General features: G+C 49.5%; 53 protein-coding genes, 1 other RNA gene, 1 riboswitch and 1 other annotated feature (1 of these 56 running past the window's edge). Of the genes, 43 read left to right on the top strand and 11 right to left on the bottom strand.

The window, feature by feature from the left end; genetic code table 11:
- The 3 genes in view from ygfK to yqeB are tightly spaced (at most 34 nt apart) and all read left to right on the top strand, a layout consistent with a single transcriptional unit that may run on beyond the window.
- On the top strand, positions 1-289 hold the final stretch of the coding sequence (gene ygfK, locus LUCIF_RS09390; RefSeq protein ID WP_122627620.1) for a putative selenate reductase subunit YgfK. The gene continues 2,849 nt to the left of window position 1, outside the view; only the last 289 of its 3,138 coding nucleotides appear in the window; its start codon lies off the left edge, out of view; the stop codon is at positions 287-289.
- A 15-nt stretch (positions 290-304) separates the two neighbouring features.
- Positions 305-1,633 (top strand): putative aminohydrolase SsnA, encoded by a 1,329-nt coding sequence (gene ssnA, locus LUCIF_RS09385; protein ID WP_122627619.1) that lies wholly within the window; start codon positions 305-307, stop codon positions 1,631-1,633.
- A gap of 34 nt (positions 1,634-1,667) precedes the next feature.
- Positions 1,668-2,471, top strand: coding sequence for a selenium-dependent molybdenum cofactor biosynthesis protein YqeB (yqeB, locus tag LUCIF_RS09380; RefSeq protein ID WP_122627618.1), 804 nt, complete (start codon positions 1,668-1,670; stop codon positions 2,469-2,471).
- A gap of 218 nt (positions 2,472-2,689) precedes the next feature.
- Here the strand turns inward: yqeB and xdhC are convergent, their stop codons facing one another.
- The 3 genes from xdhC to xdhA are packed head-to-tail and all read right to left on the bottom strand — an operon-like array spanning position 2,690 to position 6,340.
- A complete protein-coding gene (gene xdhC, locus LUCIF_RS09375) occupies positions 2,690-3,160 on the bottom strand; it encodes a xanthine dehydrogenase subunit XdhC (protein ID WP_122627617.1) in 471 nt (156 codons plus the stop codon).
- A complete protein-coding gene (xdhB, locus tag LUCIF_RS09370; RefSeq protein WP_122627616.1) occupies positions 3,157-4,038 on the bottom strand; it encodes a xanthine dehydrogenase subunit XdhB in 882 nt (293 codons plus the stop codon). The genes xdhC and xdhB overlap by 4 nt, the downstream gene beginning before the upstream one ends.
- Positions 4,031-6,340: a xanthine dehydrogenase subunit XdhA gene (xdhA, locus tag LUCIF_RS09365; RefSeq protein WP_122627615.1), complete on the bottom strand. Its 2,310-nt coding sequence runs from the start codon at positions 6,338-6,340 to the stop codon at positions 4,031-4,033. Before xdhA ends, xdhB begins: the two co-directional genes overlap by 8 nt.
- 684 nt (positions 6,341-7,024) lie before the next feature.
- Between xdhA and LUCIF_RS09360 the strand changes: the two genes are divergently transcribed.
- The 6 genes from LUCIF_RS09360 to LUCIF_RS09335 all read left to right on the top strand — a co-directional run bounded on the left by LUCIF_RS09360 (position 7,025) and on the right by LUCIF_RS09335 (position 15,574).
- Positions 7,025-8,338, top strand: coding sequence for a nucleobase:cation symporter-2 family protein (locus tag LUCIF_RS09360; RefSeq protein WP_122627614.1), 1,314 nt, complete (start codon positions 7,025-7,027; stop codon positions 8,336-8,338).
- A gap of 163 nt (positions 8,339-8,501) precedes the next feature.
- Positions 8,502-9,848, top strand: coding sequence for an MATE family efflux transporter (locus tag LUCIF_RS09355; RefSeq protein ID WP_122627613.1), 1,347 nt, complete (start codon positions 8,502-8,504; stop codon positions 9,846-9,848).
- Positions 9,849-10,114: 266 nt separating this feature from the next.
- Positions 10,115-10,531, top strand: coding sequence for a VOC family protein (locus LUCIF_RS09350; RefSeq protein ID WP_122627612.1), 417 nt, complete (start codon positions 10,115-10,117; stop codon positions 10,529-10,531).
- Positions 10,532-10,763: 232 nt separating this feature from the next.
- Positions 10,764-14,306, top strand: a complete 3,543-nt coding sequence (gene nifJ, locus LUCIF_RS09345) for a pyruvate:ferredoxin (flavodoxin) oxidoreductase (RefSeq protein WP_122627611.1) — start codon at positions 10,764-10,766, stop codon at positions 14,304-14,306.
- A gap of 124 nt (positions 14,307-14,430) precedes the next feature.
- Complete coding sequence (thpR, locus tag LUCIF_RS09340; protein WP_165865947.1) at positions 14,431-15,090, top strand: RNA 2',3'-cyclic phosphodiesterase; 660 nt, start codon at positions 14,431-14,433, stop codon at positions 15,088-15,090.
- A gap of 64 nt (positions 15,091-15,154) precedes the next feature.
- Entirely contained in the window at positions 15,155-15,574 is a 420-nt protein-coding gene (locus LUCIF_RS09335; RefSeq protein WP_122627609.1) for a bacteriohemerythrin, read from the top strand.
- Between the two features lie 93 nt (positions 15,575-15,667).
- On the opposite strand, the gene LUCIF_RS09330 is transcribed toward LUCIF_RS09335, so the two are convergent.
- Both LUCIF_RS09330 and LUCIF_RS09325 read right to left on the bottom strand, forming a co-directional pair.
- Positions 15,668-16,039: a P-II family nitrogen regulator gene (locus LUCIF_RS09330; RefSeq protein WP_122627608.1), complete on the bottom strand. Its 372-nt coding sequence runs from the start codon at positions 16,037-16,039 to the stop codon at positions 15,668-15,670.
- A 36-nt stretch (positions 16,040-16,075) separates the two neighbouring features.
- Positions 16,076-17,485 carry an ammonium transporter gene (locus LUCIF_RS09325; RefSeq protein ID WP_122627607.1) on the bottom strand — a complete coding sequence of 470 codons (1,410 nt, stop codon included), beginning with the start codon at positions 17,483-17,485 and terminating at the stop codon, positions 16,076-16,078.
- A gap of 245 nt (positions 17,486-17,730) precedes the next feature.
- Here LUCIF_RS09325 and LUCIF_RS09320 point away from each other — a divergent pair, with 245 nt between their 5' ends.
- From LUCIF_RS09320 to LUCIF_RS09300, 5 genes are all read left to right on the top strand, one after another.
- A complete protein-coding gene (locus tag LUCIF_RS09320) occupies positions 17,731-17,940 on the top strand; it encodes a hypothetical protein (protein WP_207857317.1) in 210 nt (69 codons plus the stop codon).
- A gap of 18 nt (positions 17,941-17,958) precedes the next feature.
- The gene (dhaK, locus tag LUCIF_RS09315) at positions 17,959-18,954 is read left to right on the top strand and encodes a dihydroxyacetone kinase subunit DhaK (RefSeq protein WP_122627605.1); all 996 of its coding nucleotides are present in this window, start codon (positions 17,959-17,961) and stop codon (positions 18,952-18,954) included.
- A gap of 79 nt (positions 18,955-19,033) precedes the next feature.
- Positions 19,034-19,669, top strand: a complete 636-nt coding sequence (dhaL, locus tag LUCIF_RS09310) for a dihydroxyacetone kinase subunit DhaL (RefSeq protein ID WP_122627604.1) — start codon at positions 19,034-19,036, stop codon at positions 19,667-19,669.
- A 3-nt stretch (positions 19,670-19,672) separates the two neighbouring features.
- Positions 19,673-20,062 (top strand): dihydroxyacetone kinase phosphoryl donor subunit DhaM, encoded by a 390-nt coding sequence (gene dhaM / locus LUCIF_RS09305; protein ID WP_122627603.1) that lies wholly within the window; start codon positions 19,673-19,675, stop codon positions 20,060-20,062.
- A 272-nt stretch (positions 20,063-20,334) separates the two neighbouring features.
- Positions 20,335-22,038, top strand: coding sequence for a hypothetical protein (locus tag LUCIF_RS09300; RefSeq protein WP_122627602.1), 1,704 nt, complete (start codon positions 20,335-20,337; stop codon positions 22,036-22,038).
- Positions 22,039-22,047: 9 nt separating this feature from the next.
- On the opposite strand, the gene LUCIF_RS09295 is transcribed toward LUCIF_RS09300, so the two are convergent.
- Positions 22,048-22,278, bottom strand: a complete 231-nt coding sequence (locus tag LUCIF_RS09295; protein ID WP_122627601.1) for a hypothetical protein — start codon at positions 22,276-22,278, stop codon at positions 22,048-22,050.
- Between the two features lie 215 nt (positions 22,279-22,493).
- Positions 22,494-22,742: a binding site (T-box leader), on the top strand.
- 186 nt (positions 22,743-22,928) lie between these two features.
- Here LUCIF_RS09295 and trpE point away from each other — a divergent pair.
- The 10 genes from trpE (at position 22,929) to LUCIF_RS09245 (ending at position 31,542) form a co-directional block, all read left to right on the top strand.
- Entirely contained in the window at positions 22,929-24,392 is a 1,464-nt protein-coding gene (trpE, locus tag LUCIF_RS09285) for an anthranilate synthase component I (protein WP_122627599.1), read from the top strand.
- The gene (locus LUCIF_RS09280) at positions 24,389-24,958 is read left to right on the top strand and encodes an anthranilate synthase component II (RefSeq protein ID WP_122627598.1); all 570 of its coding nucleotides are present in this window, start codon (positions 24,389-24,391) and stop codon (positions 24,956-24,958) included. The genes trpE and LUCIF_RS09280 overlap by 4 nt, the downstream gene beginning before the upstream one ends.
- Positions 24,955-25,974 (top strand): anthranilate phosphoribosyltransferase, encoded by a 1,020-nt coding sequence (gene trpD, locus LUCIF_RS09275; RefSeq protein WP_243638712.1) that lies wholly within the window; start codon positions 24,955-24,957, stop codon positions 25,972-25,974. Before LUCIF_RS09280 ends, trpD begins: the two co-directional genes overlap by 4 nt.
- Position 25,975: 1 nt before the next feature.
- On the top strand, positions 25,976-26,767 hold the full coding sequence (gene trpC / locus LUCIF_RS09270) for an indole-3-glycerol phosphate synthase TrpC (protein WP_122627596.1): 792 nt from the start codon (positions 25,976-25,978) through the stop codon (positions 26,765-26,767).
- The gene (locus tag LUCIF_RS09265; protein ID WP_122627595.1) at positions 26,754-27,392 is read left to right on the top strand and encodes a phosphoribosylanthranilate isomerase; all 639 of its coding nucleotides are present in this window, start codon (positions 26,754-26,756) and stop codon (positions 27,390-27,392) included. Before trpC ends, LUCIF_RS09265 begins: the two co-directional genes overlap by 14 nt.
- Positions 27,361-28,545 (top strand): tryptophan synthase subunit beta, encoded by a 1,185-nt coding sequence (gene trpB / locus LUCIF_RS09260; RefSeq protein ID WP_122627594.1) that lies wholly within the window; start codon positions 27,361-27,363, stop codon positions 28,543-28,545. Before LUCIF_RS09265 ends, trpB begins: the two co-directional genes overlap by 32 nt.
- Before the next feature lies 1 nt (position 28,546).
- Positions 28,547-29,368, top strand: a complete 822-nt coding sequence (gene trpA / locus LUCIF_RS09255) for a tryptophan synthase subunit alpha (RefSeq protein ID WP_122627593.1) — start codon at positions 28,547-28,549, stop codon at positions 29,366-29,368.
- 785 nt (positions 29,369-30,153) lie between these two features.
- Complete coding sequence (locus LUCIF_RS09250; RefSeq protein WP_122627592.1) at positions 30,154-30,408, top strand: hypothetical protein; 255 nt, start codon at positions 30,154-30,156, stop codon at positions 30,406-30,408.
- Positions 30,389-30,580 carry a hypothetical protein gene (locus tag LUCIF_RS26030; RefSeq protein WP_165865946.1) on the top strand — a complete coding sequence of 64 codons (192 nt, stop codon included), beginning with the start codon at positions 30,389-30,391 and terminating at the stop codon, positions 30,578-30,580. The genes LUCIF_RS09250 and LUCIF_RS26030 overlap by 20 nt, the downstream gene beginning before the upstream one ends.
- Positions 30,581-30,615: 35 nt before the next feature.
- Positions 30,616-31,542, top strand: coding sequence for a GGDEF domain-containing protein (locus LUCIF_RS09245; protein ID WP_165865945.1), 927 nt, complete (start codon positions 30,616-30,618; stop codon positions 31,540-31,542).
- A gap of 25 nt (positions 31,543-31,567) precedes the next feature.
- On the opposite strand, the gene LUCIF_RS09240 is transcribed toward LUCIF_RS09245, so the two are convergent.
- The gene (locus tag LUCIF_RS09240; protein ID WP_122627590.1) at positions 31,568-31,900 is read right to left on the bottom strand and encodes a L,D-transpeptidase; all 333 of its coding nucleotides are present in this window, start codon (positions 31,898-31,900) and stop codon (positions 31,568-31,570) included.
- A 133-nt stretch (positions 31,901-32,033) separates the two neighbouring features.
- On the opposite strand from LUCIF_RS09240, the gene LUCIF_RS09235 reads away from it, so the two are divergent.
- Both LUCIF_RS09235 and ssrS read left to right on the top strand, forming a co-directional pair.
- Positions 32,034-32,852, top strand: coding sequence for a PhzF family phenazine biosynthesis protein (locus LUCIF_RS09235; protein ID WP_207857315.1), 819 nt, complete (start codon positions 32,034-32,036; stop codon positions 32,850-32,852).
- Between the two features lie 157 nt (positions 32,853-33,009).
- Positions 33,010-33,185, top strand: a non-coding RNA gene (gene ssrS / locus LUCIF_RS09230) — 6S RNA.
- 333 nt (positions 33,186-33,518) lie between these two features.
- On the opposite strand, the gene lysA is transcribed toward ssrS, so the two are convergent.
- Positions 33,519-34,811 carry a diaminopimelate decarboxylase gene (gene lysA, locus LUCIF_RS09225; protein WP_122627649.1) on the bottom strand — a complete coding sequence of 431 codons (1,293 nt, stop codon included), beginning with the start codon at positions 34,809-34,811 and terminating at the stop codon, positions 33,519-33,521.
- Positions 34,812-34,912: 101 nt separating this feature from the next.
- Positions 34,913-35,088: riboswitch (Lysine riboswitch) on the bottom strand.
- 147 nt (positions 35,089-35,235) lie between these two features.
- Here lysA and LUCIF_RS09220 point away from each other — a divergent pair.
- From LUCIF_RS09220 to LUCIF_RS09200, 5 genes are all read left to right on the top strand, one after another.
- Positions 35,236-36,618, top strand: coding sequence for an NAD(P)/FAD-dependent oxidoreductase (locus LUCIF_RS09220; protein ID WP_122627588.1), 1,383 nt, complete (start codon positions 35,236-35,238; stop codon positions 36,616-36,618).
- Between the two features lie 266 nt (positions 36,619-36,884).
- Complete coding sequence (locus LUCIF_RS09215) at positions 36,885-37,439, top strand: 3'-5' exonuclease (RefSeq protein ID WP_122627587.1); 555 nt, start codon at positions 36,885-36,887, stop codon at positions 37,437-37,439.
- 201 nt (positions 37,440-37,640) lie between these two features.
- Positions 37,641-38,708 (top strand): A/G-specific adenine glycosylase, encoded by a 1,068-nt coding sequence (mutY, locus tag LUCIF_RS09210; RefSeq protein ID WP_122627586.1) that lies wholly within the window; start codon positions 37,641-37,643, stop codon positions 38,706-38,708.
- A gap of 72 nt (positions 38,709-38,780) precedes the next feature.
- Positions 38,781-39,401, top strand: a complete 621-nt coding sequence (locus LUCIF_RS09205; RefSeq protein ID WP_165865944.1) for an HD-GYP domain-containing protein — start codon at positions 38,781-38,783, stop codon at positions 39,399-39,401.
- A gap of 17 nt (positions 39,402-39,418) precedes the next feature.
- Entirely contained in the window at positions 39,419-39,748 is a 330-nt protein-coding gene (locus LUCIF_RS09200) for a hypothetical protein (RefSeq protein ID WP_122627584.1), read from the top strand.
- A 17-nt stretch (positions 39,749-39,765) separates the two neighbouring features.
- Here LUCIF_RS09200 and LUCIF_RS09195 read toward each other — a convergent pair whose 3' ends face one another.
- The gene (locus LUCIF_RS09195; RefSeq protein WP_122627583.1) at positions 39,766-40,983 is read right to left on the bottom strand and encodes an ATP-binding protein; all 1,218 of its coding nucleotides are present in this window, start codon (positions 40,981-40,983) and stop codon (positions 39,766-39,768) included.
- 327 nt (positions 40,984-41,310) lie between these two features.
- Between LUCIF_RS09195 and LUCIF_RS09190 the strand changes: the two genes are divergently transcribed.
- The 10 genes from LUCIF_RS09190 to LUCIF_RS09145 all read left to right on the top strand — a co-directional run bounded on the left by LUCIF_RS09190 (position 41,311) and on the right by LUCIF_RS09145 (position 52,723).
- Positions 41,311-41,574: an HPr family phosphocarrier protein gene (locus LUCIF_RS09190; protein WP_243638711.1), complete on the top strand. Its 264-nt coding sequence runs from the start codon at positions 41,311-41,313 to the stop codon at positions 41,572-41,574.
- 5 nt (positions 41,575-41,579) lie between these two features.
- Complete coding sequence (gene ptsP / locus LUCIF_RS09185; protein ID WP_122627581.1) at positions 41,580-43,313, top strand: phosphoenolpyruvate--protein phosphotransferase; 1,734 nt, start codon at positions 41,580-41,582, stop codon at positions 43,311-43,313.
- A gap of 42 nt (positions 43,314-43,355) precedes the next feature.
- Positions 43,356-44,321: a 6-phosphofructokinase gene (pfkA, locus tag LUCIF_RS09180; protein WP_370745093.1), complete on the top strand. Its 966-nt coding sequence runs from the start codon at positions 43,356-43,358 to the stop codon at positions 44,319-44,321.
- Positions 44,322-44,521: 200 nt separating this feature from the next.
- The gene (locus LUCIF_RS09175) at positions 44,522-46,720 is read left to right on the top strand and encodes a sigma-54-dependent transcriptional regulator (protein ID WP_122627579.1); all 2,199 of its coding nucleotides are present in this window, start codon (positions 44,522-44,524) and stop codon (positions 46,718-46,720) included.
- 225 nt (positions 46,721-46,945) lie between these two features.
- The gene (locus tag LUCIF_RS09170; protein WP_122627578.1) at positions 46,946-48,982 is read left to right on the top strand and encodes a BglG family transcription antiterminator; all 2,037 of its coding nucleotides are present in this window, start codon (positions 46,946-46,948) and stop codon (positions 48,980-48,982) included.
- Positions 48,969-49,418: a PTS sugar transporter subunit IIA gene (locus tag LUCIF_RS09165; protein WP_122627577.1), complete on the top strand. Its 450-nt coding sequence runs from the start codon at positions 48,969-48,971 to the stop codon at positions 49,416-49,418. Before LUCIF_RS09170 ends, LUCIF_RS09165 begins: the two co-directional genes overlap by 14 nt.
- A gap of 30 nt (positions 49,419-49,448) precedes the next feature.
- Positions 49,449-50,492, top strand: coding sequence for a PTS fructose transporter subunit IIC (locus LUCIF_RS09160; RefSeq protein WP_243638710.1), 1,044 nt, complete (start codon positions 49,449-49,451; stop codon positions 50,490-50,492).
- A gap of 51 nt (positions 50,493-50,543) precedes the next feature.
- Positions 50,544-50,849, top strand: a complete 306-nt coding sequence (locus tag LUCIF_RS09155) for a PTS fructose transporter subunit IIB (protein ID WP_122627576.1) — start codon at positions 50,544-50,546, stop codon at positions 50,847-50,849.
- A gap of 149 nt (positions 50,850-50,998) precedes the next feature.
- Positions 50,999-51,940: a dipeptidase gene (locus LUCIF_RS09150; RefSeq protein WP_122627575.1), complete on the top strand. Its 942-nt coding sequence runs from the start codon at positions 50,999-51,001 to the stop codon at positions 51,938-51,940.
- A gap of 42 nt (positions 51,941-51,982) precedes the next feature.
- A complete protein-coding gene (locus LUCIF_RS09145; RefSeq protein ID WP_122627574.1) occupies positions 51,983-52,723 on the top strand; it encodes a gamma-glutamyl-gamma-aminobutyrate hydrolase family protein in 741 nt (246 codons plus the stop codon).
- An 84-nt stretch (positions 52,724-52,807) separates the two neighbouring features.
- On the opposite strand, the gene LUCIF_RS09140 is transcribed toward LUCIF_RS09145, so the two are convergent.
- Positions 52,808-54,853, bottom strand: a complete 2,046-nt coding sequence (locus tag LUCIF_RS09140; protein ID WP_165865943.1) for a sodium-translocating pyrophosphatase — start codon at positions 54,851-54,853, stop codon at positions 52,808-52,810.
- Between the two features lie 361 nt (positions 54,854-55,214).
- Between LUCIF_RS09140 and LUCIF_RS09135 the strand changes: the two genes are divergently transcribed.
- Together LUCIF_RS09135 and LUCIF_RS09130 are read left to right on the top strand one after the other, a co-directional pair.
- The gene (locus tag LUCIF_RS09135; protein ID WP_122627572.1) at positions 55,215-56,588 is read left to right on the top strand and encodes a sodium-dependent transporter; all 1,374 of its coding nucleotides are present in this window, start codon (positions 55,215-55,217) and stop codon (positions 56,586-56,588) included.
- Between the two features lie 46 nt (positions 56,589-56,634).
- Positions 56,635-57,234, top strand: coding sequence for a peptidylprolyl isomerase (locus LUCIF_RS09130; RefSeq protein WP_122627571.1), 600 nt, complete (start codon positions 56,635-56,637; stop codon positions 57,232-57,234).
- Between the two features lie 177 nt (positions 57,235-57,411).
- Here the strand turns inward: LUCIF_RS09130 and LUCIF_RS09125 are convergent.
- Positions 57,412-57,671 (bottom strand): transposase (locus LUCIF_RS09125; protein WP_207857313.1); only part of this gene is annotated, 260 nt, incomplete at its 5' end.

Below are 57,671 nucleotides of genomic sequence, written 5' to 3'. Positions count from 1 at the left end.
CAATGAATGCGGCAACTGCGGCACCTTTTGTCCCTGGGAAGGCCGTCCTTACACCGATAAACCGACTGTGTTCAGCCGGAAAGGGGATTTTGCGTCCAGTGCCAATCCGGGATTTTTCCTGACGGAGGATAAAGTAATGGTCCGGTGCGACGGCAAGGTATGGACACTGCCTTTAGAAAATGGCCGTCTGACTGTCGATCCGTCAGAGGAAAAGCTGGCGAAGATGGCTCGTCTCTTTAACGCGCTTTATGCCCAACGGCCCGCTCTCTTCGGTCCGGTCGGCGAATAGGAAGGAGGGACAACAGTGCTTGTCTTAAAGAATGCGACCCTGGTTGAATTTCAGCCCCCGGCGGTTCAAACGGGTATGGATATTGTAATTGACGGCACGGAAATTTTGGCGGTAGGAGCCGGGATTGCCGGTTCCTACCGGAACGGCAGAACGGTTGATCTGGCCGGTAAGCTGGTTATGCCCGGCCTGGTCTGCAGCCACAATCATTTTTACTCCGGTCTGGCCAGGGGAATTATGGCCAATATCAAACCCAGTCCTGATTTTATTTCCGTCCTGGAAAACCTCTGGTGGCGCCTTGACCGGGCGATTGACGAAGAAATCCTGTATTACAGCGGTATGGTCTGTTCCCTGGAGGCCATCCGCTGCGGTACTACGGCGGTGATTGACCATCATGCATCACCCAATTTTATCAAAGGCTCCCTGGCTACCCTGAAAAAAGCCTTTGAGGAAGTGGGCTTGCGCGGGATTACCTGTTATGAAACAACGGACCGTAACGGCGGCATGCAGGAAGTGGAAGACGGTGTGGCCGAAAATGTAGATTTTGCTCATTTATGCGAAGCGGATAAACACAAGAGCAACGGCGGCTATCTGGTGGAAGCCATGATTGGCGCCCATGCACCCGTAACGGTGCCGGACGGGGCCCTGGCGCTGCTGGCAGAGGCCGTGCGGGAAACGGGGCGGGGTCTGCACATTCATGTGGCGGAGGACCGGTATGATGTTTCTTATTCGCACCATCATTATAAAAAGGACCTGATTGTCCGGCTTACTGATTTTGGCCTGGTAAACGATAAGGCTGTTTTGGCCCATGGTGTATATCTTCCCGGAGAAGATGTCGAACTGATTAACCGGCATGACGCCTACCTGGTTCATAATGCCCGCTCGAATATGAATAATCATGTCGGCTACAATCATAAAATCCCTCTCTATAAGCATTTTGCCCTGGGAACCGACGGCATGGGCAGCGACATGCTGGAGGAATTTAAATTCGCCTATTTCAAACACAAGGATGAAGGAGGTCCGCTTTGGCCGGACAGTTTTCTGAAGTTTTTGGCTAACGGCAATGACCTTCTGGCCCGTTATTTCGATGCCCGGTTTGGCCGGATTGCCCCAGGATACAAGGCGGATTTAACGGTCCTCGCTTATGACGCTCCCACGCCGCTGGTGGCGGACAATATTGGCGGTCATATCGCTTTCGGCCTGGATTCCCGGGATGTAGAGACGGTCATCGTCAACGGCAGGATTATTTTAGAAAACAGGCAATTTGTTTTGGCTGTCGAATCGATTTATAAACAGGCCCGCAAAGCGGCCAAACGCTTATGGGGGAATATGGACCGCCTGCCGTAAAGGAAAGACGTGTTTTTTATTCCGAGGAGGCATAATGAGTAAAACGGTCATAATTAAAGGCGCGGGAGATATTGCCACCGGTATAGCCTGCCGCTTATACCGCAGCGGCTTTCGGGTCGTTATGACCGAAATTTTCCGTCCTACCGTAATCCGCCGCACCGTGGCTTTTGCCGAGGCCGTTTATGAAGGGCGGACGGAAGTGGAAGGGATTACGGCGGTGCGGACCGAGCCGGACAGGGTGGAGGAGAGTTTAGACGCCGGTTTGATTCCGGTGCTGGTAGATCCGGAGGCCTCTTCAGCCAGGCGGATTGCCTGCGTTGCGCTGGTGGACGCCATCCTGGCCAAAAAAAATACCGGCACTGCGTTAAGTGATGCGCCGGTTGTTATCGCGATTGGGCCCGGATTTATCGCCGGTAAGGATGTACATGCCGTAATCGAAACGATGCGGGGGCATTATCTGGGCCGGGTCATTCTGGCCGGTTCGGCGCTGCCGAATACGGGCGCCCCCGGCGAGATCGGCGGTTATACGGTGGAACGGGTGCTCCGCGCGCCGGCAGGGGGGATATTTCGCGGTCTGCGCCGTATTGGTGATGCCGTGCGGTCGGGAGATGCCATTGCGATGGTGGACGGCCAAACCGTGCCGGCGACAATTGACGGCATATTACGCGGCCTTCTCCACGACGGGCTGAAGGTGTACCGGGGAATGAAGATCGGTGATATTGATCCCCGCTGCAAGCCGGAGCACTGTTTCAGCGTTTCCGATAAAGCCCGGGCCGTGGGCGGCGGCGTACTGGAAGCCATCCTGTCACTGACGAAACTGGTTGAGAAAGACCGCTGACGCGTTTGTTCGGTAATTGGAAATTGGTAATTGGATTTTGGAAAAAGAGACCACGATTCCATCAAAGCACTCAGGGAACGGGGAGAATCTGTCCATATAATATTGCTGATTATAAGGGATTCTTCCTAATTGAAAGTGGAAAAAGGAAAGGGGCCGGAAATTCCGGCCCCGCTTTTTCTACGCGCCCTGAGCTCTGAGCCCTGCGCCCCAAAATGGCGTCAGCGGTTCTGTTTCAGGACTTTCTCGGCGGCCCTTATAATATTTTGATATCCCGTACAGCGGCACATGTTGCCTGCCAGTTCCTGCTTGATTTCTTCTTTAGTGAACTCTTTGCCGCTTTCCGCCATGGACGTAATGGTCATGACGAATCCGGGCGTACAGAAACCGCACTGTACCGCCCCTTCGTCCAGCATGGCCTGCTGCGGCGCCGACAGGTTCCCTTCTTTAGATGCTCCTTCAATGGTCCGGATTTCTTTTCCATCCGCCCAGACCGCCAGATAGATACAGCTGTCGATGGTCTCGCCGTTGATAAGGACGGTGCAGGCGCCGCACTCGCCCACGCCGCAGCCTTTTTTTGTCCCTGTGAGATGGAGTCTGTGCCGCAGCACTTCCAGCAGGGATTCTCTTACGTCCACTTCCAGCGCTACTGCTTTGCCGTTTATGGTACAGGTAATTTTTTTCGTTTTCATACCTGGTTCCCTCCCACTTTTTCAAAGGCTGTCCGGAACGCCCGCCGGCTCAGTTCCGTTACCAGGTGAAGCCGGTATTCCCGCGAGGCCCGCCAAGAGGTCCGTGGATTCACTTCGGTGACCGCAATTTGTCCTACCCGTTCCACCAGTTCGTCATTATAGATCTTTCCTTTCACAGCCGCTTCCGTTTCAATGCACCGCAGGGGTGTAGGTGCTGCCACACTTAGGGCCAGACGGAAATCGGCTACCGTATTGCCGGCTCCTTTCTTACACAGGACGGCGCAGCCCAGGGTGGCAATGTCCATGGCGTTACGCATGGCGTATTTGATATAATGGCCGCCGAATCCCCGGTAGTCTTCCGGCGCGATGAGGAAGGCCGTGAGTATTTCTTCCCGCCCCAGATTGACCTTGCCCGGTCCCCGGTAGAAGTCCTGGATGGCACTGATGCGGACTCCGTCCGGACCGGCTATCCGCAGTTTGGTATTGAGGGCGAAAAGGGTGGCGGCGCTGTCTGCCGAGGTGGCCCCATTACAGATGTTGCCGCCGATAGTGCCGGCGTGACGGGTCTGAGGTCCGCCGACGGTATTGACTGCTTCGCCAAGAAAAGGCAGGTACTGCCGGATCAGCGGATGACCCGATAACTGGGTGAAGGTGTTGACCGCCCCGATCACGAGGGTGCCGTCGTCTTGCCGGATGATGCCTTTGAGTTCCTTCACCTCGTGAATGCTTATCAGTTCGGCGTCGGGCAGTTTACCCTCCCGGATGTGCAGCAGAATATCCGTGCCACCGGCAATAATTTTGGCGTTGGGGTGTTTTTGCAACAGTTCGATGGTGTGGCCGACGGAATAGGCTTCTTCGTAGTTGATGATATCAAACATGCTGGCGTCCTCCTTGCTGCCCGACGAGACCGGCCTGCCGGAACGCTTCGAACAGCCGCTGCGGCGTCATGGGCAATTCGTTAATTTTCACTCCCGTAGCATCTAAAATGGCGTTGCGGATGGCGGGCGCCGGCGAAATGGCGGGCGGTTCGCCCAGGGCCTTATTGCCGAAAGGCGCCGTAGGGTCGTCCGTTTCCACGAAGGCTACGCCAATGTCCGGCGTGTCGGCCGCCGTCATCAGTTTGTAGTCAAGCAGGTTGTTGTTAAGCGGTTTGCCGGTTTTGGGGTCAAATAACATTTGTTCGTACAGGGCATAGCCGATGCCCATACTCACACCGCCGTGGACCTGGGCGGCTGCCAGACCGGGATTGATGATTTTCCCGGAATCGTGAATGTTGTAAATCTCCAGCACGTCCACTTTGCCTGTGGCGAGGTCCACTTCCACGGCGGCGAAGGTACAGCCGTAAGCAAAGGCATTGGTGTGGATGTTGCAACTGACATCGGCGGTAATGGGGGCGGCGGCCGCCGTATTATAGTAGCAGTCAAGAGCGATGCTTTCCAAAGAGAGCAGTTTTTCGCCCGTTTGTTTATATACAACCCAGCCGGCGGTGACATCCAGGGCAGGGGCCGGAATATCCTTCATGCGCTGAGCCCGTTCGAGAATCTTGTTTTTGATTTCCGCCGCCGCCTTTTTCACGGCCCAGCCGGAGACATAGGTCTGACGGGACGCATAGGCGCCGGTATCAAAGGGACTGATGTCGGTGTCCTGCTCGGATGACACATGGACCCAGTCCAGGGGAATGCCGATGGTTTCCGCAGCCATCTGGGTAAATACGGTATCACTGCCCTGACCGATTTCGGTGGCGCCGATCTGCAGTCCGATGGAGCCGTCCTGATTCAGCACAATGCGGGCGCCGGCCAATTCCAGACCCACAGGCCAGGTGCCTGTTCCGTAGTAGAAGCAGGCCATTCCCACGCCGCGTCGTTTTGTGCCGCTTTGGTCCCGGAACCGTTGCTTTTTTTTGTCCCACTGAATCAGTTCTTTGCCTTTCTCAATACATTCTTTTATGCCGCAGGTATGGGCTTTTACCCCGGAAAGAGGGTCGACGAAGCCGGCGTCGTGGAAATTTTTCAGCCGGAACGCAATGGGATCCATGCCAATCGCCCGGGCCAGGTCTTCCATATGACACTCCAGGGCGAACGTGACCTGGGGAATCCCGTAGCCGCGCATGGCTCCCGCCGCCGGCATGCTGGTATAGAGTGTGGACACTTCGCAGGCTACGGCCTTTTGCTTATACTGCACGCGGACCGTGCCGGAACATTTGGCGCCAATCGAGTGACCATGGGAGGCGTAACCGCCGTTGAGGGAAAAAATGTGTGCTTTGCGGGCCAGCAGGGTGCCGTCTTTTTTGACGCCTGACCGGAAGGCGTATTCCATAGAATGACGGGTCCGGGTGGCAATGAAGGTTTCTTCCCGGGTTAGTTCCAGCTTGACGGGACGGCCGTTCACTCTGGTGGCCAAAAAGGCGGCCAGAGGTTCTACCACAACGTCCTGCTTGCTGCCAAATCCACCGCCGACAGCCGGTTTGACCACTCTGACCCGTCCCCAGGGAATACCCAGGGCCTGCCCGACGACCCGGCGGCAAATATGGGGGATCTGCGTGGAAGTATAGACTACAACCCGATCTTGAGCATCAACATAGGCGACAGCACTGTGATTTTCCATGGCGCAATGCTGGACGACACTGGTTTTGAACTGGTCTTCGAGGATATAATCGGCCTCATTAAAAGCTTGCGCCAAATCACCCAATTCATAACCGGTTTTTTTAATAACATTTCCGGTATTGGCGTGAATTTCCACGGCTCCCTCTTTTAAAGCGTCGGACACCGTCAGAATTGGCGGATATTCTTCATATTCTACCTCAATCAGCCGTAAGGCTTTTTCGGCTGTCAGTTCATCGACAGCTACAACGGCGGCAATTTCATCGCCATACAAGCGGATGCGGCCGGAAAGAAGGTTGCGGTCGGCCACATCCTGATGGCTGGGGTCGGTACTGTAAGGATGGCCGGCTGTCGGGAAAGGATGACCGGGCACTTCTTCGAAGGTGACGACGGCTTCCACGCCCGGCAAAGCTTTTGCCTTACCGGTATCAATCCGCTTTACCCGGCCGTTGGCTATGGTACTGCGAAATACCTTGGCATAAAGCAGATCCCGCATGAAAATATCGTCGACGTACTGAGCCCGGCCGCATACTTTGCCGACTCCGTCTATACGGGCGACGCTTTCTCCCACCAATGGCATATCTTTCACTCCTTCGTGTAAAATCAGTGAAACGGTTCCAGTGAATTGATTAATCGTAGAATATATTCGCTGCTGCCGGATTCGTTTCCTTGAGGTGGCAGCGTATTTTATCATTATCAGTAATTGCAATTTTTGTGCCGGAATATTGCAAAATGCCAAGATAATAACAAATCTATTTGGACAATTGTTTGTGCCAGGTGAAAGTATTTGTACGTTTGGCAGGATTTTGTCCCTTTAATTACGAAATATATTGAAGGTCAGTAACAATGCATCCAGGACTATAGGACAATTTGGTGAATTAATGTCCGGTGTAAGGGAGGGAGTTATAACAAAACGTATCATTATTATATTTTACGTCTCAATTTGGGATTTTTTTGCAAGCGAATTTCCTGCCATAAAGCTTGAAGGTTGAATAAATAAGAGAATGCTCTGTGTCAATTTGATACTCTGTTGCTGCCAGGGATCGTTTGCAGGACTGTTAAGATGAAGTGAAAAGAGGAGAATCAAGGTAACGCCGGTATTGGCATAGCATTTGCATGTTGTAAACATGAGGTGCTGATGCGAAAAAACAGACCGGTTAATTTATTTTTAGGAGTGGGGTGGTAGAAAATAGCACAACAAAATAACAATAATTTTTTGGGCCTTATATCATCATAAGATTATTTGGGGAAATGGGGGATCAGAATGAGTAACTCTCGCCATCCTGTAGACGAAATGTTGCCGTTGGGGCAGTTGTTTGCGTATGGATTGCAGCACGTATTGGCTATGTATGCGGGGGCCGTAGCGGTGCCGCTGATTGTTGCCAATGCCATTGGACTGAGCAAAGAACAGCTTATTTATCTTATCAATGCGGATTTATTCACTTGTGGAATTGCTACCATCATTCAAACAATCGGTATCTGGAAAATGGGTATCCGGATTCCTTTGATTCAGGGTGTTACCTTTGCGGCGGTTACGCCGATGATTATTATCGGTAAAACGCACGGAATGACGGCTATCTACGGATCCATTATTGTGGCCGGAGCAATAACCTTTCTGCTTAGTCCGTATTTCAGCCGGCTGCTTCGCTTCTTTCCACCGGTTGTTACTGGTTCCATCATTACGGTAATCGGCATTACCCTGATGCCGGTAGCGATAAACTGGGCCGGTGGCGGCAATCCCGGCGCCAAAGATTTTGCTTCGCTGGAATATATTGTGCTTGCCTTGGTTGTTTTGGTACTGGTTTTGGCTTTTAACCGTTATCTCAAAGGGTTTTGGAGCAATATCGCGGTATTGCTGGGGCTAATAGCCGGTACTATTATAGCCATCCCCTTCGGGCTGGTTAATTTTTCCCAGGTAGGCAGCGCTGCGTGGCTGGGAATTACGACGCCCTTTTCGTTCGGTATGCCGACATTTGATACGGCGTCCATTGTATCCATGGTGCTGGTCATGCTGGTGGTCATGGTGGAGACGACGGGTGATTGTATTGCCGTCGGAGAAATTGTCGATAAAAAAATTACCCCGGAAGACCTTACCCGGGGGTTACGGGCGGACGGTTTTTCTACTTTGCTGGGCGGCATTTTGAACAGCTTCCCTTATACGGCTTTTGCCCAGAACGTAGGTCTGGTAGGCCTGACAAGAGTGAAGAGCCGTTTTGTAGTGGCTACTGCCGGCATTATCCTGGTCGTTCTGGGTTTGTTCCCGAAAATGGCGGCTGTTGTCGCCGGAATTCCTAACCCTGTGTTAGGCGGGGCCGGCATTGCCATGTTCGGTATGGTTGCGGCCAGCGGGATAAAAACGCTTTCCAAAGTACAGTTTGAGGGAACCCATAATATTCTGGTTGTCGGGGTCAGCCTGGGAATAGGCATGATTACCCTGGCATCGCCCAACTTCTACCATAATTTCCCTTCCTGGACGCAGATTATCATGCACAGCGGTATTACGGCCGGCAGTATTACGGCCATTGTATTGAATGCCGTTCTCAACGGTCCGGCAGAGAAGACAGCAAATCCAAAGTAAAGCAATAAACGTTCTGGCTTTCCGGGAGATAATTCACGCCGGAAAGCCTTAATTTTTATAGTTGTATCCATAAAAGCAGATCCGGTTTACAATAAAAAGACTTTAGTATAAAATGCTGATAGCAGCAATATATAGATGCTGCATGTTAACTGGTGGAGGATATATGAACCGTTCCAAGTCACTCGAAGTAGACAGTATTGGCGTATTGCTCCGGCGTTTTTCGCTGCCGGCCATTTTGGGCATGGTGGTTAATGCTTTGTATAATATAGTGGATAGTATCTTCGTCGGCAACGGGGTGGGCGAAATCGGCCTGGCGGCGGTGACGATCGCCTTTCCGATTATGATGATATTAATGGGGTTCGGCATGCTCATCGGTGTGGGGGCAGCGGCTGAGACTTCCCTGTATCTGGGGGCGAAGCAGCAGGAAACGGCGGAGAAAATTTTGGGAAACGCCCTGACCTTGTCTCTTAGTCTGGCGGTGGGTCTTACCGCCGTGATTTTGGCATTTCTTGACCCCTTATTGGTAGCTTTAGGGGCGGAACCGGGCGTTTTACCATATGCCCGGGATTTCATGCGCATCATTTTAGTGGGCAGTGTCTTTATGCATATAGGCTTTGGTCTGAATAGTATGATCCGGGCCGAGGGAAATCCCCGCACAGCCATGGAAACCATGCTTATTTCCGCGGTTTTAAATATGATTTTGAATCCGATTTTTATTTTTGGTTTTAAAATGGGGATCAGCGGTTCGGCCCTGGCTACGGTTATATCGCAGTTTGTTTCGGCTGTTTGGGTTGTCTATTATTTTAGCAGCGGCGCCAGTCTGCTGAAATTGCGCCGGTGTAATCTAAGGCCGCAGCGGGATATTGTGCTGGGCATCATTAAGATCGGCCTCTCGCCCTTTCTCATGCAGGTGGGAGCCAGCGCCGTTATCGTTATATTTAATTTCCAGCTTATGAAGTACGGGGGAGAACTGGCGGTGGCTTCCATCGGCATTATTATGAGGGTAAATATGTTGATTCTGATGCCTATCTTTGGTATTAGCCAGGGAGTGCAGCCAATCATCGGCTATAATTACGGTGCCCGGCAATATCATCGCGTAGTCGAAGCGTTGAAAATGGCTGTTTTGGCAGCTACACTGATTTGTTTTGCCGGTTTTGCCGTTGTCCAATTGTTTAATACCAGTATAATCCGCCTGTTTAACGATGACCCGCAGCTTGTTGCAACCGGCTCAAACGGTTTACGCATCACGCTTATGCTGCTGCCGGTGGTCGGTTTTCAAATTATTAGTGCTAACTATTTTCAGGCAACGGGTAAAGCAGGGTATGCGATTCTTCTCAGTATGTCCCGGCAGGTCGTTTTGTTGATCCCTTTTATTTGGCTGCTGCCGGGTTTTTTCGGCATAAACGGGATATGGGCGGCGGGGCCGCTTTCCGATTTGGGATCTTTCCTGCTTACCGGTGCTTATTTATTCCGGGATTTGCGAAAATTGCAGCCGGCCAATGGTGAATGAAGGAAAGCGGTTCAATGCAGCCCTCTTTTCTTGACAGAGTACGGATTAATTTATACAATAAATTTAGGAAATAAAATAGGTGACAATGGAGTCGCTCCTTGATTATTTAACGGGGCGTTATTTTTTTTGTTGAAACTTTGCTTAAGAAGAGGGTCTGCGTTGTTGCAACGGAACCGGTTAGCCTTGGTGCAGGTCTGGCAATCACCGGCAAAGCATAGTAAAATAAAAGTATACCGATTCAGTTAAGAAGAGGGAGAAGGGTTGATATGCAAATAAAACGGGTGGACTTCACGATCAGCACCAGCAAGCTGCAAGAATCGAAGGAATTTTATATGAAGTATTTTGATTTTCGTTTAGTATATGAAAGTGACTGGTATATTGAACTGATCGCGCCGGATATGCCGACAATGGGAATCAGTTTTACCCTGCCGCAGCGGGAGGAGGGGGAATTTTTTAACGGGCGCGGTCTAATTCTTTCTTTCGAGGTAGAGGATGCGGATGCCGAATATGAACGGCTGGAGGCGGCGGGGTTGCAAATCTACCAGGAACTGCAGAATAAGCCATGGGGTGAGCGCAGCTTTGTTGTTGAAGACCCGAATGGTGTCCATGTGTACATCTACAAATCGATTCCTGCCACGCCGGAGTATCAGCGGATTTATGATTCGTTTAAAAAAGTGAAATAAAGGAATGCGTTGCCGCGTCTAATTACTGTTGGGGAGATCTCCCCTGCCATTGAACCGGCAAAACGGACTGTTCAAGTGAAATGTCTTTACATATGATTCTGTTGGGTGTATATTTATAAAGAATGTATTAGGTATACATTCCTAGTTTCTGTAAATGGATTTAGTTTTCTTAAACCAATTATGCAGGTCCGCCTGCATAATATTAATAATGATGGGAGAAAGGGGATTATTTATGAGAAAAATGAAAACCATGGATGGAAATACCGCCGCGGCTCACGTATCGTATGCTTTTACCGACGTGGCGGCAATCTATCCGATTACTCCGTCATCACCCATGGCAGAACATGTTGATGAGTGGGTGGCACAGGGACGGAAAAATATTTTCGGTCAGCCCGTGCGTGTCATGGAAATGCAGTCGGAGGCGGGCGCCGCGGGCGCCGTACACGGTTCTTTGCAGGCCGGTGCGTTAACGACTACATATACAGCCTCACAAGGGCTCTTGCTGATGATTCCGAACATGTACAAGATTGCCGGCGAATTGCTGCCGGGTGTATTTCATGTTAGTGCCCGGGCCTTGGCTGCCAACTCTTTAAATATCTTTGGCGACCACCAGGATGTTATGGCTGCCAGACAGACCGGTTTCGCCCTGCTGGCCGAAAGCAGTGTGCAACAAGTCATGGATTTGGGCGCTGTGGCTCATTTGGCCGCCATTAAAGGCCAGGTTCCTTTCCTGAACTTTTTCGACGGGTTCCGCACTTCCCATGAAGTACAAAAAATCGAAGTGCTGGAGTATGATGAACTGGGTAAATTGCTTGACAAGGATGCCGTCGACGCGTTCCGTAGAAAAGCCCTCAATCCGGATCATCCCGTAGTGAGAGGAACGGCGCAAAATCCGGATATCTATTTCCAGGAAAGAGAAGTTTCCAATAAATATTATCAGGAAATTCCCGGGATTGTGGAAGGATACATGGCTGAAATCAGCAAGCTGACCGGCCGGGAATATCATCTGTTCAACTATTATGGCGCCAAAGATGCCGACCGGATCATTATTGCGATGGGTTCAGTATGTGAAGCGATCGAAGAAACGGTTGATTATCTGGTATCGAAAGGCGAAAAAGTGGGTCTGTTGACTGTTCACTTGTACAGGCCCTTCTCGCTGGAGCATTTCTTCAAATATATCCCCAAAACAGTAAAACGGATTGCGGTGCTTGACCGCACGAAAGAACCGGGCTCTTTGGCTGAACCTTTGTATTTGGATGTTAAGAGTGCTTTCTATGGCAAGGATTGGCAGCCTGTGATCGTAGGCGGCCGCTATGGCCTGGGTTCCAAAGACGTGGTTCCGGGTCATATCCTGCCTGTTTACGAAAACCTGAAACTGAACGAGCCAAAAGATAACTTTACCCTAAGCATTGTCGATGATGTCACCTTTTCTTCCCTGCCGTTGGGAGAAGATATCGACGCGACGCCGGCCGGAACCAAGGCCTGCAAATTCTGGGGTTTGGGCTCTGATGGCACCGTTGGCGCCAACAAGAGCGCCATCAAGATTATTGGCGATCATACGGATATGTATGCCCAGGCTTACTTTGCTTATGACTCGAAGAAATCGGGCGGCATTACCGTTTCTCACCTGCGGTTCGGCAAGAAACCAATCAAGTCGCCGTATCTTATCAATAAAGCCGATTTTGTAGCTTGCCATAACCAGTCCTATGTTTATAAATATGACGTATTAACAGGCTTGAAGAAAAACGGCAGTTTCCTGCTTAATTGTATCTGGAGTCCGGAAGAACTGGATGAAAAACTGCCTGCAGCTATGAAACGCTACATTGCCAACAACAACATTAACTTCTATATTGTTAATGCCGTCGGCATTGCGCAGCAAATTGGCCTTGGCGGACGGATCAACATGATCATGCAGTCGGCCTTCTTCAAGATTGCCGATATTATCCCGGTGGCAGACGCCGTTAAATACTTGAAAGATGCTGTTGTTTCCTCGTATGGCAATAAAGGCCAGAAGGTTGTTGACATGAACAATGCCGCTATTGAGAGAGGCATTGAGGCTATTGTTAAAGTAAATGTACCTGCTACCTGGAAAAATGCGCAGGATGTAAAAGAAGCCGGCAAACCGGTGCCTGAGTTTATTGAAAAAATCCTTACGCCGATGAACCGCCAGGAAGGCGATAATCTGCCTGTAAGCGCCTTTATTGGCATGGAAGACGGTACTTTCCCCGTCGGTACTGCCGCTTATGAAAAACGCGGTATTGCCATCAATGTGCCGGAATGGCAGGCCGACAAATGTATTCAATGTAATCAGTGTGCCTATGTATGTCCGCATGCTGCCGTACGGCCGGTATTAGCCGATGCTGCGGAAGTTAAGAATGCTCCGGCCGGCTTTACCGTAAAACCGGCTACCGGCGCCAAAGACGTAAGCTTCCGTATTGCCGTCAGCCCGCTGGATTGTACCGGTTGCGGCAACTGTGCGCAAGTTTGCCCGGCTAAGGAAAAAGCGCTGGTTATGAAACCGCTGGATAGTCAGATGGAACAGGCCGGCTTATGGGATTATGCGATGGAACTGAAACCGAAAGCAAATCCGATGAATAAAGCGACTGTGAAAGGCAGCCAGTTTGAACAGCCGTTGCTGGAATTCTCCGGCGCCTGCGCAGGATGCGGCGAAACCCCCTATGCCAAACTGGTTACCCAGTTGTTCGGCGACCGGATGATGATTGCCAATGCGACGGGATGTTCCTCCATTTGGGGCGGCAGCGCGCCGTCCATGCCCTACACGAAAAACCATCGCGGCCATGGACCGGCATGGGCCAATTCCCTGTTTGAGGACAATGCGGAATATGGTCTGGGCATGGCTCTTGGTGTGGCTCAGGTGAGAACATCATTGGCTGCGGATATCGAAGCGGCTCTCAAACTGAATATCAGCGCCGAACTAAAGGCCGCCTGCGAAGACTGGCTGGCTAATAAAGACAATGGCGCCGGCAGCCGGGAAAGAGCGGATAAACTGATTGCGCTTCTGGAAACGCAAAAAGGCAAGGACGCTTTGCTGAATGCTATTTATAACAATGGAGATTTCCTGGTAAAACGGTCGCAATGGATCCTTGGCGGTGACGGCTGGGCATATGATATTGGCTACGGTGGTCTCGACCATGTGCTTGCATCCGGTGAAGATGTAAATGTATTGGTCTTTGATACGGAAGTATATTCCAACACCGGCGGCCAGGCCTCCAAATCCACCCCGGCGGCAGCGATCGCCAAATTTGCCGCCAGTGGCAAGCATACCAAGAAAAAAGACCTTGGCATGATGGCTATGAGCTATGGTTATGTTTATGTGGCTCAGATTTCCATGGGCGCTGACAAAAACCAGACCCTGAAAGCCATTGCGGAAGCCGAGGCATATCCGGGACCGTCTCTGATTATTGCTTATGCTCCGTGTATTAACCACGGTCTGAAGGCTGGTATGGGCAATAGTCAGCTCGAAGCGAAAAAAGCGGTAGAAAGCGGTTACTGGGCAATGTACCGCTACAATCCGCAATTGAAAGAGGCCGGTCAGAATCCGTTTGTTTTGGATTCCAAAGAGCCGACAAGCAGCTTCCGGGAATTCCTGATGGGCGAAGTGCGGTATTCGTCGCTTGCCAAGCAATATCCGGACCAGGCGGAAGCCCTGTTTGTCAAGACCGAGCAGGATGCTAAAGAAAGACTGGCAAACTACAAACGTCTGGCGGCGCAAGGCCCGGTTGATTTAAAAGAAGTCGCAGCTGCGAAACAATAAAGAATGGATTGAGAGAACCCGGCAATCTGCTTGTAAGCGGTTGCCGGGTTTCTTCTATATCAAGAGTATAAAGAATAACAGATTGGCCAAAATAAGGAAACTGATCTTTTTCAGGAGAATTTTATTGTCAAATAACAGAAGAAGGCGAAAAGTGGAACGGGGTGATTTTTTGCGATTGTTTATCGCCATTGAACTGCCGGAAGAGATCATAGCAGAACTGGACCGGTTGCGGACGGGTCTGGCCGGGGAGATTAACAAAGCCCGCTTTGTTGACCGGAGCAATTTACATATTACACTACAGTTCCTAGGTGAGATGGAACCAGCTATGGTCGGGAAACTTACGGACCAATTACGTTGTGCGGCGTTGCAGCAACGGCCTTTTGTTTTGCGGCTGGGAAAGCCCGGTGTATTTGGCGGAAAAAATCCGTTTCGGGTCTTATGGATTGGTTTAGAAGGGGATACGCAAGCATTGGGTACTCTTCGCTCGAACATATCGGCGGCATTGACCGGGGCGGGCTTTCCGGTCCCTGGCAATAACTATCAGCCACATATTACCCTGGCCCGGGAAATATACTTTATCAACAGCCGGCCCGTCCGGCGGGATGAAATCGACTGCAGCCCGGCAGGCAAAGCATTTCCGGTAGAACGCTTTTCTTTGCTGGAGAGTACGGTGATAGACAGGCGGCGTCGATATTGTCCCTTGGCAACTTTTTTTTGCCGGATAGTTCGGACGGTCAAATGTGAATTTTATTACATAACAGGCAGGAAGGAACAGGAATTTTAGGGGCTTATGATGAATTTATTTCATAATTACGAATTTTATAATTATTATGAGAGAAGGTGTTTGAATGTTTGACTGGAAGGAAATTTACGGGAGTGGTGTCGCGGACATTGATGTACAGCACAAGCGGCTGTTTGTTTTAATGGCCGATTTATATGAAATTGCCAGCCTGAACGACGGCATGGATTACTATGACCAAATTAAAGCGGTTTTTAGCGAACTAAAAAAGTATACGGTTTATCACTTTGAATACGAAGAAAAGTTAATGCAAGACAATCACTATAATCCGCTGGAATTTAAGATTCATAAGCTGGAGCATGGTTCCTTTATTAATAAAATGACCAAGATAGAGAAGGAAGATCTCGACAAGCGTCAGGACGAAATTTTGCAAGAGGCAATCATTTTTACGGCGAATTGGATAGAACAACATATTCTGGGTACAGACCGGAAATATAAGGAGTTCTTAAATTCCTGCGGCGTGTATTAACCGATCTAATTTCAAAAAGGGCAGGCCTGAAGGATACTTCAAGCCTGCCCTTTAGAATTAGCGGTCTTCGAAAAAACGCGTCAGCGGTTTTTCCTATTTCGTTGTGTCCTTGGGGTCCATAATCGCAATGTCGCCTTCTTCACCGGTACGAATACGCACCGCATTGGCTATGGAGTAGACGAATATTTTACCGTCGCCGATATTGCCTGTCCGGCATGCCTTTTTCGCGGCGTCGAGCACTTTTTCCACCGGGACTTCACAAACGACAATTTCTATTTTTACTTTTGGCAAAAGATTTACGGTAACTTCTTTGCCACGATATACTTCCTTATGACCTTTCGAAAGGCCGCAGCCATAGACCTGGGTCACGGTCATGCCCGTTACTCCGATAGCATTCATGGCCTCTTTCAGTTCTTCCAGTTTTTCCGGGCGGGTGATAATTTCTACCTTAGTTATCTCGCGCATATACTCTCCTCCTCTCAGTTTTACAGCCGGGCGGGGTTAACCCAATGTAGTTTTGGGTATACCTACTTCTTGTGCAGCCTGAGCGCCGACAATACTGGCGCTCAGGGGGTGTCCGGTAATCAGGTCCTGATAAGCGTAGCCTCTTTCACCGTGTTCGCTGAGATCGAGCCCTTGCACTTCCGCGCTGTCATCGCTACGGATTTGCATAAACAAACCGATTACTTTAATGATAATGAAGGTCATGACGGCGGCGAAGGCCCAACTGGCAGCGACACCGATTATCTGTGTTGTTAACTGGGCGGCATTGCCGTAGAATAAACCGTCGGCACCGGCCGGATTGATTTGTTTGGAGGCAAAAAGACCGGTGGCGATGGCGCCCCAGGTACCGCCAATGCCGTGACAGCCAAATGCATCCAGAGCATCATCGTAACCTAGTTTCGCTTTCAGGACGCTGACGGAGAAGAAACAAATGACACCGCCGGCCAAGCCGATGATAACGGATGGAACTACTCCGACGAACCCGGAAGCGGGAGTAATGGCAACCAGACCGGCGACGCAGCCGCTGGCGGCACCCAGAATAGTCGGTTTGCCATGATAGAGCCATTCGCTGCCAACCCAGGAAATGGTTGCTGCCGCTGCAGCCGTATTGGTAACGACGAAGGCACTGGCAGCCAGACCGTTGGCCGCTAAAGCGCTGCCGGCATTGAAGCCGAACCAGCCAAACCAGAGGAGAGAAGCGCCGATAACAGTCATTGGCAGGTGATGCGGCAACATGACTTCATGACCATATCCTTTTCGCTTGCCAATCATTAACGCAATTACCAGACCGGATACGCCGGACAGAATATGAACCACAGTCCCGCCGGCGAAATCCAGAACGCCTAAATCATGCAACCAGCCGCCAACACCCCATACCCAGTGTGCAACCGGATCATAAACAAAGGTTGCCCAGATCAGGGTGAAGACAACGAAAGCCGGGAATCGCATGCGTTCAGCAAAGGAACCGGTAATCAAGGCCGGCGTAATAACGGCGAACATAGCCTGGAAAATCATGAAGGCCAAAGCCGGGATTGTTGCCGCATAATCGGCGTTAGGGTCCTGTCCCACGCCGGCTAAACCCAGCCAATTTAATCCGCCTACAAAATGGCCTATATCAGGACCAAAGGCCAGAGTATAACCCCATAAAACCCATTGTACAGAAATAAGTCCGACGATAAAGAAACTTTGCATAATCGTTGACAGTACATTTTTTGTACGTACCATACCACCATAAAACAATGCCAGACCGGGAGTCATGATCATTACCAGGGCGGCGCTGAGAAGCACGAAAGTAGTGTCTCCCGAATCAATTTTGGGGGCATTCGCCGTACCTTCAGCGAAAGCGGATGGCAGGAACGCCAGGCTCATCAAGAGACCTAAACCGAGGATCATCCACCATTTTTTCATTATAAATCCCTTCCTTTTCCATAAAGTAAATAAGTTCGGATAAATGCGGGGTGAAACAGATGGGAAAATAGAAAGGGGCCCTGAAGCAGGCTTCAGGACTCCATTGTCCCGGGAGAAAAAAAGCCTTCGCCGCATATTACGGCGAAGGCTTCATTGCCTTAATCAGTATTAAATTATATATCTACTATAACAATGGTTAGGCTTACTGTCAATAGCGAAAAATATATCGCAAAATTAAAACTATTATGCCGGGATTAGAGAGGAGACAAATGTATTTAGAGATTGAATATTATGAAAATATCTATTGCGCAGGCAGGAATATATTGGTGTGGATGGAAAATAGATATACAAACAAGATTAGGAGACAAACCTCCGCTTATGACAAAACGATTCTTCTGACGGGGCGGATGCCAAAAGGAATGGGTTATGAATCCGGTGATAAACCGGAGCATTAAATAAGGGAGGGGAAAAGAATGAAAAAGGTAATTAATAAGCCTGAACAAGTCGTAGAGGAAATGCTGCAGGGGGTCGTCGCGGCACATCCGCAATATGTTAAGCGGATTGAGGGATTCAACGTTTTGGTGCGGGCAAACGGCCCCACGGCCAAAGTAGCCCTGGTTAGCGGCGGCGGCAGCGGCCATGAACCATCTCATGGCGGCTTTGTCGGCAGGGGAATGCTGGATGGAGCAGTTGCCGGAGCCGTATTTACCTCACCGACGCCGGACCAGGTTTATGAAGCGGTCAAAGCGGTGGATGGCGATAAAGGTGTCTTGTTGATCATCAAAAACTACACCGGTGATGTGATGAACTTCGAAATGGCGGCGGAAATGGCTGAGGCAGATGGAATCAAGGTAGATAAAGTAGTAATCAATGATGACGTAGCAGTGGAGAACAGCACTTGGACTACGGGACGCAGAGGCATTGCCGGAACGGTATTGCTGCACAAGATTGCCGGCGCCAAGGCGGAAACGGGGGCTGACCTGACGGAAGTCAAGCGGATTGCGGAAAAGGTGATTGCTAATGTGCGCTCCATGGGAATGGCTTTGTCGCCTTGTATTGTACCGGCGGCAGGCAAACCCAGTTTTACCCTGGCGGAAGACGAAATGGAAATCGGTATGGGAATCCATGGCGAACCGGGCACGCACCGGGAGAATATTCGCTCTGCCGATGAAATTGCCTCGCATCTGCTGGAGAAAATTTTTGCCGATATGCCGCTGCAACAGGGGGATGAAGTTGCCGTACTGGTCAATGGGTTAGGAGCTACGCCACTGATGGAATTGTATGTTGTAAACCGGAAAGTTGCGGCGGTTCTAAACGCGAAAGGGATCAAGACAGCCAAAACCTTTGTAGGCAATTATATGACTTCTCTGGAAATGGCCGGGTTTTCGATTACTTTGCTGAAACTGGATGCGGAACTTAAAGCATTGTTATTGGCCCCTGCCGACACGCCGGCATTTGTGCAATTCTAGCCGGGTTACTGATTGAGAAGATGCTGCGACGAACCACAAACAAAATTGGCCGGGATAACCTGGATAGGGGGAGATCAATGTGAGTGCTTATGCTATCGCTGCGATTCAGGCCATCGGTGAGGCGATTATTACTAATAAGGAAAACCTGACTGCTTTAGATGCCGCCATTGGTGATGCCGACCATGGCATTAATATGGCCAGAGGCTTCGAAGCGGTTATGACTAAACTCACCGGGCTAGAGCCTGACAAAGATATTAGCTTCGTTTTAAAAACGGTTGGAATGACATTGATTTCTACCGTTGGTGGAGCATCAGGTCCTTTATATGGAACAGCCTTTATGCGGGCCGCCGCCGCCAGCCAGGGAAAATGGAGTCTGGATGCGGCTGCAGCGGCGCAAATGCTGGCCGCCGCAATTACCGGAATCAAGGAGCGGGGAAAGGCGCAGCGAGGCGAGAAAACCATGCTTGATGCTCTCGAACCGGCTTATGAAGCGTTTGTGGCCGGAATGGAGGAGCAGAGGACACTGGTTGAGTGCCTGGAACTGGCGCGGGATGCGGCCTTACAGGGAGTCGAATATACCAAGACTATCATTGCGACCAAAGGCCGGGCCAGTTATTTGGGTGAACGCAGCCGGGGGCATCAGGATCCCGGCGCTACGTCAGCTTATCTGATGCTGGCGGCGCTGGCGGATTTTTGCCGCCGTCAGGAGGGATAGCCAATGGTGGGGATGGTCATTGTTTCCCATAGCCGGAAAGCAGCCGACGGTATCAAAGAATTGGCCGCTCAGATGGCCGGACCGGGACTGAATTTGATTGCCGCCGGCGGAATGAATGACGGCGCGATCGGCACAGATGCCGTCCGCATCAGCGAGGCCATTGTAAGGGCTGATTCGGGAGACGGAGTCGTGGTGCTGGTGGATCTTGGCAGTGCTGTTTTGAGTACGGAAACGGCGATTGAACTGTTGCCCGGGGAGATTGACGTAAAGATTGCGGACGCTCCCATCCTGGAAGGCAGCATTATGGCTGCCGTGGAAGCTTCCGTCGGCAGTCCGCTTGCCGCCGTGATAGCGGCAGCAGAAGGCAGCCGCAGTATGGTTAAACTTTCTTGAATCAAGAAAGACCGCCGACGCGGTCTTTCGGCTCAGGGCTCATGGCGCAGGGCGCGAAAAACCTGTCTAAATCATTTAGGCAGTCTTTAAGACTTTCTATTATACTTTAGAAAGGAGCAGGCCGCCGGTATACACCGGCAGCCTGTTTTTTTCTTTGTCTGCACCTTGAGCCCTGCGCCATGAGCCGAACTTTTAAAGGATTTTGCCGCTCTGGCGCAGAAGAAAATAAAAAATGGCTATACTATGAATATTGAATATTTTGGGGTGATGAAGTGTCTTTGATCGTACTTGCGTCTGTTTTGACGCTGCTGTTTGTTTATTTTCAACAACCTGTTTTTGCCTGGGGCTTTGTAGACTGGTCGCCGCTTTTTATTCTGTGGGGTGTTGTGCTGCTTGCCTTCTCGGCTCGTTCTTTGATCCGGCACGGTCAGGCGGCATTTGCCAATTCTCCTTGGGGACAGTTGCTCAACCGGCTGCTGGGCGGAGAAGGGAAGGATGAGGAGAAAGTAGTCAACATATCCGGACATAAACTGGCAGCGAGACAAAGAAAAATCGCTATTGTCGGTATTATTCTAATCATAGCCGGTTTTCTTAACTCCGCGATTTTACCGATACTCACCAGTAACACTCTTTTTTTCAGTCAGTCCTACCGCCGCCTTTTGGGGCCGGTGAAGGAGAGTACTTTTTCGGCCGACGTGGAACCGATCGATCTGGCGCAGATTCGCATCATTGATCCGGAGACGGCGGTTAAATTGGCCGATAAAAAGATCGGTGAAGTGCCTGCTTTGGGCAGCACAACCCGTATGGGCGAAATGTCATTGCAAAAGGTGCGGAATCAACTGTATTATGTCGCTCCGTTGGAATACCGGGGGTTTTTTCAGTGGCTTACTAACCGGGCAACGGGCAGCAAAGGCTATGTCATGGTATCGGCTACCAATCCGGAGGATGTCCGTCTCGTCCAGACTGCCTTTATAAAATATCAGCTCAACGGCTTTTTTCTGGATTATCTACCGCGGTATCTATATTGGCACGGGATTGTTAACGTAGGAATGACAGATTTCTCCTTTGAGGTCGATGATAATCTGACACCGTATTGGGTAGTGACCTTATATAAAAACAAAATCGGCTACGCCGGTTCCGATGCGGTGGGAGTGGTGCTGGTTAATGCCCAGACCGGTGAGATTAGCCGGTATTCCATGAACGATGTTCCTCAGTGGGTGGACCGGGTGCAGCCGGAGGAATTTGTCTATAGACAGATTAGCGACTGGGGTGAATATATTAACGGTTTTTGGAATTCGGTCCTGGCCAAGACAGGAACCCTGAAACCTGCCGGCAACCAGCTGAATTTAATTTATGGCAATGACAATAATATATATTGGTATACAGGCATTACTTCTTCCGGCAAAGACCAGAGTACGGTTGGTTTTATTATGGTAAATTCGCGTACTAAGGAAGCCAAGTGGTACAAGGTGGCCGGCGCTACCGAAGACGCCGCCAGAAAATCGGCGGAAGGGCAGGTGCAGGAGAAAGGGTACCGGGCCGGCTATCCGGTGCTTTACAATATCAACGGTGTACCGACCTACATTGCCCCGTTAAAAGATAAAGAAGGATTGCTAAAGCAAGTATCTTTTATTTCCGTTGAAAATTACAACATCGTAGGGGTTGGCCCGGATATTGAAAGCGCCTTTAACGCCTATGAGCAAAATCTTGCCGGACGGGGCAACGCCTTTGTACCCGGTAATGCAGTGCAGCAAGAGCAAGTGCAGGGCAAGGTAGTTCGTTTCTCCCAGGTTGTAAAAGGCGGTGAATCGTATTTTTATCTTACCCTGGAAAATGATCCGCGTATTTTTGTCGGTTCAGTCAACGTATCGGCGAAACTGCCGCTGGTCAAACCGGGGGATACGATTGTTCTGAGTGTAAAGAATAGTAAAGAGTCTCCGGTGGGCATTCTCAAGTTCGATGCTGCCGGTTATTAAGCAATATATTTAATAGGAGCGGCTGCCCCAGCGGGGATGGCGCACCGGCTTCAGGCCGAGACGGGCTACCAGGAGAACGGCCTCCTCCAGAGAAATATCCTGTTTTTTTTCGCGGGATTCCAGGATGCAGACGGGTTCTTCCACACCCACTTCACCCGGCGGAAGATAAATGTATTCCTGGGCGGCATGGTCGCCAAAAATGATTCCGGCTTTTAAGTGGCCGGCAGTTACACTGTCCATAGTTACACCTGCCTTTTTAGTCCGTTGTTTTGCAATTTCAATATCGTTTGGAAAATATGAAATATGGATTTGGATAATCCGGCATAAGTATAACACATTGCCAAAACAATAAACAATGGAAAAGTATTAATGGGCTGTCTAAAAGGCACCTGACGGCTTAAAAAAATTCTTGCCAAATAAGACAGTAAATGATATTCTATTCTCAAATCCATAATTCAAAAGCTTTGACGGGGAAGAGTAGGCAGAAAACGAGCTTTTCAGCGAGCGGAGGGCAGTGTAAGCTTCGCAGGTATCTTTCTGGTGAATGGGCCCCTGAGCTGCTAACCGAAGTAATAGTAGGCTTAGCCGGATGGTCTCGCCGTTAAAACAAGAGACAGGGTATCGGAGTCATCCCGTACCTGAGAGCGAGGCTGTTTTAGCCTACTAAGGTGGTACCACGGAAGTGCAGAGCTTTCGTCCTTAATCGGACGGAAGCTTTTTTATTTTTCCGTTTCCATTCCTTCGCTTTCCGGCGGGAAATTGAGCCTGTACCCTAAGAGTGAGGCTAGGCCTACTGAAGGTGGTACCGCGGAAGTTAACCCTTTCGTCCTTTATTTAAAGGATGAAAGGGTTTTTATTTTTTACAATTATAAAAGGGAGGTAATAAAGCGATGACAACCCCATCCCGGGAAGAATTCCTGAGCTTGGCGCAGGAAAACAATGTAGTTCCCATATACGAATTACTGAATGCTGATATGGAAACCCCCATTTCCGTATATAGCAAGCTTGTGGGGGAAGAAACCGGTTTTATGCTGGAAAGTGTAGAAGGCGGCGAACATTTAGGGCGGTATACTTTTATCGGCTTGCGGCCTTTTCAAACTTTTACCGTATCCGGTGATACTTGTCTGATCACTGAAAACGGGCAGGTCACGAAGCAAAAGGGGAATCCGTTTACGATTCTGCGGGAAGTAATGAACCACTTTACAACGGCGGAAATTGAGGGACTGCCCCGTTTCTACGGCGGAGCCGTAGGCTATTTCGGCTATGATATGGTCGAGCATCTGGAGAAACTTCCCCCCAATGAAAATGACCAACTGGGACTGCCGGACTGCAGCCTGCTTTTTCCCCGGGTTATCCTTGTTTTTGACCATGTTAAACATAGGCTGCAGCTGATTGTTTGTGCCAGGATAACAAGTCATGCCGGCCGGGATTATGAAGAGGCTGTCGCTCTGTTGACGGAAATGAAAGCAAAACTTCAGCGGCCGCCGGCGGTTCCTCCCAGGATGACGGCGGCTCCGGCGCCGGTGCAGTCAAACCGCAGCCAGACCGAATACATGGAGATGGTTATCAAAGCCAAGCAATACATTGCCGCGGGCGATATTTTTCAGGTTGTGCCGTCCCAGCGGCTGTCCGCCAAGCTGCAAGTAAGTCCTTTTGAAATTTACCGGACATTGCGGTCGGTCAATCCGTCACCCTATTTGTATTATCTCAATTTTGGCGGGATTCAGCTCATTGGTTCCTCACCGGAGCTATTAGTACGGCTGGAGGGGGGAGTGGTGGAAACGCGTCCCATTGCCGGCACCCGGCGCCGGGGCAAGACGGCACGGGAAGATCAAATGCTGGCGGAGGAATTGATGCAGGATGAAAAGGAGCGGGCGGAACACATTATGCTGGTTGACCTGGGCCGCAACGATATTGGTAAAGTCGCTGCCTATGGAACGGTACAGGTACCTACGCTGATGGCAGTGGAAAAATATTCTCATGTTATGCACATTGTATCTTCCGTACAGGGTCGGCTGCAAGAGGGGAAAGATGCAATTGATGCGCTGATGGCCTGTTTTCCCGCCGGTACAGTTTCCGGCGCGCCCAAAGTGCGGGCCATGGAAATCATCCGCGAACTGGAACAGACCAAACGGGGGCCCTATGCGGGTGCGGTAGGGTATATCGGCTTTTCCGGCAGTCTGGATACGTGTATAACCATCCGTACCTTTGTCGTAGCTGACGGTAAGGTCCATGTGCAGGCCGGCGGCGGAGTTGTGGCCGATTCGGTACCGGAAGCCGAATACGAAGAATCTCTGAATAAAGCCAGGGCGCTGCTGAAGGCCCTGATTTTAACCGAGGAGGGACATCGATGATTGCCGTGATTGATAACTATGATTCTTTTACGTACAATTTAGTGCAATATCTGGGCGAATTGGGAGCCGACATTGCGGTATACCGGAATGATCAGATTACGGTGCCGGAATTGGAACAGCTTGTTCCTTCCCATATTATTATCTCTCCCGGACCGGGAACGCCGGAGCAGGCGGGAATTTCCGGCGAAGTGGTCACGGTATGCGGCCCGCACATTCCGGTTTTGGGAGTCTGCCTGGGGCATCAGACAATTGGCCGGGTGTTTGGCGGTACCGTGCGTAGAGCCGACGTGATAATGCATGGCAAAGTTTCTACGATTTATCATGACGGGCAAGGACTGTACCGGGGAATTGCCGGGCCCTTTACCGCTACCCGCTACCATTCCCTGATTGTGGATGCGACGGTACCGTCCTGTTTAAAAGTTACGGCCCATACTGCCGACGGCGTTGTAATGGGACTGCGCCATGTGGAATATCCCGTGGAAGGGGTGCAGTTTCATCCGGAATCTATTTTGACCGGGGAAGGTAAGACCATTTTGCGGAATTTTTTACGGAAGGAGAGAGCATGATGTTTCAACCGATTTTTCACAAGGTTGTCCGGGGCGAACATTTGAATGAACAAGAAGCGGAAGCCATGATGGAAGCCATTATGGAAGGAACGGCTACACCGGCCCAAATCGGCGGTATGCTTACGGCGCTTAGCATTAAAGGGGAAACGGTGGAGGAAATTACCGGCTGCGCCCGGGTCATGCGGCGTAAAGCCACTGCCGTCCGGACCGGCGGTCCGGTGGTTGACACCTGCGGTACGGGCGGCGACCGTAAAAACACCTTTAATATCTCTACCACAGCTGCCATTGCCGCCGCCGGGGCAGGGCTGAAAATCGCCAAGCACGGCAACCGGTCGGTATCCAGCCAATGCGGTAGTGCCGATGTTCTGGAAGCCTTGGGAATTGATATTCAATTGAGCGCGGCAACCGTGGAAGCAATGCTGCAGCAAACCGGCATGGGGTTCTTATTTGCGCCGGTCTTTCACCAGGCCATGAAAAATGTAGTGGGGCCGCGGCGGGAAATTGCCATCCGGACTATTTTCAATATACTGGGGCCCCTTACCAATCCGGCGGGGGCGCAAAGTCAGGTAGTGGGCGTATTTCAGGCTGAGTTAACCACTGTATTGGCCAGCGTGCTGCAGCGTCTGGGGACGGAGCATGCTTTGGTCGTGCACGGACTGGACGGGTTGGACGAAATATCGGTTTGTGCGCCGACCCGGATTACGGAAGTGAAAGACGGCTCTCTTCATACGTATCAGATAACGCCGGAAGATTTCGGTTTCGAACGGGCCGAGCCGGAGAACCTTACCGGCGGCAATGCCGCCCAAAATGCGTCAATCACGCTGGCTATCCTGCAGGGAGCGGAGGGACCCCGGCGGAACATTGTGCTTTTAAATACCGCGGCCGCATTGGTAGCTGGTAATCGGGCACCGGATTTAGCTGCCGGGGTTAAGTTGGCGGCAAATAGTATTGATAGTGGCAAGGCTTTGGCTAAACTAGAGGAATTACGCCAATTTACCGCCGGGGAGATGCAATAGTATGATTTTGGAAACGATTTTGGCTGCCACCCGGCAGGAAGTGGCAAAACGAAAAGCGGCGAAACCGGTAGCCGAATGGCTGCCGCTAATCGGTAAAATGCCGGCAACCAAAGGTTTTAAAGCAGCCTTGTCCCAGCCGGGACGAGTTAATCTGATTGCCGAATATAAAAGGGCGTCACCTTCCAAAGGTGTGATCCGGACCGACCTGACACCGGAGGAGGTGGTAACTGCCTATGCCGGGAATGGCGCAGCGGCCATATCGGTATTGACGGAACCGTTCTTTTTTCAGGGCCGGCCCGACTTTCTGCGGCTGGCCAGACAGACAACCCGTATACCGCTTTTACGCAAGGATTTTATAATTGATGAATATCAGCTTTATGAAGCCCGGGTACTTGGCGCAGATGCCGTTCTGCTTATCGTTGCGGCTCTTTCCCGGCAGCAGCTTAAAAATTATCTGGATCTGGCCCACGAACTGGATCTGATGTGCCTGGTCGAGGTGCACACCAGGGAAGAAACGGAAGCGGCTGTCGAAAGCGGCGCCGCCATTATTGGCATCAATAACAGAAATCTGGCGAACTTCGAGACGAGCCTGGAGACTACCTTCAGGTTGGCGCCGTATGTTCCGGACGACCGGGTCCTGGTCAGCGAAAGCGGTATTTTCACCAAACAGGATATCGAAGTTTTATCTCAATGCGGTGTGCAGGCCGTTTTAGTAGGAGAAGCTTTGATGCGCAGCCCGTCGCCGTGGCGGAAATTGCGGGAATTGGCAGGTGATAGGGATGGTCCGGATTAAGATTTGCGGCATAAAAACGGTTGAAGATGCTTTAGTCGCAGTGGCGGCCGGCGCCGATGCCGTCGGTATGGTTTTTGCTCCCAGTACTAGACAAATTTCCGCTGCTATTTCCCGGGAAATATGTCATGCCTTGCCGCCCTTAGTGAACAAGGTCGGGGTATTTGTCGATGCTTCGGAAAGGGAAGTGAAGAATATTGCCGGGTACTGCGGCCTGGATACGCTGCAGTTTCATGGCCGGGAGTCGCCGGAATACTGCCGACGTTTTTCCCAGAAAGTGATTAAGGGGTTCCGCGTCAAAGACGAATACTCCCTGGCTGAATTGAAAAACTATCCGGACAGTATGGTGCTGCTTGACAGCTACTCTTTAGGGCAGGCAGGGGGGACGGGACAGGTTTTTCCCTGGGAATTGGCGGTCCGGTCCGGGTTAAGGAGCAGGATGATTTTAGCCGGCGGCTTGCACGCGGGCAATGTACTGGAGGCTATCCGGGCGGTACGCCCCTTTGCAGTTGATGTCAGCAGCGGCGTGGAAACCAACGGCAGGAAGGACGCCGCTAAAATCAGAGAATTTATCACAACTATTCGGAGGTGGGAATATGGAAACGAAGAAAATAGGACGTTACGGTGAGTACGGTGGCCAATATGTGCCGGAGACACTCGTTCCGGCCCTGAGTGAACTGGAAAAATGCTATAACCGTCTAAAGCAGGAACCTGAATTTCAGCGGGAGTTAGCCTTCTACTTCAGTCAGTATATAGGCCGTCCGTCGTTATTGTATGCTGCGGACAAATTGAGTGCTCATCTGGGCGGAGCCAGGATTTATCTAAAGCGGGAAGATTTAAACCATACAGGAGCTCATAAAATTAATAATACGGTCGGGCAGGCTCTGCTGGCCCGGCGGATGGGGAAAAAGCAAGTCATTGCGGAGACCGGAGCGGGCCAGCACGGCGTAGCCACGGCAACCGTGGCAGCTTTGTTCGGTATGGGCTGTAAAGTGTTTATGGGTGAAGAAGATGTAAAACGGCAGGCCCTGAACGTTTTTCGCATGCAGATGCTGGGAGCGGAAGTTGTGCCGGTAACCAGCGGCAGCCGGACCCTTAAGGATGCGACGAATGAAGCGCTGCGATACTGGGTCGGCCATGTGCGGGACACTTTTTATGTAATCGGTTCGGTCGTCGGTCCTCATCCCTATCCGGCAATCGTCCGCGATTTTCAGCGGGTGATCGGGGATGAAACCAAGCAGCAACTGCTGGAAAGGGAGGGTCGCCTGCCGGACAGCATTATCGCCTGTGTCGGCGGCGGCAGCAATTCTATGGGGCTGTTTTATCCTTTTCTGGAAGATAAAACCGTAACAATAATCGGGGTGGAGGCGGCCGGTAAGGGGATTGATACGAACGAACACGCGGCAACCTTATCCAAGGGTCGCAAAGGGGTGCTGCACGGGGCTATGAGTTATTTGCTGCAGGATCAGGACGGACAGATACTGCCAGCGCATTCGATTTCCGCCGGTCTCGATTATCCCGGCGTAGGACCGGAACATGCTTATCTGAAAGACTGCGGGCGGGTTAACTACACAGCGGTTACTGACACGGAGGCGCTGGAGGCTTTTTATCTTTTAGCCCGTACGGAAGGCATTATTCCGGCTTTGGAAAGCTCCCATGCTTTGGCACAGGCCATGAAACTGGCGCCGGAACTGCCGGCGGACCATATTATGGTAGTTTGCCTTTCCGGCCGGGGCGATAAAGACGTGGAACAAGTAGCCGCCTATCAGGAGGTGCAGTAAGATGGACAGGAAGAATGCAATTCAGAATCGATTTCGCGATGTAAGGCAAACCGGGAAAAAAGCATTGATTACGTACATTTCCGCCGGCGACCCTGACCTTGACACAACCCGAAAATTGGTATTGACTATGGAGAAAAACGGCACGGATATCATTGAACTGGGGGTGCCTTTCTCCGACCCCGTGGCCGACGGACCGGTGATTCAGGCAGCATCGCTGCGGGCCTTGCAAAAGGGGATTACGATTGAGAAGATATTTAACCTGGTGCGGTCATTGCGTCAGGAAACGGCTATTCCGCTTATACTCATGGTCTATTTTAATTCCATACTGCAATACGGAATTGAACGGTTCACAAAAGCCTGCGCCGGCGCAGGGGTTGACGGGTTGATTGTTCCGGATCTGCCGCTGGAGGAAAGTGAGGAACTGCGGCAAACCGCCGCTGCCTGCAATGTAGACGTTATTATGCTGGTTGCGCCGACAACACCGCTGGAACGGGTTAAGCAAATTGCCCGTGTTGGCAAGGGATTTCTATATTGTGTGTCCGTAACCGGCGTAACGGGCATGCAAAAGGAGTTGGACGGCGGCCTGGCCGGTTTTTTAACGATGGTCCGTTCCCAAACCGATTTGCCGCTGGCTGTGGGTTTTGGCATATCGACGCCTGCCCAGGCGGCTACTGCCGCCAAACTGGCCGACGGTGTCATTGTCGGCAGTGCAGTTATCAAAGTCATCGAAAACCACTTGGCGGCGGACGGCTTGGTGGAACAGGTCGGCGCGTTTGTTAGCCGGCTGAAGCAAGGACTTGCTGATGGAATTACGGCTCAATAGAAGGGGATAAAACAATAGCAAAGAACCCCAGACCATTTATTTTTGGTCTGGGGTTCTTTACGTACGTAACACCGGACGGATTTTTGCGCCCTGCGCCATGCCGCGTTAGCGGTCTTTCTTGATAGATCAGAGGCTAAAAATTCTTGTAAATCAAGAACAGAACTTAAGTGATTTTGTAGGTGATAGCCGTTAACGGCAGAAGAATCGCCTTATCAACGCTACGCCGTTGCCACTAAACCCACTTTTCGCAGTCCTCTGTCACTCGACAATACTTCTCTCGGGAAAAGATAAACTTAGGGAATTTTAAGCGAAGTATAAGGTCATTATTACTTTGTGGCTATGGATTGGGAGAAGATATTGTCGCCATAAGTTCAGAGTGCGAAATGTGGGAAACCTCCGCTTATGACAAGACGATCCTTCTGCCTGGGTTATTCGCCTGAAATGATTTCCAAATGGTTTTCCCGTGCTCTGAGCCCTGCACCCTGAGCCGAAAGACCGCGTAGCGGTCTTTCTCATGCAATGCATGAAAATTATATATATTTTCGACATATTTCATGAGGAAATGTAAGGATCTATACTGCATAAGAGACATAGAACGAAGGTGCATTGTTGAAAAATGTCAAAATTTAAGCTGCTAGTTTACAGAATGTAAATATCCTACGAAGGGAGTCAGTTTATTTTACTTGAAATGGTAATTTTTAACAAATATAATAAACACTAGATTACTGACATTTGCACAATGATAACTGAAACACCAGACTCAAGAAGTGAGGAGATGACCAAAGGTGGACGGATGTGCGGAGCATGCGGGAAATCACGTTCTCCAAGCTAAAGTTATGTTTCTGGAAGGAATTCAGGAATGGAATTATGCAAATTCAATTCAGGCCAAAGTTAAATCGTATGAGGTAGATGGCTGGAAAGCCTGTATTGATGAAGTTTACAACCGTTTTAAAATGAAAGACAGCGGGCGGTATCAGGTAATGTTTATCCGTTATCTGGAAGCGCAGGGAGGAAAGAATCATGGTTCATTTGATGGATAGAACAGGCCATACCGGGATTTACCGAATCGTGGACAATGTTTCTACCGAGACAAGCAGAATATGGATCTGTGACCTTTGTGGCGCTAAGGTGTATCAGGCTAAGAGCGGCCCAACGCCGCAATATAAATGCTTATGCGGCGGCAAGTCCTGGCATCGGCGGCCGCAACGCTAACTTCCTTACCGGCCAATTTTAAAGGTGGTGATTCTGTGTTAAAAGAGCCGGTATCCGTATTGGTAATTGGCGAGGAGAATCAATATCTCAAGCTGAGTGAAATGCTGGTAAACGGGTATGATGGCAGAATATTTTCCTTGCACCGGGCTGCAAGTCTATCGACAGGGATTACAATGGCTTCAGAAATGAAAGTCGACGTGGTTTTGCTGATTCTTTCCCTGCCTGATCAAGGAAAATCCGGCCCCATGGTGCGGGTAAGAAGTCAGGCGCCGGGCGTACCGGTAGTAGTGATCGGCGGCTGTGATGATGCGGTGGCGGCAGCGGATACGCTCCGGGAGGGGGCTCAGGATTTTTTGGTAAATGACCAATTTGATGGTAACACACTGGGCCGGTCGATCCTTTTTGCCATGGAGCGGCAAAAAGTGTTACGGGAATTGGAAAATGCATCGTTAATTGATGAATTGACCGGCGTTCATAACCGCCGGGGATTTATTACTTTTGGCCGCCATCATCTTAAGGTGGCCAACCGGTCCAAGCGGTCCCTCGTTTTATGCTATACGGACGTTGATAATATGAAACAAATTAACGACCAATTTGGCCATCATGTAGGTGACCAGGTATTAATCCGGGCGGCGGAAACACTGAAAGAGATCTTTCGCTCGTCTGATATTGTAGCGCGCATTGGCGGCGATGAATTTGTTGCTTTGGCGCTGGATACGGATACTTCATTCCCCCAGCGGATTGCCGAACGTTTGAAAGAAAAAGAGACAATCCAAAGTGAGCGTTATTCGTTATCTTTGAGCGTGGGCTTTGCTGTATATGATCCGGAAAAACCTTGCACAATTGAGGAATTGCTGATTCGGGCCGACCGGGACATGTACGAGATGAAGCGTAAGAAGGAAGTGCTAAAGAAACAAAAAAACGTTCAGTCTTTAGGAATATCCGCGCCTTTTTCCGGATAAGTATTTCCCGATAAGAGGGACCAGGTTACCGGATTATTACCGGCGTTCCAATCGGCACCAAATTGGCCAGTTCCAGCACATCCCGGTTATACATCCGGATGCAGCCATGAGAAACAATTTGGCCGACAGAAGCCGGATTATTGGTACCGTGAATTCCGTAATGCGGTATACTGAGTCCCAGCCACATAACGCCGAAGGGCCCGCCCGGGTTTGGATTCTTAGTAACGATTGTATACGTACCGGTAGGTGTGGGTGTGAGCATTTTACCGATACCGACGGGGTAGGAACGGACTATTTTTCCCTCCCGGAATAAAGTTAATCGGCGGGAGGCTAAATTTATCAGAATTGAGTAGACCATCCCATATCACCTCTATAGTATCCTATTCCGTCACGGACAAAAATAGTAAGTATCCCTCGGTTCTGCGGGGGATTTATTATTTTATTAACCGGCGGGAATTGAAAAAGGTATTTATTGATTTGTGTGGAAATTAATGGATCGTATTAAAGGGGGGAATGCAATGCCGGTCACCATCTACCAGGTCGACGCCTTTACCACAAAACCTTTCAAAGGCAACCCGGCCGCCGTCTGTATTTTACCGGAAGAGCAGACGGCGGAATGGATGCAGCAGGTGGCAATGGAAATGAATCTTTCCGAAACGGCGTTTCTTGTTAAGCAGGAGGACGGGTTCCAATTGCGCTGGTTTACACCCAAAGTGGAAGTGGAGTTATGCGGACATGCTACGCTTGCCAGTGCTCATATTCTTTATGAACAGGGTATATTGGCGCCGGATGAACCGGTGGAATTTTATACCCGCAGCGGAGTTTTACTTGCCAACAGGCAGGAAGACGGCTGGATTGAACTGAATTTTCCCGCCAGACCGGTTGTGGCGGTGGAGGCCCCTGCCACATTGGAAACGGCGTTGGGAGTCAAAACGGAATTTATCGGCAGCAATCAAATGGATTATTTGGTGGAAGTGGCAGAGGAAGAACAGGTGAGAACCCTCCGGCCCGATTTCGGGGTTTTGGCGACGGTTCCTGTCCGTGGCGTGATTGTCACTGCTGCTGCCAATACCGGTTCTGATTTTGTTTCCCGTTTTTTTGCCCCTGTTGTCGGGATTAACGAAGATCCGGTTACCGGCTCTGCACATTGTGCGCTGGCGCCGTATTGGGCCGGGAAATTGCAGAAGACGGAATTAACGGCCTTCCAGGCTTCCAGCCGGGGCGGTGAATTGCGTCTGGCAGTGAAGGGAACACGGGTGCACATTTTGGGACAAGCGGTGACTGTATTCCAAGGAACCCTATTGTGGTAGCGAAAGAATATGCTGTTTTTTCTTCATATTGACGTATAATTGAGCATAGGTAAGATTATTATGTCAAAAAGCAAAACGGTTCTGCTTTTTGGCGAATCATCCTTCTTGCATCCGGGCGGCAGGGATGATATCATAACAGATGTTGTGATACCGACCGATTTGCCTGGGGTGTGCGTCACCCTCATTTATGTTCAACCTACTCATATACAAAGGGAGTTTAACGTTATCGCGGCTGTCGGGCCTTCTCAGAAAGGATGGCAAAAGCATAACCGGGACACCCACCTGCTTAGTGGCGGGTTTGAACATATAGAGGAACGGTACCGCGGGTTAACATAATTTATGAAGGGGCTGCTTTTTATAAGGCGGTCCCTTTTTGCATTAAGCCTCAAGGATTCCCCAATAATTAAGCCTGCACGGCATATAGCCGGCAGGCTTTCCTTGAAGTAAGTATAAGTTTAATAGCCAAAAACGGCAGAAGAATCGCCTTATCAACGCACTTAACCTCCGCTTATGACAAGACGATCCTTCTGACGGTGTGGACGCCTAAAATGATTTTTAGACGGGTTTTTCTGCGCCCTGAGCCGAAAATCTCAATAGGGTCGTTGTCTTTTTCAAATATCCAATGTTCAATTGCCATTTATCGAAAGACCGCCTAAGGGGTCTTTCTCACTGATCCTCTGTTTTAGCGGCCGCGGCCAGGCTTAAACCACAGGTGGACACATCGAGCGTGGCGAAGTAATCTTCCAGGGTCTCCGCCCGGCGAATGAGTTCCACCTTGCCGTCCGGCTTAAGCAACAGCTCGGCGGAACGAAGTTTGCCGTTATAATTGAAACCCATAGCGTGCCCGTGGGCGCCCGTATCGTGAATAACGAGGACGTCACCAGCATCAATCACCGGCAGTTCCCGGTCAATGGCGAACTTATCATTGTTTTCACATAAAGAGCCGGTTACGTCATAGATATGGTCCAGGGGGGCGTTTTCTTTACCGATTACCGTGATATGATGATAGGAACCGTAAAGTGCCGGGCGCATCAAATTGGCCATACAGGCGTCAAGGCCTACGTAATTTTTATAGATTTCTTTTTTATGGAGAACGGTAGTGACCAGATAGCCATAAGGTCCGGTGATCATACGGCCGGATTCCAGGGCGATTCTAAGCGGATGCAGTCCGTTGGCGGCAATTTTTGCGTCATAGGCTTTTTTGATTTCTTGGCCGACAAATTCCAAATCAACGGCTTCCTGCTCCGTTCGATAGGGAATACCAATGCCGCCGCCGAGATTGACGAATTCAAAGGTGATGCCCAGTTCTTTGTGCAGTTCCAATATAAGGTCAAACATCATATTAGCCGTATCCACAAAGCTTTGTGGATTGAGTTCGTTGGAAATTACCATGGTATGAATGCCGAACCGTTTTACGCCTTTTTGCTGCATAGTCCGGTATGCTTCAAAAACTTGTGGTTTCGTTAACCCGTATTTAGCCTCTTCCGGGTAACCGATAATCGTGTTGCCGCCTTTCAAAAGAGGTCCCGGATTATAGCGGAAGGAGATAATATCCGGAATGCCCACGTGTTTTTCCAGATAAGCAATATGACTGATATCGTCCAGATTGATGATAGCGCCTAGTTCGGCTGCCTTTTTAAATTCTTCGGCCGGCGTATCGTTGGAAGTGAACATGATGTTTTCGCCTTTTATCCCGGCCGCCTCGGCCAATACGAGCTCGGCCAGGGAACTGCAATCGGCACCGGTACCTTCTTCCCGCAGGAGTTTCAGGATGGACGGATTGGGGGTAGCTTTTACGGCGAAATACTCTTTAAAAGAAGGCGCCCAGGAAAAAGCGGCCAATAACTTTCGCACATTTTGACGTATGCTATGTTCATCGTAGATATGAAACGGAGTCGGATATTTCTGGAGTATTGACTCCAATTGGGAATGGGTAAAGGGTAATGTTTTTCTTGCCATGAATAATGCCTCCCGGGAAATAATTTTACCAAAAAATAAACAGCGATTTACGAGATTACTATCTCGCAAACCGCCGCAAATGGACACGAATGGACCAGGCAGTACCAGATAGCGCTCCATGCGGACAACTCCGCATGACAGTCTTACACCTATTCAATGCAAGACCAGCATAAGCTTTTTACCGTAAGCTTATACTTCGGCGGGTAATCCTTTCAGTGCCTTTCCTTGTCGGCGACTCGGGGCACTTACTCTTATTAACCGCACCTCTATCCTTATTAAATTTAGATCGTTTGGTGAAATTATAATGGATAAAGACGTTTATGTCAATTGTTTAACTTGAAAAATTTTTCTGTACAGACCGGGGAATATAAAGTATAATATTATGGGTTTGCCAAGTAATCTACTAAAATGATGGGGGAATACCATGTCGAGTTTATATGATGTGGCAATTATCGGCGGCGGTCCGGCCGGTATTTATGCAGCTTACGAATTAATCTCCCGAAATCCCGAAGCCAGGATTATTATGATTGAAGCGGGTCATGATATTTATGCCCGGAAGTGCCCGATCAGTGAAAAAAAGGTCAAACACTGTATCAAGTGCAATCCGTGCAGTATCATGCGCGGCTTTGGCGGCGCCGGTGCTTTTTCTGATGGTAAATACAATTTTACCGCTGAATTTGGCGGTTGGCTGAATGAATATTTGCCTGACCAGGAAGTTTTGAACTTAATTGATTACGTTGACCAGATTAATATAAAATATGGTGCGCCGGCCGAATACTTTAGTACGAAAGACAGCAGTATCGGTAAAAGAGCGTTAGCTTATGACCTGCATCTTTTAGAGGCTAAGGTCAGGCATTTAGGGACTGAGAATAATCTTAAAATCTTAGAACAGATATATGAATTTCTCAAAGATAAAATAACCTTTTTCTTTAACCGGCATGTGTCTAAAATCGACAAACAGGACAATGGTTTTGCGCTGGAAATAAAAGATGCCGCACCGGTCGAGTGCCGATATCTGATTGCCGCACCGGGACGCGCCGGCGCTGAGTGGTTTGCCGGGCAATGCAAGGAAATGGGACTGTCCGTGTTTAACAACCAGGTTGATGTCGGCGTGCGGGTGGAGATTCCGGCGGAAGTGTTCCAGCATATTACCGACGAAGTGTATGAAGCTAAGCTGGTGTATCGTACGAAGCAATACGGAGATTTGGTCCGCACCTTCTGCATGAACCCTAAGGGCTATGTTGTGGCGGAAAACACGGACGGCATTGTGACTGTGAATGGGCATAGCTACCGGGATGAAAAACTGCACAGTAAGAATACCAATTTTGCGCTCTTGGTGAGCAACCGGTTTACCGAGCCTTTTAATGAGCCCCACCAATATGGCAAGCGGATCGCATCCTTTTCCAACATGCTGGGCGGCGGTGTGTTGGTGCAGCGCTTCGGTGACTTGGTAAAAGGGCGGCGGACTAATGACCACCGGCTGGAACAAAGTTTTACCAAGCCAACGCTTAAGGCTACGCCCGGGGATTTAAGCTTGGTATTGCCCAAGCGCCACCTTGATAATATTATTGAAATGATTTATGCACTGGATAAAATTGCACCGGGAATGGCTAATGACGACACCTTATTATACGGGGTGGAAGTGAAATTTTATAGTTCCCGCTTAAAGTTGAGCGATTTGCTGGAAACCGAGATAAACAACATGTTTGCTATCGGGGACGGAGCCGGTGTGACCCGTGGTCTCTCCCAAGCCAGCGCCAGTGGTGTTTATGTAGCCCGGACCATTTTGGAACGGCTTCCTAACTAAAAAGCCTGCGGCAGGGTCTCAGGCAAGGTTCTTAAACTTAAAAAGCATTGGTTCCTCAGGGGCCAATGCTTTTTTGTGGCCGAAAAGCGCCTAACATCCAAACCCAACACCCAATGTCCAATGTCCGAAGATACACTTGCCGAAAATCTGCCGGCAGTGTATTCTTTTTAGTTTACTGGTTGGGAGTAACAGGAATTGCCGGCAGTTTCGCCGAATATTGTCGAAAGAAATACCAGAAGAGTTGGACCAAAGTGAAGGGGACTAGAATGAATTTTGTAGCTATTGATTTTGAAACAGCCAATCGCAGCCGTTCCAGTGCCTGCAGCATGGCGGCTGTTACCGTGGAAAATGGGCAGGTTGTCCGTTCGGCTTATTCCTTGATCCGGCCGGCCGTATTGCGTTTTGACTACTGGAATACCCGTATTCATGGTATTACTGCGGCCGATGTTGCCGACAAACCGACTTTTGCTGAACTGTGGGAACGGATCCGGCCGCATTTGGAAAATAAAATTGTAATCGCTCACAATGCCACTTTTGATATAGGGGTTCTTCGCACTGTTCTTGATGAATATCAGCTTCGCCGGCCGTCCTTTCGCTATGCCTGCACCGTGGAAATTGCCCGCAAGGTGTGGCCGGAGATAGAAAATTATAAACTGTCTACTTTGGCAAAACAGTTTGCTTTTGTTTTTGAGCATCACAATGCGCTGCATGATGCCCGCGCCTGTGCCCAGATTGCCATTGAGGCCCGGCGGACCCTGCGGGCGGAGTCATTTCTCCAATTGGCAACGATGGTGCAGGTTCCGGTGCGGGATTTTAATTAATTACTTTATTGGGAAAGCCTGCTTAAAAAGCGCATCAATCCCATTTTTCGCAGTCCTCTGTTATCATTTCAGGGCGCGAAATGTGGGACCTACGTTGTTGCGGCTGCGCGTTCTCACTCAACGTACGCCTGAGTACGCCTCGCTCGAATGCTCGCCGCGCCTAGTATCTGCATCTTTTTAAGCAGGCTCAGGGAGAACAGTATGAGTCTTGCAGGATTATTGCTGGCGTGGTATGACGCCAATAAGCGGGAACTGCCCTGGCGGCAGGATAAAGACCCTTATAAAATTTGGGTTTCCGAGGTTATGTTGCAGCAAACCCGGGTGGAAGCCGTCAAAGCATATTTTGAACGTTGGCTGGAACGGTTTCCCACTTTAGAGGACCTGGCGGCCGCAGCAGAAGAAGAAGTCCTTCATTACTGGCAAGGGCTGGGTTATTACTCGCGGGCCCGTAATTTGCTGAAGGGCGTGCGGGAGGTACAAGCGCAATACAATGGCCGGATTCCCGATACGAAAGAGAAAATGAAAACGGTCGCGGGCGTGGGCGATTATACGGCCGGGGCGATCGTGAGCATTGCTTATAATAAGACCGCAACTGCTGTTGACGGGAATGTGTTGCGGGTTTTCAGCCGGTTGTACTGTTGGCGGGAAGACAATGCCCTGTCGAGCAGCAAGCGGCAAATTACGGAATGGGTTCTGCAAAATATGGAGGTCAGTCGTCCGGGGGATTATAATCAAGCTATCATGGATCTGGGAGCGACCATATGTATTCCCGCTGTGCCCCGTTGCAGCCTTTGTCCGCTGGAGACCGTGTGCCAGGCCCGCCGGCGGGGACTGGAACAAGTTGTACCTTTTCGCCGGAAGAAGATGGCTGTAAAGACTGTAAGGGTGGTTGCCGGGATTGTTCAAGACGGCGGGGCTTTTTTGCTGCGGCAAAGGCCGGCTAAAGGGCTGCTGGCCGGCATGTGGGAATTTCCTGCTACCGAAATAGCGGACACCGAGACCGATGATTTCGGTGCTTACCGGCGGATGATGGCTGAGAAGTTGGGACAGCAGGTGGAGAGAGAAGGTTTATTTTGGCAGTCCAGACATGTTTTTAGTCACCGGCAGTGGGATATTGTTTTTTACCGTTGCCGGTTAATTAAAAAGGGTGATTTGCCGGCCGGGAAAAATATTGTCTGGTTGGAACCTTCGGCATGGAGCCGGCTTGCTTTTGCCGGTCCGCACCGGCAGGTGGCGGAAAAACTGGAAAAGGAATTACAGAATATTTGAAGAAATAAAAAAATGACATGAAAACAAATTTCTAATTGGCAAGATATTTCTCTACGATAGGGTGAGATGGAGATGAAACAGCAAACGGAGCTATCAATTATCGAACAGATTGATATGGACACCATTGAAATGTTTTGCCGGCAAATTTACTATTGTGATCCTTATACAGCAATGCATGCCGAACATGTGGCCGAGCTGATGGCCGGCCTGGCCAGCCTGATTTTTCGCTCTTCCGACGAAATCAGTCTGGCCTATATGGTTGGTTTATTGCATGATGTGGGCAAGATAAAGACGCCGGAACATATTCTGATTAAGCCGGGCCGTCTTACGGAGGAAGAATATGCCGTTATGAAGCGCCACGCCGCCGACGGGGCCGATATGCTGGCAGAGATTGAGGGTATAGAAGCGATTGTGCCGGTTATGCGCCATCATCATGAACGTTTTGACGGCAGGGGCTATCCTGATGGATTGAAAGAAACGGAGATCCCCTTTTTCAGCCGCATGTTGTCCATTTGTGATACCTTTGACGCAATGACAACTCATCGCTGTTACCGGGAGCCGGTGAGTCTGCGGGAATGTTTGCGGGAAATCAAAAGATGCTCCGGCTCGCAGTTTGACCCGGCCATTTGCAAAGTATTTATTGAATTTATTGAGGAACGGTTCGGCTTTACTCTGGAGGAAGCGCAAGGATAAATGGGGAGGACTTAGGAATGGGTAAAATTAAAAAAAATTTAACCGACCAGGAAATGCTGGCCGGTTATCAGGAGAAGATTACTTTTGAACATATGCCGGATGAGGAAGTGCCTGCCAAACAGGACAAAAGCAGCAAGAAACCTTCAGCGGATCATTTCGCCAATGCCTTTTTAAGCCCTGAATTGGAAGAAAAGATTGGCAAGCTGCTCTTGGAGTTAAAATTGAAATTATTTAAGGAAGGCATAGTCGATTATGAAATTAAGCCGGTGCTGGACGGAACCCAGATTGTTTTACGGGCCGTTCCCAAGCCGGCTAAAGAAAAAGGCAAATCCGGAAACCCGCGCTGAGCGGGTTTTAATTATTTTTACGACGATTGCCGGCAGAGCAGATGATTGACCAGTTGTTGCGCCGTTCTGCCGGAACGGCCGCTGTGGGACATTTCCCAATGCAGGGCTTCTTTCCTGAGTTCTTCGGGCGAAAGGCAAATACCGTTTCGTTGGGCAACCTCGCTGATAATTGTAAGGTAGTCTTTTTGATCAGGAGCGAGATAGGTAAGGGTAATGCCGAAACGGTCGGAAAGGGAGATCTTTTCGTTTATCGCATCGTTAAAATGGATATCGTCGGCGTCGCCGCTCCGTTCATTCCAGTTTTCCCGGATTAAGTGGCGCCGGTTGGATGTGGCGTAGATTACCACGTTGTCCGGTTTTTGTTCTACGCCGCCTTCAATGGCCGATTTTAGATGCTTGTATTCGATTTCAAACTCTTCGAAGGATAAATCGTCGATAAAGAGAATGAATTTTTTACTTTTATGCCGTAAAAAAGCCATAACCGCCTGGAGTGCCCCCAATTCCTGCTTGGCAATTTCCACCAAACGCAGTCCCTGCGAGAAGTATTCGTTGGCCAAGGCTTTGACGGAAGACGATTTTCCCGTGCCTCTGGCGCCGACCAGGAGAACATTATTAGCCGGTTTGCCGTCTAGAAACGCAAGGGTGTTGCGTATTAGCACTTCCTTTTGATACTCATAGCCGATGATGTCGTTCAAGCGAATGGGATCATAGTGTTCAATGCCGCTTAATCTCCGGTCCGTATTGTTCCAGCGGAAGGCAGCATAGCCGGCCATATCACCCGTGCCACAGCAACGGTAAAATTCAATTAATTTTTCTACCATGTCTCCGGGGGAAGCATCACTAAGAAAACAGGCTCGCAATTCTTCCCAATAGGACTGATTATGAAGGAAAGTCGGCTCATAAGATTCGCTGAGGGGCAACCGGGCCGGCAAGCGGATTCTTAACAGGTCCTTGATAATTTTCATATCATGAATGGCGGCCTGGTAGAGCCCGGAGCCAATATGGCGGCCGGCTTTTTCCGCCATGGTACTGAATATATTTTCGTCCCGGGAAAGTAAATAGATAATGTAGCTGACCAGGAGGTTGCCTTTGAGGCCTAACAACTCTCCCTGGGTGATCAAGTCGCCCGTAAGATCAAAGTAAGGCTCTTCCTTTTCCGGCTGAGCCAGGCAATACCGGACTTTTTGGATTATTGGATCCTGCAGGATATTGCGAAAGAGAATGAATCGATGCATAGTTTTTCCCTCGCTTGCATAATTTTCATCGTAGTTTATTTTTGATATTTAGTATAGCCGATTATGAGTACAAGGTAAATGCATTTTAGCTAAAATATAAATACCGGAACGAGTGGCATACTAAGAAGGAATGAATCAAATAAGTAATACTGAAACGAAACACAAACAAAACGCTGTTGGCGGGCCTTACAGCTGTTGGGGTAAAAATCCTTGAAATGTTTAGAATATTGCTTTTATAACAATGAAACACTACTTGGCATGATTATTGCTTGTTAACTTTAACGAGGTTTCAGGTAATAGTAAGAATGGAAAGGGGTAATTCTGATTATGGAAAAGACACTTACAATTCAAAACAAAGCGGGGCTTCATGCTCGTCCGGCCTCAGTATTCGTGCAAACAGCTGCTAAATTTAATTCTACCGTTTCACTTTCCAAAGACGGCCGCAAGGTAAATGCCAAAAGTATTTTGAGTGTTATGAGTTTGGGTGTTGCCATGGGTGACAAAGTAGTATTGGAAGCGGAAGGTCCCGATGCTGCGGAAGCGATCAAAGCGTTGGCGAAGATGGTGGAAGAGAAGTTCGGGGAAGAATGAGTAAAATGAAAACATTGCAAGGAATTGGAGTGTCGGAGGGGTTCGCCATCGGGCAAGCGGTATGGCTGGAAGAGACGGAGCAGCAGGATTGCCCGGAAACCATTGCCGCCGGGGCGGAACAGGAAGAGTTGGAGCGTTTTGAAGCCGCTTGTGCCGCGGTCAAGGCGGAGCTGGACAAGCAAATTGAAACGATGACGGAAAAGTTGGGTGCGAAGCAGGCGGAGATTTTTACGGCGCATCGGATGATGCTGGAGGATCCTACTCTTGTCGATGCCGTTACCGAAATGATTAACAATCGCCAAAGTGCTGTTTTCGCCGTTCATAAAGTAACTGCCGAAATGGCGGCCATGTTTGCCGCCATGGATAATGATTATATGCGGGAACGGGCGGCGGATATCACTGATATCGGGCGCCGGCTTACCCGGAAATTGCAAGGGCGGGACAATGACGGAGCAGCGGCTGTCAGCAATGGAATTGTCGTGGCCCAGGACCTGCTGCCGTCTGATACGGCTTTGCTTGATAAAGATAAGGTGCTGGGTTTTGTCACCGCTTTGGGTGGTAAAACGTCCCATACATCCATTCTGGCCAGAGCAGCCGGCTTGCCGGCTGTCGTCGGGCTGGGGGGCCAACTGGATGAGATTAGCCCGCGGGCGACGATTATCCTGGATGGCGGTGCCGGTTTGGTTCTTGTGGACCCCGATGCCGCAACCGTTGCCAAATATGAAAAGAAACTGGAGGACTACCAACGCTGGCGGAAACTGCTGGCGGCGGTAAAAGAACTGCCCAGTCAGACCGCCGACGGGCGGGTGGTAGAAATTGCCGCCAATATCGGCACTCCCCAGGAGATTGCCAAGGTGCAGAATGTAAATGCCGACGGTATCGGTTTGTTCCGCACGGAGTTTGTTTTCATGGGCCGTACAGAACTGCCGACGGAAGAGGAACAGTTTGAAGCTTACAAACAAGTGCTGGAAGGATTGCCCAATAAGAAGGTTATTTTCCGTACCCTGGATGCAGGTGGCGATAAAGAACTGGATTATTTGGGATTGCCGCCGGAAGCCAATCCGGCTCTGGGTTTGCGGGCAGTCCGCCTGTGTTTCTCCAGGACGGATATTTTTAAGACCCAGCTGCGGGCCCTGCTGCGGGCCAGTGTCTACGGCAACCTTCATATTATGTTTCCGATGATAAGCGGGCTGGAAGAATTCCGGCAGGCAAAAAGCATGTTGAATCAGGCCCGGGAAGAATTGACCCGGCAGGGTATTGCCTGCAAGCAGAAAGTGCCTGTGGGGATCATGGTAGAAATTCCCGCTGCGGCGGTTATGGCCGACGTCCTGGCGCAGGAAGTGGACTTTTTCAGTATCGGAACCAATGATTTGGTTCAATATACAGTGGCTGTCGATCGCATGAATGAGCAAGTGGCGTATTTGAGCGATTATTTTCATCCGGCAGTACTCCGCCTGATTTCCCGGGTCATTGAGGCATCACATAATGCCGGCAAGTGGACAGGCATGTGCGGTGAGATGGCGGGTGATCCACTGGCTACTGTATTGTTAACCGGTTTTGGTCTGGATGAGTTCTCTATGCATGCCGGGGCCGTACTGGAAGTAAAAAACCTCATCCGCAGGATTAAGACGGACGAAGCACAAGCTTATGCGAAAGAAGCCATGAAATTAGGCACAAGTGCCGAAATTAGGGCGTATTTACAGCAAATAAAACAAAAATATACTGTTTCGGAAGACTAGGCTTTTATGGTAAAATAGCCTTAAAACTGACGAACAGGAGAAATGATTGTGATTAATAAGATTGCTGTTCTTACCAGCGGAGGGGATTGTCCGGGTATGAACGCCGCCATTCGTGGCGTTGTTCGGGCGGCTCAAGCAAAAAACATCGAAGTGTTCGGAGTTCATAACGGCTATGTGGGCCTTATTGGCAAACAGATTGTTCCGTTGGATTCCCGTGCAGTTTCCGATACCATTCATCGTGGCGGCACGTTTTTAGGTACTGCCCGCAGCGAGGAATTCCGGACATCGGCAGGCCAGCAAAAGGCGTTGGCTAACCTGCAGGAACTGGGTATCGACGGATTGGTTGTCATCGGCGGGGACGGTTCCTTAAGTGGGGCCAGGATACTAGGCGAGATGGGGATGAAGGTTGCCGGGATTCCCGGAACGATTGATAACGATTTATGGGGAACCGAATATACAGTGGGAGCCGATACGGCCGTAAATACCGTAGTGGATGCCATTGACAAAATTCGGGATACCGCCTCAGCGCACGGCCGGGTTATGGTCGTGGAGGTTATGGGACGGGAATCGGGCTGGATTGCTCTTACCGCCGGATTTGCCGGCGGAGCCGAACTGATTTTGATTCCGGAAATCGCTTATGACCTGAATAGGGTTTGCGAACGGGTCAAAGAAGCGGTAGCCAATAAGCATCATTGCATTATCGTGATTGCGGAAGGGGCCGGCAACGGTATGGCGATTGGTGATCATATTCACCGGAAAACCGGTTTGGAAACGCGAGTCTCCGTATTGGGTCATATTCAACGGGGCGGATCGCCAACCGTGTTTGACCGGGTGCTGGCCAGCCGTTTGGGCGCCGGTGCGGTCAAAGCGCTGCTTGACGGCAAGACGAATGTTATGCTTGGCTGCCAGGGAGCCAATATTGTGGCAATTGATTTTGCCGACGCGTTAGGACAGAAAAAGGTTATTGACGCAGAAGAATTTAACTTGGCTAGTATTATGTCCATATAAGAAAGTAAATTGTTTTAGTAAGAGGCTGCCGACACCGGCGGCCTCTTTTTACGTCTGCGCCTTTATTCCAATTTACTAATTTCCAATTACCAAAAGACCGCCCTAAGTGGTCTTTTTCATCTTGCATCCTGAAACGGGCTCCCTTATAATAAAGAAAGATAGATAGTGTTTCGTTAGTGTTTTGCGAGGGGGGGACTTTGGTGCAGCGGCGTAAATTGCGAGTTTTAACGGCGTTGGAAGAACTTTGTTCCGGTATGCCCGCCGAAGTACTGAACCAATATGAGCCGGCAGGTTTTTCTGCCGAGCAGGTGGCAATGCACTGCGGTTTGTCGCGGAGTAATACGAGCAGTGATTTAAATCAGCTGCACCGTGATGGCGCCGTAGTAAAAACAGTAGGCCGGCCGACCTATTATCTGGCTTTTGCCTGGGTGAAGAAAAAGTTTCCCCGGTGGAGCGGCATAATGCCTTATACGATTCAACACCACCGGGAATTAGGAAACCTTGAGCCGCTAAATCCGGTTGTCAAGCAGCCTTTAATGACACGGCAGTTTCAGACAGAGGCGCCATTGACCGAAAAAAGCGAAACGGTGTTTGAGAATCTTGTCGGAGCCGAAGGGAGTTTGCAGAATGCCATTGAACAGGCCAAATCGGCTGTTCTCTACCCGCCAAAAGGACTGGATACCCTGTTGGTGGGACCTACCGGCGTAGGAAAAACTTTATTTGCCGAGTATATGTTCGCTTTTGCCCAAAAGGAAGGGCGCGTACGTCCGGGCGGGCAAATGGTAGTATTCAATTGTGCGGACTATGCCCATAATCCGCAACTTCTTTTGTCGCAGCTTTTTGGACATGTCCGGGGGGCGTTTACCGGCGCGGAAAAAGAAAAAGCCGGCCTGGTGGAAAAAGCCGACGGGGGCATGCTTTTTCTTGACGAAATCCACCGAATGCCGCCGGAAGGACAGGAGATGCTTTTTTATCTCTTGGATAAAGGGCAGTTCCGGCGTATGGGAGAAGTGGAGAATAAACGGCAAGTTCAGCTAATGATGGTCGGAGCCACGACCGAGGAACCGGATTCGTTTATGCTTAAAACCTTTTTGCGGCGAATTCCCATGGTTATTTCCCTGCCTGAATTGAATGCCCGTCCTATGCGGGAAAGGCTTCAACTGGTAAAATACCTGCTGGCCCGGGAAGCAGCGCATATTCAAGCCGACATTGTAGTGGACAGGGAAGCCGTACTGGCGCTTTTGATTTATGAATGTCCGGGCAATATCGGACAACTTCGTAATGATTTGCAGATTATTTGTGCTAAGGTTTTTTTGACCTATATCCGGCAAAAACAAAATATTTTTATCGACCGGGAGGCATTGCCGGCCAAAGTGCGGCAATCGGCAACTGCGGACAATCCCCGGCATCAGGAAGCTTTCCGGCTTGTTTCCCGGACCGGCCGTCTGCTTGTACCTGCCGCAGCCGATTTATTAAGCGTGGATAAAAGTGAACGGCTGTTGCCGGTTGATTTCTATCAGCAGCTGGCGAACCGGGTTAACTTTCTGGAACGCCAGGGGCTTGACGATGAAGAAGTTGTAAAATGCATTGAAGTAGATATTGACCAGTATTTTCGCCAGATTTATCCCCGGGTTGACCCGATAGACCCCGATTACTTACCTAACCTGGTACCGCCGGCATTTATTCCGGTTTTAGACCAGGCCTGTTCGGTTGTTGCCGATTTGCTGAATAAAGCGGTCAGTGAACGGTTATATCAGGCGCTGGCTATTCACATTGTTTCTTCCTTGCAGCGAATTGAACGCGGCCAGGTCATTCTCAATCCCAAACTGCCTTTTATTGCCCGTACTTATCCGCAGGAGATGAAAGCTGCCAAACAAATGGCTGCTATTATCGGTGCCTACGCCAATATGGATATACCGGAAGAGGAAACCGGTTTTATAGCCCTCATGCTGGCGACGCTGGAAGAGTCGGCCTTTGAAGAAAACAGCAGAGTGGGAATTATGGTGATTGCTCACGGAAAATCCACGGCCAGCAGTCTTGTCGATTTTGCCAATAAACTGCTTGGCGTGAGCAGTGCCCGGGCTATTGACATGTCAATGGAACTTTGTGCCGACGACATTTTTCCTCAGGCAATTGCCCTGGCCAAAGAAGTGGATGAAGGAAAGGGAATTGTATTGCTGGTGGATATGGGCTCCTTATCCGGTGTGGGAGCGGCGATTACCCAGGAAACAGGAATTCCGGTAAAGACGGTAGACATGGTCACCACGGCAGTGGTTTTGCATACTATGCATAAGGCTCTCTTGGCCAACAATGGTCTGGATGAAGTATACCGGGCGGCCTGGAGTGCGCGGAGTGCCTGGGGGTTAAATGAGGAACCGGCCAGAAGCCGGGTTTTGTAAAATAATAGAAATTGAGCCGAAAGACCGCACTAGCGGTCTTTCTTATTAATAAATTTTTGCCACATTGTTGCGGCATAAAGTGTTACGTATGAAGGCATTGAATTTGTTGAGTTTGTGGCTATAATTAAAGATAGGGAAGGATGAAGATGATAAAAAATAATTGCCACATTGATGCGGTAATTTTGTTTACAAATTCTTTAGCTCCTGTAGGGAAGTCAGAATTATTTGAAATTATTGCCTGGATTCAAAGCAACCGTCAACGCTGTGCTAAGGGGTGAAGTGGGTGTGGACAGGACTACTGAAATCATTCATATTTTATTGGAAAGCAAATTGCCGGTGACTGTCGATGCGATAGCCGGCCGGCTGAAAGTATCCAATAAAACGATTCGCAATGAATTGGCGAAAGTAGAAGATTATGTGCGGCAAAACGGACTAACCTTGCAGAAGAAACCGGGATCAGGAATCAGTATTGAGGGGTCTGACGGGTGTAAGACGGCACTAGTCCAGGAAATCCGGAATGCGGCCGGTTTTATAGAACCATTTTCCCCGGAAGACCGCAAAAATTATATTCTGAAACGTCTCTTAATCAGTGAGGGTCGGATTACCACTAAAGAGCTGGCCGATGAACTTTACGTAAGCCGGGTAACCGTGCATAAGGATTTGGACGATGTGGAACACTGGCTGTCCAAATTTAATCTCACTCTGATTGCCAAAACCAACTATGGCCTGGAGATCAGCGGAGAAGAGGAACAATGGCGTAATGCCGTAGCCAGCCTGATTGCCTCTAACAAGCAGCAAAATGAACTGAAAGAGCTTTTGTATGAAGACTACAATGGACGGATTGATTACAAAACGCTGCTAAAACTGAAAGAACTGCTTAATTTGGATTATCACCAACTGGAAAAAATCGTCACCCGGGCTGAATCGAAGCTGAAGTTCCGATTCTCCGATGAAGCTTATATTAGTTTTATTATTCATATTGCCATCGCTATGAAACGTCTGGAAAGTAACAAAGATATCAGCTTTTCGCCTTCTGTTCTGCAAAACCTGCGGGAGAAAGATGAATATCCGGTGGCGGAACAGATTGCCAGGGAAATCCAAGATTCTTTTCAGATTACTTTTTCGGAATCCGAGATCGTTTATATTCTGTTGCATATCCTGGGTGCCAAAATGCAGCAAAATCAAGTAGATGCGATCAATGTGGACCTGGACGGCGAAGAAAGTAATGATTTGGCCGCCGTTATGACGAAAGAGATTATCAAAGCGGCGGAAAATGCGCTGACTATTGACCTGAGTGATGATAAGCAGCTTAAAAACGGATTGATTTTACATTTGCGACCAACCATTAACCGTTTAAAATATGGATTAACATTGCGCAATCCCATATTAGACGAGATTAAGGAAAACTATCCGGAAATTTACGGGGTAGCCTGGATGACGAGTATCGTGTTTGAACGTTATCTGGGACGCCGGGTAGGGGAAGAAGAAATCGGTTATATCGCGCTGCACCTGGGGGCAGCCGTGGAGCGGGCACAAAAACCATTCCGGGCTCTGGTAGTGTGCACAAGCGGCATTGGCACTTCTCAGATGCTGGCGGCCAGGCTGCACCGGTGTTTCCGGGAAATCGAAATCAAGGACGTTATTTCAGTCGTTGCTTTGAAAGAGAGTGTGCTGGAGGATGTGGATATTATCATATCAACCGTACCCATTGAGGCCAATTTGCCGGTTCTTAACATTAATCCGCTCCTGACACAAAATGATATTAAACGGATTGCCCAATTTCTCAGTGACATGCCGGCTAAAAACACGCCGGGGAGTGACCGCCCTTTGTGTTTTGAAGGGATCCGGATAGTGGAAGCCGGGCAGGAGAAAATAACGATTTTAGAAGAAATCTGTTCCCGGCTAGAGAAGAAGGAGTATGTCCGGCCGGATTTTTTCAGCAGTGTTGTTGCCCGGGAAGGTACCGCGCCGACAGCCATCGGCAAGGGGGTAGCCGTACCACACGGTGCACCCTCGTTAGTCAATCAATCTGTAGTAGCCGTAACTATCCTTGATGAGCCGGTCAGCTGGGATGGGGAAGAGCAGGTCGATATTATTTTTCTAATAGCCCTGGCAACGAGTGATTTACGTTATGTGCAAACATTATTGGGCAATTTGTATAACGAAATTGACCGCGACGAGTTTTTGGCTGAATTGCGGCATATAAACGAGGAAGAAAAACTATCAGGAAAGTTGAGGGAACTCTGCCGTGTTAATCAATGAGAATCTTATCTTACTTGATTTCGAAGCCGCCACTAAGGACGAGGCCATTCGGCAATTGGCTCTTATGGCGGCAAAGGAAGGAAAGCTGGCCTCTTTGGATGACTATACCCAAAGCGTTATGGAAAGAGAAAAAACTTACACAACGGGGGTGGGAAACGGAATAGCCATACCGCATGGAAAATCAAAAGCAGTGAAGGAGGCGATGATTGTTTTTGGAAAATCCAAAACCGGAATTGAGTGGGATGCCGCCGACGGCAGTCCGGTAAATATGATTTTCCTCTTGGGAGTTCCGGAAGAGAATGTGGACAATTTTCATCTTAAGGTCTTATCTCAATTATCCCGTAAGCTGATGGATGATGATTTCGTAGAATCCCTGAAAAAGGCGAACAGCCGACGGGAAGTATTGAATGCCTTGAAAGATATCAAGGCTTGTTAATTGCATTTATAGTATAGAGGAGGAAAAAAGGTGGACGAATTAAAAAGAATTAGACAATATTTAATGACCGGTGTTTCCTACATGATTCCTTTTGTAGTAATTGGTGGCGTACTGATTGCGTTCTCTATTGCTCTGAGCGGGGTGGAAGCAGGAAAGGGTGCCAATGTAACCAACCCGGTATTGGTTAATATGCTGAACATTGGGGTTGCCGGATTCCAGATGATGGTGCCGGTTCTGGCCGGTTTCATCTCCTATGCCATAGCCGACCGGGCCGGTATCGCTCCCGGTATGGTTGGCGGCTTCCTGGCCATGAACATAAAAGCCGGTTTTCTGGGCGGCATTATCGCCGGTTTTATTGCCGGTTATGTGGCCAGATGGATTAAAGGCTGGCGGGTTCCACCGACGATTCGTCCGATCATGCCGATCTTTGTGATTCCGCTTCTGTCTGCTTTAGTGGTTGGCGGTTTGATGATTTATGTAATTGGCAATCCCATCGCCGGGTTGATGGAATCCATGACCGCCGGTCTGAAGTCCATGAGTTCCGGCAGTTCCGTAGTATTGGCCCTGGTTATGGGTGCGATGATCGCGTTTGATATGGGCGGTCCGGTTAACAAAGTGGCGTTTTTGTTTGGTGCAGCCATGATCGGACAAGGGGTTTACACGGTAATGGGGCCGGTTGCTGTTGCCATTTGTATTCCCCCGCTCGGCATGGGGGTTGCGACCCTGCTGGCACCGAAAAAATATGATGAAACGGAACGCGAAGCCGGTTATGGTGCTTTGGCTATGGGATTGATCGGCATTACGGAAGGAGCCATTCCCTTTGCTGCAGCCGATCCGTTGCGGGTAATTCCCTCCATTATGACCGGTTCGGCTATCGGCGCTGCCGTTGCCGCCATGTTCGGTGTCGGTGACCATGCGCCGCACGGTGGGCCGATTGTTTTGCCGGTGGTTGACAATCGCATCATGTTTATTGTAGCCATTCTCATCGGCATTGCGATTACTGCGTTGATGGTGAATGCCCTGAAAAAAACGGTTGTGGAAGAAGTGGAAAATGGAAAGGGAATGGACGCCTGACGATTGAATTACTTTAAATAGAATAAAACTAATCGGAAAGAGATGGTAATCATGAAAATTGTAGCAGTTACGGCCTGTCCCACTGGAATTGCTCATACCTATATGGCGGCGACTGCCTTGGAAAAGGCGGCCAAAAAGCTGGGTCATAGTATAAAGGTGGAAACCCAGGGCTCTATCGGTGTGGAGAATAAAATTACCGCCAAAGAAGTAGCCGAGGCTGGCGTGGTAATTTTTGCCGTCGATGTGGCAGTGAAAGAAGAAGAACGTTTTAAGGGAAAACCAACTTTACGGGTTGAGCCGCAGAAAGCAATTAAAAATGCGACGGCCATTGTCGAAGAAGCGGTAAAACTAGTGTAAATAAATATTGGAAGCCGGTGCTGTATGCGCCGGCTTTTTCTTTTTTAAGTGGCTCCGCATTGTAAATCCTAATTAAAAAATATATAGTAAGAGATAGGTGTGTTAAACTTGTGTCGGATTGAAAATGCCGGGAAAGGAAGGCTGAGATTATGCCGATCATTGATCTTCATTGCGATACTGTTTTACTGCTGATGGCGGATAAAAACACGTTACAATTGCGGCAAAATGACTTTTGCGTAGACGTGGAAAAACTAAAGCAAGCCTCTTCAATGGCTCAGTTTTTTGCCCTATTTGTTGACTTGCAAAAAACAGACAATGCGTTGGAGACTTGTCTGGAAATGGCGGATACTTTTTATGCGCAACTGGAAAAAAATCAGGATGCCCTTCGTTGGGCCGGAAACTACCGGGATTTGCTTGAAAACAAACGTCAAAACAAGATTTCCGCTTTTCTGACTATTGAAGAAGGCGGAGTTTTACGCGGACAGCTTCACCATTTACGGAATTTTTATCACCTGGGAGTACGGCTCATTACCCTGACCTGGAATTATCCCAATGAAATTGGTTATCCCAATAAGGAGGCTCAATACCGCTCCCGGGGACTTACCCCGTTTGGCAAGGAGGTAGTCCGGGAGATGAACCGGCTGGGAATGCTGATTGATGTTTCCCACCTCTCGGACCAGGGTTTTTATGATGTGGCAGCTCTTTCAACACAGCCGTTTGTGGCCTCTCATTCCAACGCCCGGACGGTTCAAGACCATCCAAGGAACCTGACGGATGATATGATTCGGGTTTTGGCTGAGAAGGGCGGCGTTATGGGCATTAATTTTGAACGGACTTTTTTAGGAAACAGCGAGATAAGCCGAGTTGAAGATATGGTTCGTCATATTAAGCATATCCGGCAGGTCGGCGGAATCGATGTCATTGCGCTGGGCACCGACTTTGACGGCATTGAGCCGGTCTGTGAAGTTTCTCATATCGGGGAGATCGGCAAGTTGGAGCAAGGTCTTCGGAGCGCCGGCTTTGCCGAAAGCGATATAGAAAAAATTTGCCATAACAATGCCGAGCGGGTTATCCGGAATGTTTTGCGCTGATGTTTTTCCGGAGAGGAATGCAAAGAGAGGGGCGAGATAGCTGTGACGGAGAATAAACCGGTTATCGGTATTACGGCCAGTCCCATGATGGTGGAAGGCGGCATATTGGCCGGCAGTGAACGGTCCTGTGTCGGGAGGGACTATATCAGGGCGGTTACCCGGGCCGGCGGGATTCCTATCATTATTCCCGCCGTCAATGATGCCGATACACTAGATAAACAGGTAGCCATGTGCCAGGGAATCTTACTGTCCGGCGGCGGCGATATTCATCCTTCCTTTTATGGGGAGGAGCCGGTCGGTCCTTTGGGTTTTGTCAGTCTGGAACGGGATGAATATGAAATTAAAGTAGTTCAGGCGGCGAAAGCGGCCGGAAAACCATTACTGGGCATATGCCGGGGAGTACAACTGCTGAATGTTGCTTTTGGCGGAACGTTATACCAGGATATTTCCTGGGTAAAAGGCAATCGTCTGGAGCATAACCAGAACTGCCCCGGTAATGCCGCCTGGCACACGGTGACAATCGCTGCGGGAAGCCGGCTGCATGCCATGATGGGGGTGGAACGCATTATGACCAACAGTTCCCATCATCAGATTATCAAAGGGGTTGCTCCCGGTTTCTTGATCAATGCCCGAACCAAGGACGGTGTAATTGAAGGCATCGAAAAAGACGACTCTCTCTGGATCGTCGGTGTACAATGGCATCCGGAAAGACTGGTGGAGCAATCCCCGGCAATGCAGAATATTTTTGATCACTTTGTCGCTGCGGCGGGTAAGGCGCTATAAGACAACAATAAAACCAGCCTTCTTCCGGTGAACGGAGAAGGCTGGTCTGAATCTTGTGTCCTACGCTGAAAACTCAGCGGTCCTTCATACATAAAGGGAAGCCAGGACCAGGGTGATAGTACTTAATAATTTAATTAATACGTGGATGGAAGGGCCGGCCGTATCTTTGAACGGGTCGCCGACAGTATCGCCGACGATGCTGGCTTTATGGGCCTCCGACGCTTTACCGCCATAGATACCGCCCAGTTCTATGCACTTCTTGGCATTATCCCAGGCGCCGCCGCCGTTATTAAGGAGAAGCGCCATCAGGATTCCGGTCATGGTTGCGACCATCAGGAAGGAAGCAGCGGCTTCTGCCTTAAGGATAATCCCTACGACGATGGGAACAACCACGACGATGATGCCGGGCAGGACCATTTGTTTGAGAGCGCCCAGGGTAACAATGTCGACGCAGGTCGCGTAATCAGGCTTGGTAATGCCCTCCATAATTCCTTTAATTTCAGCAAACTGACGCCGTACTTCTTTGATAACATATTGGGCTGCATTGCCAACCGCCCGAATGGCGGTAGAAGTGAATAAGAAGACCAGCATTGCACCCAGAAAACCGCCCACAAACACTTCCGGTTTACCGATATCAACAATACGGTTGAAAGATTTGTCGAGAAGCTGGACTTCATCAAGATAAGCCGAGAAGAGCAGAAAGGTAGCTAAGGCGGCGCTGCCGATGGCATATCCCTTGGTGATGGCCTTAGTGGTGTTGCCGCAGCCGTCCAAAAGGTCGGTGATAAATCGCACATTTGATGGCTGGTGTGACATCTCGGCAATACCGCCGGCATTGTCGGTAATGGGACCAAAGGTGTCCATGGCCAGAATATAAGCGCAGGTTGACAACATTCCCATGGTAGCGACAGCCGTTCCGTATATGCCGCCGCCGGCAAGGCCGCTGGCGCTACCCAGATAATGCGAGAGCAGTAAAGCAGCCGAAATGATGACGACCGGAGCAGCGGTGCTTTCCAGACCGACGGCAAATCCGGTAATGATCGTTGTTGCCGGTCCGGTTTGGCATGAACGGGCAATTTGCTTGACAGGACTGTATTTAGTATCCGTGTAATATTGCGTAACCAGTACGAATAAATAACTGGTTATGATGCCGATTACGGCACAGCCGAAAAAGTAGATGCCGCTGCCATTTTTATTAATCATTTGATTTGTTACAAAATACATGGCGATAATGGCTAAAATACTGGTAACGCCATAGCCGATGTTGAGGGCTGCCATAGGATTGGGGTCTTCCGACTCTACTGTTTTTGTCCTTACGCAGAAAATCCCCACAATGGAAGCAAGAAGACCGAAGGCTCTGGCTACCAGTGGAAAAAGGATTCCGTTGATTCCAAAGGCCGGAAACAAGGCAATGCCTAAGATCATGGCACCGATATTTTCCGCCGCCGTCGATTCAAACAAATCGGCGCCACGTCCTGCACAGTCGCCGACATTATCGCCGACAAGGTCCGCGATTACCGCAGGATTTCGCGGATCATCTTCCGGAATACCCGCTTCTACTTTACCAACGAGGTCAGCGCCTACATCCGCAGCTTTGGTATAAATTCCGCCGCCAAGCTGGGCAAATAAGGCAACAAAACTGGCCCCAAAACCAAACCCGACAATTAAAAGGGGGGCTTCCTGCGGATTGTTCACGCCATTAAAGCCGTAGAACAAACCGGCCACACCGAGCAGGCTGAGAGCAGTCACTGCCAACCCGGTGACAGCACCGCCGCGAAAGGAAATTTTGAGAGCATCGTTTAAGCTGCGTCTGGCAGCGGAGGCTGTTCGCAAATTGGCATTGACCGAAACATACATGCCAATAAATCCGGCCAGGGCCGAGCATAAAGCGCCAATTACGAATGCCAGCGGGGTATGACCGCCGTCTTTGGTTACCAGGCTAAGAATAATTGCAACGATGACGGCTAAAATGGCAATTGTTGTGTATTGCCGTTTGAGAAAGGCCATCGCTCCCTGTTTGATGGCCAGGGCAATTTCCTGCATGGATTCATCGCCCCGGTCTGCTTTAAATACGTACCAGACCAGGTAGATAGCAACCAATACAGTAATACCTCCGGATAATGGGATCATGAATGAAAGGTCCAACGAATATCACTCCTTTAATATAGAATATTTATCCACACAGGGACTCTTTTTGTCCCGTGAGTGCAATTTGAGTCCCACTAGCGCAAAATATGCCCATTGTTTAATTGTATTAATTTATCCTGCTGATTATTAAAAACAATCCGAAAAAAACAGTTCAGACGAAAATATACTTCCATCTTAAATTATAAACCATTCATTCCCAAAATCAAGACTATAAATCGAAATATTTAGAAAAGTTAAACTTTGGCATCCAAATTTTGGCTTAACTTGACAGTATGCACACAGTTTGTTAACATTCTACAGGGTAGATTAATGTAGAATAGGAAAGGGAGAGTGGAAACATAACATGGAGACGGAAAGCGGGAAAAAGCGGGAGAAGTTTTCTTCCGGGCTGGCCGTATTTTTTGCTACGCTGGGTTCGGCTGTCGGCTTGGGGAATATATGGAAGTTTCCTTATCTTACAGGACAATTTGGCGGGGGCGCCTTCTTATTGATTTATTTTTTATGTATACTCTTCGTTGGATTGCCGGTTATGCTGGGAGAATTTTATATTGGCCGTAAGACGCGAAAAAATGCCATTGGCGCCTTAGCAGAGCTAAAACCCGGAACCGGTTGGAAACACATCGGTACCATGGGTGTTATGTCATCATATCTTATTATGTTTTTTTATAGTTCGGTAGCCGGATGGGTCTATTTTTATTTATTCAAAGCGATCCGGGGCGACTTTGCCGCGATTACTATGGAGACGGCAAAAGCTCAGTTCGGGAATGTCATTATGGGGCCGGTTTCGCCGATTATATGGCAGGCTATTGTGCTGATCGTTGTTTCCGCTATTTTGGCTATGGGGGTACAAAAAGGCATCGAGAAAATTACCAAGACGTTGATGCCATTATTGTTTGTCCTGATCCTGATTTGTGATGTCCGGGCGTTGACGCTGCCAGGGGCTTGGAACGGCGTAGACTTTCTGTTTCATGTTGACTTCGGCAAATTATCGGCTGCCGCCATATTGACAGCGTTGGGTCTGGCCTTTTTTAAACTGTCCCTGGGTATGGGAACGATGATTACCTATGGCAGTTATTTTACGGAGGACAATAATCTGTTTGGCACGGCAGTCCGGGTGGCTCTGTCCGATACGATGGTATCCCTGCTTGCCGGCATTGCCATTTTTCCGACCGTATTTTCTTTCGGTATGGAGCCGGGTGCCGGGCCGGGCCTTTTATTTATGACCATTCCGCTGGTTTTTTCTAAAATGCCCTTGGGAAATCTATTATTAATTGCCTTTTTCTTTTTAACTTCTATCGCAGCAACGACGGCCATGCTGTCACTGGTGGAGGTGCCGATTGCGTATTTTACGGAAGAACGTAAAGTTTCCCGCCCCAAAGCCGCTCTTTTAAATGGCCTCTTTATTGCCATTGTCGGTGTGCTGGCCACTCTCTCGGTGGATAAAGCCAGCCTCTTGGGCAATATTACAATTTTCGGCAAAGGCTTCTTTGATTTGTTTGACTATCTGTCTTCCAATATTCTATTGCCATTAGGCGGTCTGTTAATTGCCATTTTCATGGGTTATGTAGTCAAGCAAGACGATGTGCGGCGTGAATTATCCAATCATGGGGCATTGAAGATCAACTCGCTTATTTCCGTTTACTTCTTTATTGTCCGCTACGTTACGCCGGCGCTGCTGATTGTTGTCTTTTTAAACTCGATTGGAATTATAAAGTAAACGAAGGATACAATATATACCAAATTAGGCAAAGGAGTCAAAGCATATGAAAAGATGGACGGTGGGTGTTGCCGTTGTTTTGGTACTAAACGTATTGCTGTTTAGCGGCTGCTCAGGAAGCGGCAAGGGAACGCAGCCGATACCGGCACCCAATAAAAGCGCAGCGCCGGCTGGCTCGGTTAAAAACCCTGTGGCCGTATTTGAGACTACGAAAGGCACGTTTAAAGTAGAACTTTTTGAGGACAAGGCGCCGATTACCAGCAAGAATTTTATTAGTTTGGTAAACAAGAAATTTTATGATGGAACCATTTTTCACCGGGTTATTGACGGATTTATGATTCAAGGGGGAGATCCAACCGGTACGGGTACGGGCGGACCGGGCTATACGATTCCTGACGAGTTTAGTCCCGATTTGAAACATGACTCGCCGGGGATTTTGTCCATGGCCAATGCCGGCCCCAATACCGGTGGTTCCCAGTTCTTTATCACCCTGGAACCAACGCCGTGGCTGGATCATCACCACTCTGTTTTTGGCAAAGTGATTGAAGGAATGGATGTTGTAAAAGCCATTGGCAAAGTAAAAACCGATGAGAGTGACCGTCCGGTGGAGGATGTGGTCGTCAAGAAGATTACCATTCAACCCTAGCCCGGGAAGAAGTAAATATGCAATAGAAAAGACCTTGTACTGCCAGAGGAGGCCACTGAAGAACTTGTAGTTTTTCGGAGCAAAGCTCAAGAGTAAGAAATAAAAGACGACCCTTATTCCCAATTTTGGGATAATGGTCGTCTTTTACTATCTGGAAAAACCTTTATAACTTGTCTCTTATTTTATCAGTTTCAATATTCTCTTTATATTAACAGTAAATATCGCCATCGCCCCTTGTAACTCCATGCCAACAAGACCCGAAGATGACGCTACGTCATACCCGTGCCTGTGTTTGAGTTCACTGTTTTTAGCCTCAATCTTGTAGCGCTCTTTCGCCTTTTCCTTGAAGTACTCGCTTTCCTGGAACGCCATTTGTTCGGTGTGCTCACCAGATTTAATTTTCATCGAATAAGTTTTGTTTTTTGCTCCCTCTTTGT

The sequence above is a fragment of the Allolucifera butyrica genome (assembly GCF_900476375.1).
In the GTDB taxonomy this organism is placed as follows: domain Bacteria; phylum Bacillota; class Negativicutes; order Sporomusales; family UPPP01; genus Lucifera; species Lucifera butyrica.
This window is presented reverse-complemented; position numbering and strand designations above follow the sequence as displayed.

Excerpts from the sequence above, each read along its gene's own strand:
- LUCIF_RS09195 (WP_122627583.1), bottom strand. The coding sequence starts at position 40,983 with ATGCATCGATTCATTCTCTTTCGCAATATCCTGCAGGATCCAATAATC.
- LUCIF_RS09265 (WP_122627595.1), top strand. The coding sequence starts at position 26,754 with ATGGTCCGGATTAAGATTTGCGGCATAAAAACGGTTGAAGATGCTTTA.
- LUCIF_RS09155 (WP_122627576.1), top strand. The coding sequence starts at position 50,544 with ATGAAAATTGTAGCAGTTACGGCCTGTCCCACTGGAATTGCTCATACC.
- ptsP (WP_122627581.1), top strand. The coding sequence starts at position 41,580 with ATGAAAACATTGCAAGGAATTGGAGTGTCGGAGGGGTTCGCCATCGGG.
- LUCIF_RS26030 (WP_165865946.1), top strand. The coding sequence starts at position 30,389 with ATGGTTCATTTGATGGATAGAACAGGCCATACCGGGATTTACCGAATC.
- trpD (WP_243638712.1), top strand. The coding sequence starts at position 24,955 with ATGATGTTTCAACCGATTTTTCACAAGGTTGTCCGGGGCGAACATTTG.
- LUCIF_RS09280 (WP_122627598.1), top strand. The coding sequence starts at position 24,389 with ATGATTGCCGTGATTGATAACTATGATTCTTTTACGTACAATTTAGTG.
- LUCIF_RS09220 (WP_122627588.1), top strand. The coding sequence starts at position 35,236 with ATGTCGAGTTTATATGATGTGGCAATTATCGGCGGCGGTCCGGCCGGT.
- LUCIF_RS09330 (WP_122627608.1), bottom strand. The coding sequence starts at position 16,039 with ATGCGCGAGATAACTAAGGTAGAAATTATCACCCGCCCGGAAAAACTG.
- xdhA (WP_122627615.1), bottom strand. The coding sequence starts at position 6,340 with ATGCCATTGGTGGGAGAAAGCGTCGCCCGTATAGACGGAGTCGGCAAA.
- LUCIF_RS09130 (WP_122627571.1), top strand. The coding sequence starts at position 56,635 with ATGAAAAGATGGACGGTGGGTGTTGCCGTTGTTTTGGTACTAAACGTA.
- LUCIF_RS09140 (WP_165865943.1), bottom strand. The coding sequence starts at position 54,853 with ATGATCCCATTATCCGGAGGTATTACTGTATTGGTTGCTATCTACCTG.
- dhaM (WP_122627603.1), top strand. The coding sequence starts at position 19,673 with ATGGTGGGGATGGTCATTGTTTCCCATAGCCGGAAAGCAGCCGACGGT.
- xdhC (WP_122627617.1), bottom strand. The coding sequence starts at position 3,160 with ATGAAAACGAAAAAAATTACCTGTACCATAAACGGCAAAGCAGTAGCG.
- LUCIF_RS09235 (WP_207857315.1), top strand. The coding sequence starts at position 32,034 with ATGGATCGTATTAAAGGGGGGAATGCAATGCCGGTCACCATCTACCAG.
- LUCIF_RS09205 (WP_165865944.1), top strand. The coding sequence starts at position 38,781 with ATGAAACAGCAAACGGAGCTATCAATTATCGAACAGATTGATATGGAC.
- trpA (WP_122627593.1), top strand. The coding sequence starts at position 28,547 with ATGGACAGGAAGAATGCAATTCAGAATCGATTTCGCGATGTAAGGCAA.
- xdhB (WP_122627616.1), bottom strand. The coding sequence starts at position 4,038 with ATGTTTGATATCATCAACTACGAAGAAGCCTATTCCGTCGGCCACACC.
- LUCIF_RS09325 (WP_122627607.1), bottom strand. The coding sequence starts at position 17,485 with ATGAAAAAATGGTGGATGATCCTCGGTTTAGGTCTCTTGATGAGCCTG.
- nifJ (WP_122627611.1), top strand. The coding sequence starts at position 10,764 with ATGAGAAAAATGAAAACCATGGATGGAAATACCGCCGCGGCTCACGTA.
- LUCIF_RS09190 (WP_243638711.1), top strand. The coding sequence starts at position 41,311 with ATGGAAAAGACACTTACAATTCAAAACAAAGCGGGGCTTCATGCTCGT.
- LUCIF_RS09215 (WP_122627587.1), top strand. The coding sequence starts at position 36,885 with ATGAATTTTGTAGCTATTGATTTTGAAACAGCCAATCGCAGCCGTTCC.
- LUCIF_RS09200 (WP_122627584.1), top strand. The coding sequence starts at position 39,419 with ATGGGTAAAATTAAAAAAAATTTAACCGACCAGGAAATGCTGGCCGGT.
- LUCIF_RS09355 (WP_122627613.1), top strand. The coding sequence starts at position 8,502 with ATGAACCGTTCCAAGTCACTCGAAGTAGACAGTATTGGCGTATTGCTC.
- LUCIF_RS09350 (WP_122627612.1), top strand. The coding sequence starts at position 10,115 with ATGCAAATAAAACGGGTGGACTTCACGATCAGCACCAGCAAGCTGCAA.
- lysA (WP_122627649.1), bottom strand. The coding sequence starts at position 34,811 with ATGGCAAGAAAAACATTACCCTTTACCCATTCCCAATTGGAGTCAATA.
- LUCIF_RS09335 (WP_122627609.1), top strand. The coding sequence starts at position 15,155 with ATGTTTGACTGGAAGGAAATTTACGGGAGTGGTGTCGCGGACATTGAT.
- LUCIF_RS09150 (WP_122627575.1), top strand. The coding sequence starts at position 50,999 with ATGCCGATCATTGATCTTCATTGCGATACTGTTTTACTGCTGATGGCG.
- pfkA (WP_370745093.1), top strand. The coding sequence starts at position 43,356 with ATGATTGTGATTAATAAGATTGCTGTTCTTACCAGCGGAGGGGATTGT.
- LUCIF_RS09360 (WP_122627614.1), top strand. The coding sequence starts at position 7,025 with ATGAGTAACTCTCGCCATCCTGTAGACGAAATGTTGCCGTTGGGGCAG.
- mutY (WP_122627586.1), top strand. The coding sequence starts at position 37,641 with ATGAGTCTTGCAGGATTATTGCTGGCGTGGTATGACGCCAATAAGCGG.
- trpC (WP_122627596.1), top strand. The coding sequence starts at position 25,976 with ATGATTTTGGAAACGATTTTGGCTGCCACCCGGCAGGAAGTGGCAAAA.
- trpB (WP_122627594.1), top strand. The coding sequence starts at position 27,361 with ATGGAAACGAAGAAAATAGGACGTTACGGTGAGTACGGTGGCCAATAT.
- LUCIF_RS09295 (WP_122627601.1), bottom strand. The coding sequence starts at position 22,278 with ATGGACAGTGTAACTGCCGGCCACTTAAAAGCCGGAATCATTTTTGGC.
- LUCIF_RS09320 (WP_207857317.1), top strand. The coding sequence starts at position 17,731 with ATGCCGGGATTAGAGAGGAGACAAATGTATTTAGAGATTGAATATTAT.
- LUCIF_RS09135 (WP_122627572.1), top strand. The coding sequence starts at position 55,215 with ATGGAGACGGAAAGCGGGAAAAAGCGGGAGAAGTTTTCTTCCGGGCTG.
- LUCIF_RS09240 (WP_122627590.1), bottom strand. The coding sequence starts at position 31,900 with ATGGTCTACTCAATTCTGATAAATTTAGCCTCCCGCCGATTAACTTTA.
- dhaK (WP_122627605.1), top strand. The coding sequence starts at position 17,959 with ATGAAAAAGGTAATTAATAAGCCTGAACAAGTCGTAGAGGAAATGCTG.
- yqeB (WP_122627618.1), top strand. The coding sequence starts at position 1,668 with ATGAGTAAAACGGTCATAATTAAAGGCGCGGGAGATATTGCCACCGGT.
- trpE (WP_122627599.1), top strand. The coding sequence starts at position 22,929 with ATGACAACCCCATCCCGGGAAGAATTCCTGAGCTTGGCGCAGGAAAAC.